Raw genomic sequence first — 53,251 nt, forward strand, 5'->3', positions numbered from 1 at the left:
ACGGACAGGCCGGCCGGCCTGGTCATCGAGTGCCGGGTGGAGGAGGAGCGGGCGCTGCTCGTCCCCCGGGGCGAGCTGGTCCAGGGGTGTACGGAGCTCCTGGCCGTGGCGCTCGCCGGGCTGCCGCCCGGGACCGGCCGGATCGACGTGGACATGCGGCACGTGGTGTTCATGGACACGGCGGGGCTCCAGTTCCTGGACCTCCTCAACGGCCACGGCCACCGGGGGGCGCTGACGGTGACCACGGGGCACTGGCGCGGCCAGCCCCGCCGGACCCTGGAGCTGGCCGGTCTGGACACCGACGACCCCTTGCGCACCTCGGAGCCACGGCCCGCCCCCTCGTCCTCGTCCTCGCCGGTGGCGCTGGAACGCTCGGAGCGGCTGCACGACCTCCAGGAGGAGGTGGAGCAGCTGCGGCAGGCGATCGTCTCCCGTCCGGTGATAGACCAGGCGCGGGGCGTGCTGATGGCCGTCCACTCCTGTACGTCCGAGGCGGCGTGGGACATCCTGCGGGAGGCGTCCCAGCTCTCCAACACCAAGCTCCGCACGGTCGCCGAGGCCGTCACCGCCAGCGCGGGCAACGACGGCCCGCCACCGCCGCCGGAGATCCGCACGGCCCTGCGGACAGCAGTGTCCCGGCACGGACGCTGAGGGAGCACGGGATGCGCACCGCACGGTCACCGGAGCGATGGGCACGTGAGGGCGCGGGCCGCGGCGACGGACGGGTGACGCCGGCGCTGCTCCGCACGGTCGCCGAGGCCGTCACCGCCAGCGCGGGCAACGACGGCCCGCCCCCGCCACCGGAGATCCGCACGGCCCTGCGGACAGCAGTGTCCCGGCACGGACGCTGAGGGAGCACGGGATGCGCACCGCACGGTCACCGGGGCGATGGGCACGTGAGGGCGCGGGCCGCGGCGACGGACGGGTGGTGCCGGCGCCGGGCGGGCACTGAGACAGCGGACGGGCGGCACCACGCCGGACGGGGGAGCGCCCGGACGGGTGGTGCCGGCGCCGGGCGGGGTACTCGGCGACCGGCCCGCCGGACCGACGGCCGGGCCCCGGCAGCAGGAGGCACCATGATCGACCAACCGACACCTTCGCAGGCCGAGGGCGAGCGTGACGACGAGCCGGGCACGCCCGAGCGCCAGTCGCCGCCGCACCCGACCCCGTCCCAGGCGGAGGGCGAACGCGACGACGACCGCGACGACGAGAAGCCCGGCCCCCGCCTCTGACACCCAGAGCCCCGGGAACGACAGCGGGCCGCCACGGCACCCGGCCGTGACGGCCCGTCAGCGCGCCAGGGTACGCCGGTCCGCGCACCGGCGTAGGCCAGGACGGCCCGGCGGACGGCCGTACCCGCACTGGGACCCGCACCCGTGCCCGTACCGCTGCCCCGCCGCTGCCCCCACCCCCGCCCGCACGCTCAGAAAGCGCAGCCGCACGGCCGCACGGGCACCTGCGACAACCCGGCCGGAAGGCCGGACGGAGCGGCGCCGGACACCGCCGGACGGCACCGGGCGCCCCGCGGACAGCACTCGTCCGCGCCCGTCCGGAGGCCGTAGGCTGCCCTGCGGCTCCCGGTCGCCGCCCGGAGCCTCGGTGCGGTGGGGTGGGGAGCGCGCAGGTGAGCAAGGTCGTTCCGTCGGACGGGGCCCGGGACCAGGCACGGGCCCGGTCGTCGGCCCGTCACGCGCTGCTCGCGGCCGCTGCGGCGGTCGTCGTCGTCCTGCTGTCGCTCGGCGACGGCGGTTCCCTGGTCATCCTGGGCGCACTGGCCGGGCTGGCGGTGTGCGCGGTCGGCGCGTGGTGGTTCCTGGCCCACCGGGGGGCGCTGCGGGTGCTCGGCGCGGTGCTGGCCGTGGCGGCCCCGGTGGCCGTGCTCGTCCTGTTCCTGAGCGGCGGCATGTGGTTCACGGCACTGGCCGCCGTCCTGCTGTGGGTCCTGGCCCTGACCCGCGCCCGCGCCGCCCTGCGCGCGGAGCACCGGCCGGATCCGGCCCCGGCGGCGGTCCGGCCGCACCCCCCGCACCGCCGGGCGGTCCTCATCATGAACCCGGCCTCGGGCGGCGGAAAGGTCGAGCGGTTCGGCCTCGTCGAGCGCGCCGAGGCCCTCGGCGCCCGGGTCGTCCTGCTCACCCCGGGCACCCGCACGGACGTCGCGGAGCTCGCCCGGAACGCCGTCGCCGAGGGCGCCGACCTGCTCGGCGTCGCCGGCGGGGACGGCACCCAGGCGCTGGTCGCCGCGGTCGCCGCCGAGCACGACCTGCCGTTCCTGGTGATATCCGCCGGCACCCGCAACCACCTCGCCATGGACCTCGGCCTGGACCGCGACGATCCGTCCCGCTGCCTGGACGCCCTCACCGACGGCGTGGAGTTCCGGGTGGACCTGGGCGACGTGGCGGGCCGGGCGTTCGTCAACACCGTGTCGTTCGGGGTGTACGCGGAGATCGTGCGGCGCCCCGAGTACCGCGACGCCAAGGCCGGTACGGCCCTGGACGCGCTGCCCGACCTGCTGGCGGGCGGCGCCGGTGAACGCCTCGACGCCCGCGCCGACGACCGCCCGGTCGACGGACAGCAGGCCCTGCTGGTCAGCAACAACCCCTACGCCACGGCCGACCCCCTCGACGTGGGGCGCAGGCCCCGGCTGGACCGGGGCGAACTCGGCGTGCTGGGCATCCGTGTGGACGGTCCCGCCCAGGCGGCCGACCTCGCCGTACGCGGCACGCTCTCCCCGGCGCTGACCGTCCTCACCTCCCGCCGGGTCGAGGTCACCGCCGCCGACACCGCCGAGAGCATCCCGGTGGCCGTCGACGGCGAGGCCCTGACCCTGCCCGCCCCCGTGGTGTGCACCGTCCGCCCCCGCGCCCTGCGCGTCCTGGTCCCCCGCGACCGCCCGGGCGCCGAGCCGCCGCCCCCGCCCCTGGACTGGCGCCGCGTCACGGCCCTCGCCCTCGGCCGCCCCTGACCACCGCGGCGCGCGGCCCGACGGACGCCGTGCCCGCCGCTCCGGCCGCGACCGGCTACAGCCGGGCGCCGATTCCGGTCAGCGCCCGGACCTCCATCTCCGCCTGCTTGTCCGGATCGGCGGGGCGCCGGCTGAACACGGTGCCGAGATATCCGCACACGAACGAGAGCGGAATCGACACGATGCCGGGATTGGTGAGCGGGAACCAGTGGAAGTCGACGCTCTCGAAGATCGACGTGGGGGTGCCCGAGACGGCCGGTGAGAAGACGATGAGCACGAGGCAGGAGACGAGACCGCCGTAGATGCTCCACAGCGTCCCCGAGGTGTTGAACCGTTTCCAGTACAGCGTGTACAGCATCGTCGGCAGGTTGGCGGAGGCCGCGAGGGCCAGGGCCAGCGACACGAGGAAGGCGACGTTCTGGCCGTCGGCCACGATGCCGCCGACGATGGCCAGGAAACCGACCACGGCCGCTGTCAGCCGGGCCACCCGGATCTCGGACCGGGGATCGGCCTTGCCGCGCCGGATCACGTTGGCGTAGACGTCATGGGCGAACGAGGCCGAGGCGGCCAGCGTCAGACCGGCCACGACCGCCAGGATCGTCGCGAAGGCCACCGCCGAGACGATTCCCAGGAGCACGACCCCGCCGATGTGGAAGGCGAGCAGCGGCGCCGCGGAGTTCTCCCCGCCCGGGGCGTGGACGATCGCGTCCGTACCGACCAGGGCGGTGGCGCCGTAACCGACGACCAGGATTCCCAGGTAGAACGTGAACATCGACCAGGTGCACCACACCACCGACCTGCGCGCCTCCTTGGCGTTCGGCACGGTGTAGAAGCGCATCAGTACGTGCGGCAGGCTGGAGATTCCGAGGACCAGGGCGAGGGCCAGCGAGACGAACTCTATTCTGCTCGTCGCGTTCTGGCCGTACAGGCTGCCCGGTTCGAGCAGCCGCTCACCCAACGGGCTGTTCTCCGTCGCCTGTTGCAGCAGCGCGGAGAAACTGAATCCGAACTTGCCGATGAGGAACACGGCGATGAAGGTCACGCACACCAGCAGCATGCCGGCTTTGATGATCTGCACCCAGGTCGTGCCCTTCATCCCGCCCACCAGCACATAGAGGAGCATGACGATCCCCGCGCCGCTGATGAGCAGCGCCCGCCCGCCCCTGGTGTGCACGTCCAGCAGCAGGGCGATCAGCCCGCCGGCGCCGGCCATCTGGGCGAGCATGTAGAAGAACGTGATCACCAGGCTGGCGTTGGCCGCCGCGGCCCGCACCGGGCGCTGCCGCATACGGAAGGCCATCACGTCACCCACGGTGAACCGTCCGGTGTTGCGCAGTCCCTCGCCGATGAGCAGGAGGGCGACCAGCCAGGCCACGAGCCATCCCACGGAGTAGAGGAACCCGTCGTAACCATGGACGGCGATCGCCCCGGAGATTCCCAGGAAGGAAGCCGCGGAGAGGAAGTCGCCGGACATCGCGATGCCGTTCTGCGCACCGGTGAAGGCGCTGCCCGCGGCGTAGTAGTCGGACGCCGTCTGGTTTCTGGTGGTGACCTTGTAGACGACGAACAGAGTGATGACGACGAATACCAGGAAGACGCTCAGGTTGAGCATGGGGCTGCCGGTGGCCTCGGCGGCGAGCTGCCGTCTCATTCCTTGTCGACTCCCGCCAGTTCGTGAATCCTGTCCACTTCCGGATCGAGTTTCTTCCGGGCGAAACGCCGGTACGCCAGGACGATCAGGATCGTGGACACGAACTGCATCAGACCGATGACGGTGCCCATGTTGATCTGGCCCGAGACCTTGCGGCTCATGAAATCGTGGGCGTAGGCGGAGAGCAGAGCGAACGTCAAGTACCAGGCGAGGAAAAGAGCGCTCATCGGGAAGACGAACAGCCGAAGCCGTCTGCGCAGCCGGACGAACTCCTCGCTCTGCTGGATCGCGAGGTAGCCGGGCTCGCCGTCATGACGGGAAGCGCTGACATCCCGTCCGGCAGGCCGCTCGGACACGTCGAAGGCGGGCGCCCCTGCCGGTCTGGTCACGTTCCTCTTTCTGTGGATGCGGGCAGGAGGGCGCACGGGCGCCCCTGCGGTGAGCGATGTGGAAGGAGCCGAACCCTAGCCCACGACCATTCAAAGCCCCCAGCGGTTGCGAACTGAAGGCGGCTTGATCTTATTTTTGCCCAGCATTCACCGAACCCGCACGACGCCATCGACCCGCCCCCCGAATGTGGAGAACATGTGCGCGACGGCTCGGCCCGCCGGCACCCGGGGCGGGCATCCGCATTGTTACCGCCCGCCCGACTGCCCTAAACTCGCGCGGGGTTCAGCACTTGACAGGTCGGCACACGGCGTGCGGGGATCGTTTCGCGTCCGAGAACGGGGAGACGGGACAATGGATTTCCTTGGGCGTACCCGGGACATACGCCCGCGCCCGGGTTCGCACACCGTGGGATGACCGCAAGAAGTCGCGCCGTCCCTCCGGCACCACCCCGTGCTGCCGGGCGTCCCCGTCGTGCTCAGGTGAAAAGCCGGGAGAAAACAGCATCGTGACCGATACCTGCGAGCCGGCCGTGCCGAGTACGGAGCCCATATCGTGACCGCGGCCAGGCACGCGGCCACACGTCCGGTACGGCCGTCACGGTGGGCCGCCCTCGTGCAGTGGCGGAACTGGCGGCTGCTGGTGAAGCTGGCGGCGGTGCTGCTCGTCCCCGCCCTGTTCGCCGTCGGCCTGGGCGTCGTCCAGATCCATGACGACGTCACCCGTGCCAACTCCTACGCGGACATGCGACGCCTGGCCACCCTGCGCGGTGAGCTGCGGACCCTGCTGAACACCCTGCAGATGGAACGCACGATGTCCGTCGAACGGCTGAGCACCGGCGACGACGCCGCCGACGGCCACTCCGCCGACGACCACGCCGGTCTGCCGCGGCAGCAGCACAGCGTCGACAGCGCCCGGACCGCCGTCACCGGCACCGGGGAGCGGGGAACCCTCCTCACGGGCGTCGCGGCGCACCGTTACCGGGACGCCGTCGGCCTCCTGGACCGCCTGCCCGCCCTGCGCTCACGGGTGGCGTCCGGCGACATCGGTGCCTGGGCCGCGCTCGACGACTACGGCGCGATCATCACGGGAGTGCTCGACCTGGACCAAGCGCTCGCCGGCAAGTTCGCCACCCCGGAACTCACCAGGTCGGCGACGGCGTTGTACGACCTGGAGGCCGTCGAGGAGCAGATCCACGTGCAGCACGCGATTCTGCTGCAGGCACCCGGCCGCGACCGTCCGATGACCCCGCCACTCGTCGAGGCGCTGCGAGAGGCCGACGTACGCCTGCGGGACAAGCTCGGTGGCTTCCGGGCCCTGGCCACCCCCGCGGAGCTGAACGAATACCGGCGGACGGTCACCGGCGCCGCCGTCAGCCGGCGCGCGCGCGTGGTGAGCGACGTACTGGCCGAGTCCCTCGCGTCAAACGCGACCACGTGGCTGCCCGTGCCGGTCGACCGCTGGAACAGCGACTCGGAGGCCACCGGAGCGCTCGTCGACAAGGTGTCGGACGGCTTCCTCGACACACTGCGCACCTCGTCGGCCGACCTGCACGACCGCACGAGCGACAGCGCGGGCGTCGCGTCCGTCGTCCTCTTCGCCGTACTCCTGCTCGCCCTGGCCGTCGGTCTGGGGATCGGCAGGCATCTGCTGCGGTCGCTGGCCGTCCTGCGCTCGACGGCACTCGACGTGGCGGAACACCGGTTGCCCGCCGCGGTCGAGAGCATGCGCGAGGGCCGGACGGCGGACGCCGTGGTCGACGTCGTGCCGGTCCACACCACGGAGGAGTTCGGTCAGCTCGCCAGGGCCTTCGACACGGTGCACTCCCAGGCCGTACGCCTGGCGGCGGAACAGGCCGCGCTCCGCGGCGACCTCAGGAACTCCCTGGTCAACCTCTCCCGGCGCAGCCAGAGCCTGGTGGACCGGCTGCTGCTGATGATGGAACAGCTGGAGCGGCACGAGGAGGACCCGGAGCAGCTGGCCAGCCTCTTCGCGCTCGATCACCTGGCGACGCGGATGCGGCGCAACAACGAGAACATGATGGTCCTGTGCGGCAGCGCTCTGGTGCGCTCCTCCCAGGGCGCCGCGCTGGACGCCGTGCTGAGGAGTGCCGTCTCCGAGATCGAGCAGTACCAGCGCGTACTCGTTCAGCCCGGACCGTCCGTAGAGGTGGTCGGGTACGCGGCCGGTGACCTGGGGCGGCTCGTCGCCGAACTGCTCGACAACGCCACCGCGTTCTCCCCGCCGCACACCCAGGTGCTCGTCGGCGGCGTCCGGCAGCCCGACGGCTCGCTGCTGATCGAGATCCTGGACGACGGGATCGGGATGAGCGAGAGCGACCTGGCCAGGGCCAACCGGCGCGTGGCGACGGACGCCGCCACGGACGCCCCCGCGTCCCGGCAGCTGGGACTGTCCGTGGTCGGCCGCCTGGCCGGCCGGCACGGCATCGCCGTCAGCCTGAGCCCGCGGCCGGGAGTCAGAGGGCTCCGGGCCCGTGTTCTGGTACCGGCCAGGCTGGTCACGGCACAGGCGCCGGCCCGCACGGACCGGCCCGGCACCGGGGCCGGACGCCCCGCTGCCCCGCGGCCGACGCTGCCGACACGGACGCGCGGCGGCCGGACGGACGGCGCAGCCCCGGCGACGCTCCCGCCGCGGAAACCGTTCGCCACCGCCACGACCACTGCCTTCACACCACGGCCCGTCCCGCCCGACAGGGACGCGCCGCACAAGACCGCCGGCCCGCCGTGGTTCGCCCTCGCCGCATCGGCGACGGCGGCCCGCGGCACCGGCGACAGCACGGACGCACCGGCGCCGCGCGCCGCGACGGAGAAGCCCGCACTCGCTGTCCGGCGCCCGGCCGGGGGCGGTGCGCGGGAACCCGACCGGCCGGCCGACAGCACCCAGGCCGGGTTGCCCAGGCGGGTTCCGCGTACGCCGCCCGCTCCGGCCCGGACCGAGCGGGCGGCCCCCGCGGACGGGACGGCCGCGAGCCGGAACGCCAGCCGCGCCCACAGCTTCCTCAGCAGCTACCAGTCGGGCATCCGTCGGGCGCAGCCCGATCAGACGCACAATCCATCGGCGACGGGCAGGAAGAACCCATGACATCACCCCACTCCTCGGAGGTGAGCCAGTTCGGATGGCTGGTCACCAACTTCACGGAGCGCGTCCCCAATGTGGCGCACGCCGTCGTGATCTCGGCCGACGGCCTGCTGCTCACCGCGTCCGACCAACTGGCGCCCGAGCGTGCCGAGCAGCTGTCCACCATCGCGGCGGGCGCCATCAGCCTGATCCAGGCCGCCGCCCACTGCATGGACACCGGGAACGCGCTGCGCACAGTGATCCAGATGGAGCACGGCAACATGCTGATGATGTCCATCCGGGACGGCTCGTGTCTGGTCGCCCTGGCGGCTCCGGACTGCGAGATCGGCCAGATAGCCTACGAGATGGCCGTGCTCGTCGACCAGGTCGGCGAGCTGCTGACTCCGGAACTCCGCACCGAGCTGCAGCAGTTCCAGCAGACTGCTGCCCGATAGCCGGACGGGGAGAAGATGAGCACCGGTGGAGGCCCGTCCGGCCCTGGAAGAGATCGGGAAGCGGAGGACGAACAGACCTTCGCCGACGTGCTCAACGCGTTCAGTCTCGGCACCGGACGCCGCAGGCGGAAGATCTCCGGCCGGCGTGACACGCCGCCGGACGGGGCGCGCGAGGACAGCGGCGAAGCCCTGCCGTCGCCTGCCCCCGAGCCGTACGGTCCGGCGTCCCGGACGGACTACCAGCCCTGGGACGCCGGGGACACCGGGGACGGGGAGCCCGGAGCCCCGGCCTCGTTCGTCCGCGCCTACGCGTGGACGGGCGGCCGGACCAGGTCGCACCACCACTTCGAGGTCGAGACCCTGGTCACCGCCACCGATCCGACCGGCGCCCCCGTCGCCGCCACGCAGTGGGACCACGCGGTGCTCGACCTGTGCCGGGAACCGCGGTCGGTCGCCGAAGTGGCGGCGCTCGTCGCGGTACCGCTGGGGGTGGCCAAGGTCCTCCTCGGCGACCTGGCGGACCGCGGGCTGATCGTCGTCCACGAGGCGGCGACCGACTTCGGCGACGTCCCGACCCACGCGCTGATGGAACGGGTGCTGATCGGACTGCGCCAGCTCTGACGGCCGTCCCGGCCCGGCGGGGAGTCGGGACGGCCAGCCCCGGAAACACGTCTCCCCAGGTCAGAACGATTCTGCCTGGGGACGCGCGGTGGGGCGGGTGGGACTCGAACCCACGGCCGGCGGATTATGAGTCCTTTTCTGATCTTCCGATCCGTCCCGGCCCTTACCCCATCTTTCCTATAAGCGCAGGTCAGAGGCGCTTTGCCGTTCGGGTTCTGCGCCGGCCTTCCTGATCCTTCCGGGTCCTTCCGTCCCCTGCGTGTCCCCTGGCGGTCCCCGAGAGCCTTCCCAGAGGAGGCGCATGGGGATATCTGCTGGATCGATGCAGGTTGAGCGTGGGGGAAGTCGAGGCCTCGAACTCTCACGCAGCGGAGTGCCATACAGACGGAGAGGACCCCGCCCCCTTCGCCCGGGGGTGGAGCCATACGGCGTTTCTACTGGTCAGCCGTCTGGGGACAAGAGTACCGATGTCGGCCCCGAGCGGGGCGAGCATGTTCGCCCGGCTGCCTGCTGACAACCCTGGTCGAGGGGATCGACGGCCACTTGTGGCCCGCCTTGTTTTCCTTGTGAACTTGTCGCATGTACCGCTGGAAAGCGTTGAACGATCGACAACTCACGCTCCTCAGGAAATTGGCTGCCGGCGAGGATCCCGGCGCCCAGGATCCGGGCATGCGGCGGTCAACCTATGCGCTGCGCGATCGAGGTCTCGTGACGGTGAGCCGCCGGGGTGGAGGCTGGCGGGCGGAGGTTACCGAGGCAGGGCGGTTCTACTTGCAGCACGGTCATCATCCGGAGCATCCGGCACGCGGGCGCACTGCTGCTGGTGAGTCGAAGGCGCCGGTGACCGTGGAGAAGGGCAGGGTCCGCGGCTCCACGACAACGGCGACAGCTCATGGGAGCAAGCCGGCGACCACCCATAAGAAGCAGCCAACGCCGTACAGCGAAAGGCCTATCCCCGTAGCACGCCGCGCAAAAGCGACCAAGCTCGTGGAGCGATTGGTCGCCGAGCGCCATGTGGTCATATCAGAGCCTGACGAGGATGAGATCACCGAGTGGCGACGTGTCATCGACTTCGCCAAGCGGCACAAACTCGCGCCGGCAGGCAAACGCATCGAGAAGCAGCGACTGTGGAACGCGGGCCGTGACCTGCAAATCTCGTTGGTGGACGGCCCACATGCTAACTCTGGGCGGAGGTCCCCAGAGGAGAACCCGCGGGTTTCAGTCCCCGCGCAGTTGCGCTCGCCGCACCGCGTCGTGGCGGCCTTGCGGGACAGCGAGCGCCGGCTTCTTATGCCGCCCTCTCTGCGTCGCCGTGCTTTGCTGCTGCTGCAAGGGCTCGCAGCAGAGGCGGAACGCCGGGGATACAAAGTACGCGAGCAGCGGGTCCCTGAGCGTGACCACCGTTCAGCGCACTATTACAACGGCCGGTACTTCCCCGCGAGTTGCCGGGAAGGAGTGCTGGAGATCGTTATCGACGGCTTCACAAGCTGCGTCACTATCAAGCAGGAGTTTCCCCAGTCTGCCGATCCAGATCGCTCTCAGCAGCTCGCTCTGGACATCGGGTACAGCCGGTCCAAGAGGCAGCACCACTGGGGCGACCGCAAGCGGTCGAAACTCGAGGACGTCCTCGGGATCGTGCTCCGGGAACTGGAGACTCGCGCGGTCGAGGAGCAGCAGAGGAAGCTGGATGAGGAACGTGCGAAGGAAGAGCGCCGCATCCGTTGGGAAGCGGCCATGGCTACCGCCAGAGAGAAGGCTGCTCAGGCTTGCTTCGCAACGATTCTCCGTGAGCAGGCGAGGCAGTGGCAGGATGCGCACGCGCTCCGCCAGTACTGCGACGCTTTGGAGCGCAGGATCAATGTAGCGGCGGACGAGGACGTCGAATCGGCTCGTGCCTGGTTGCGGTGGGCACGCGACTACGCGGAGACCCTCGACCCGCTGACACAACTACCGACCATGCCGTCGGGGCTGGCGTTCGAGCCTGAAGATCTCAAGCCGCACCTCAACGGGTGGAGTCCGTACGGTCCGGAAGCGCACGCATCGGCTTGGAGCACTTTCTGAGGGGAGGCGTGCCTCGCCTGTGTAGTGCGAGCATCGTCAGCCGAACACCTGACCGTGCGACAGGGCCGCGCCGTCTCCACGCGAGAGCGCGGCCCTGCCTGCGGTGAGCAGCCTCGTTGCGAGGTCACTCCGGGATGTTTCCTCCCCCTGGTCTTGCGGAGTCCACGCCTGATGCGTCTTCCGTTTGTTCGAGGTGGTGCACCGCAGCGATCTCTGCAGCGAGCGCCTGCCGAGCCTGCCTAAGACGTTCGCGGTGCTTCCTCAGTGCCTCTCGGGTGCGCGCGAGGGCCTTTGCTTGACGTGCCTCCAGCTCAGTGAGCCTGGTTATCTGCCGTTCGGAGTAAGCAATCTCGTCTGATCTCAGAAGTGTCGTGGGCCGGCGGGCTGCCGGTCTACGGGCTGGCGTGCGTCCCTTGTTCATCTGTGCGTGAGCGAAGGCCAGGAACTCGTCGCGGGGGATGTACTTAACGCGCCTGTCGCCGATACCCGTCAGCAAGACGATCTCCGGGAAGGTTGCGTGGCGCTTGGCCCAGTTGCTGACGGTGGAGCGAGTGACGCCGACGAGGGCTGCTCCGGCGGCGAGGTTTATCAGTTCATCTTCGCGTCCCTTGTACTCGGGGCGGAGCCACGTGACGGACTTGGGGTCGCTCACGCAGCCTCGCTCTCGTTGTACCCCAGGAGCAGCGTTTCGGTGATCGCTGTCCGATGCTCCGTCCTTGGTGGTTGTACGGCGAGGTCGTAGCCGCCTCCAGGCGCTTTGCCGGGCAGGTGCCGTTTCTCGATTCCTGTGCGGATGGTGCGCACGGGCCCGCCTGTGTCGAACCAGCCCTTCGGGTACAGGTGCGTGGCGTGAGTGGTCCAGTGCCGGCCTCGGCGTTCGGGGAGTGCCGGGAGGTCGCGCCATCCCTCGTGGGTGTGATCGTGGGCGTCTTCGACGGCTTGGTCGGTTCGTCGGCGGTCGGGGCCTTCCCAGGTGCAGCCGAGGCACGCGCCTCGGTGGAGGTAGGTCCAGATGTCGCCGGATCCGTCTGGGGCGAGGCGGCCCCAGTTGCGGACGAGGACGGTGGGCTGATGGTCGGTGGTCGGTTCGGGCGGCGTGTGATGGGTGAAGCCGGGGTGTCCCCAGGCGATGCGCCAGCGGTCGCGGCTGTTGCTGTTCTTGTCGCGGTAGTGGGGCAGGTAGTCGGTGTGGCGTGCGATGGCGCCACGGCGTTCGTCAGGTGTGGTCATGGGTGCTCTCCGGAGCGGGGTGGCCCCGGCGGTTGCCGGGGCCACCGTGTCGGTCAGAGGGTGTCGAGGTCCGGTCGGCTGGCGGCGAACTCCGCCGCCGCGTCGCGGTACATCGCAAGGAGCCGGGCTGGATCGCACTCGTTGCGGATGCCGTCGAGCAGCAGCTTGGCCATCGTGTAGCCGGGGTAGATGTCGACGGCTTCGGCAAAGGCGTGGCTGGCGGTGACGGTGTCGCCCTGCCGCCAGGCGACCCAGCCGAGGAGGGTGAGGAGCGGCGGCGCCTTACCGGTGTGCGGCGGGACGCAGCGCCGGGCGAGGTAGCCCCACAGTTGCCGCTCGTAGGGAAGGTCGCTCTCCTCGCCGGTGGACAGGGCGACGTCCCTCGCGTGGAGATCTTGTAGGCCGAGGATGATGCGGGCGGCGATCTCGTCCGAGAGCTCGCGACGGCCGCTGCGGAAGTCGGCCAAGGCTCCGTTGACGATGTCGATGGTGCCGTAGCGGGCGAGGAGTCGTTCGTCTGCGCCGAGGACCTGGTCGTAGTGGTGGCTGGTGGCTGCGTCGAGTGCTTCGCGGAAGCGCACCGCGGTGTTGTCGGTGGTAAGGCGGTACTCGCTGGCGACCTCGACGGCGTGCTGGAGGTGCGTCAGGCGATGGGCGTGGCCCTCGCGGGCGGAGGCGAGCCAGTCTCGGGGGTCTTCGCCGTCGATCGTGCCGAGGTGTATGCCGGTGGCCAGCTCGTACTCGGGGTCGGTGGTGATGGCGTCGCGCAGGGCGAGCCGGGCGGCGATGAGGTCGCCTTGCCGCCAGGCGACGAACGCGAACAGCGTCAGGACGGGCACGGCCTCCTGCCTGAACGGTTCGGCGCAGTGCCGTGCGAGGTAGGCCCACAAGCGTCGGGCGTGGGGAAGGTCGCTGTCCCCAGCGTGCGCCATGCCGGCCTCCAGGGCGGCGGCGTCCTGAAGGCCGACGATGAGCTGCGTGGTCATGGCGCGGGTGAGGGCGGTCGCCCCGTCACGGAACCGGCTCATGGCGGCGTCGATCTGCTCCAGCGTCAACGCGAGCGTGGCGTCGCGTCCGGCGGTGGTCGCGCACCGCGAGTTGAAGTAGTCGGCGGCGGTGTGCAGGTCCATGAGGAACGCAGGGTCCGCCGTGGCCGCCCGGAACTCCTTGATGATGTCGCGGGTGCGAGGGCCGGGAGCGCGGCCGAGGCGGGCCATCTGCACGGCGACGCTGGTGGGGTCGTCGGGCGACGGGAGCGGGTCGCCCTCGCAGCACCCGTCGACGTCGCACTCGTAAGCCCACCACCGGTTCGCGACGAGGCCGATCGTCTGGAGGACGTTGGCGCGGTGCTCCACGAACTCGTTCGTGAGCCAGGTGCCGACGGGGGCAAGGAGCGCGGCGGTCTCCCCGGGGCTCTGGCCGGGGCGCGGTTCGCGGCAGAGGTAGATGATGACGCCCTCAGCGAGGTCATGGCCGCGGTCGTGGGCGTAGGCCACGAACTGGCGGGCAGCGTGCTCGGCGGTGGCCTGCCACTCGGCGCTGTCGTCGGGGAGGGGGCACGTCATGGTCGGCCCGTCGTGGAAGTTCGGGCCGGGGGCGTGGAGGGCGATGCTGTCGTCCGGGTAGTGGCCGAGGAGGTACGGCAGGATCTGGGCGAGGTTGGGCAGGCTGGTGACCTGCACCGTGTTGTCGGGCGTGCTCACTTCTGGGTTCCTTCCTTCTGCGATGCGGTGTCGGGCTGCCCGATACGGGCGGGCTGCGCGGGGGCGGGCATGCCGCGTGGCTTGTTCGTGAGGGCGGGGAGCAGTCGTTCGCGGACGAGCGCGGCGAGGTCGGCGGCCAGGGCTTTGCTGGTGCGGGTGGTCAGGACGGCGTGCCAGGTGCGGCCGGGCTGGAGCCGGGCGTCGTTGGCGGCTTGTGCTTCGGCTTGCTCGATGTCGGTGCCGTCGGGGATCGGCGGCAGTTCGGGGCCTGCGGTGATCCAGGTCTGGATGGCGAGGCCGCGGGATTGGACGCGTAGGCCGATGCGGTGTCCGTCGGGGTGCTGGTAGGCGGCGGTGCGGTCGGGGGTGTCGGTGTCCTCCTTGCTCCACGGCGGGTCGAGGGTGGGGGCGAGCTGGTCGAGAGGCGGCAGGTCGATCTCGTCGCGCGGTCCGGCGAAGGCCGGGCGTCGGCGGCGCGGCGTGGGGGTGGTGCCGGGTCGGTCGAAGGGGTCGGGTTCCGTCACGCGGCGTTCTCTTTGCTGGGCATGAGCTGGTCGACCAGGTCGAAGGCGCGGCGCCAGGCGACGATCGTGCTGGCGGTCTCCATGTACCGGTCGCGCTGCTCGAAGGCTTCTTTGGCTTCGGCGCGGGTCTTGGCGTAGTCGTCGTCCGGTGCGAGGGAGTCGGCGCAGCCGATGAGGCAGCGCGGGCCGAGGTCCCAGATGATCGCGTTGACGGCGGCGCACCCGGCGGACAGCGCGTCGATGTCGTTGCCGTACCAGTGGAAGTCGTGCGGGTTGAGGCCGAGGTCGCGCAGGCGTTGGGCGACGGAGCGGAACATCGTGCCGGAGCCGACGGCGGGTTCGCGGAAGGACATGCCTGGCTTGGCGAAGTCCTTGTCCACGGTCATGTTGGCCATCAGGTCGGTGATGCACGCCGGCGTGTGGTACTCGCCGCGCCACTTCTTGTCGCTCTTGTGGCGGAGGCCGGTGAGCAGGGGGCTGAGGACGTCGGCTTCGGAGCGTTGCCAGGGGTCGTCGTGGCCGGTGAGGTCCATCAGGCCGGTGTTGATGGCGGCGCGGGTGACGGCGTGGACGGCGCGGAGCTGCTGCTTGTCGGGGTTGGGGTTCCAGGCCCAGTCGTGGAGGCGTATGGCGCGGTTGATCAGGTCGGGGCGCTTGATCCAGTGGCCGAGGTAGATCTCCTTGAGGAGCTGCGGGAGTTGTTCGGGCTGGAGGTTGAGCACCCAGTCCGCCAGGCCGGGGACGTTGCGCAGCAGGGAGAGCCCGGCGACGGTGCCGAGGGGGACGTCGATGCTGCTGCCGCCGAAGGACTGGTACCAGGCTTCGAGGACGTTCTCCGCGATCTTGCGGGCGTGCTCGTGCGGGTCGCGCGGGGCGGCGTAGCGCCAGGCGGTGATCTTGCCGGTGGGGCGGGCTTTGGACTGGGGCGGGGGCTTCTTCGCCCACGACGGCGCGGGCCGCGCGGCGGTGGCCGGGGCTGCCGCGCGGGGCAAGAAGTCGTCGGACATGACGGCGGGTTCCTTTCTGCGGGCGCGCATGGGGCCGCCCCGGTGCGCGGTGCGCGGCCGGGGCGGCGGGTGGATGGGGTGGTGAGCGGGGTCAGCTGGTCTGCTGGAGGTCCCGGAGGGTGGCGAAGATGCCGCGGATCTCGACGTCGTAGGCAGCGGCGGGGTACCCGGCCTGCCGCAGGCCGTTGATGAGGAACATCAGGGCCGCCTCGTCGGTGTCCATGTCGCTGATGAGCTGGTCGAAGCTGGTGTCGCGCAGCTCGTCGGGGCGGTGCTCGTAGCCGATGCGCAGGGTCTTCTCGATCTCGGCGAGGGTCGCGGCGGTCTGCTTGTCGGTGAGGCCGAGCAGGGCGGACCAGGCCGCCAGGGTGGCCTTGTCGACGGGGAGCTTCACGGGCTGATGCCTTTCTGGTCGGCCGTGCCCGGCCGCGCGGGGCGGCCGGGCACGGGCGGGTCAGGAGGTGGGGGCGGTGGGGAAGGGGTTGCCCTGGTGGTCGGGGTGGCAGGCGGCGTACAGGCCGCCGGGGAGGCGTTCGGTGATGACGCCCCATCCGGCCCAGCGCATGACGGCGAGGTAGCCGAGGTCTCCGCCGGCGAAGCCGGTGCGGGCCTTGGCGTCGGGGTCGGGCTTGATGAACACCCAGCCGGGCAGGTCTCCGGTGTCGTCGGGCATGACCTGGAAGCCGGGGCGCAGTTCGTGGACGCCGTCGGTGTGGATGGGCGGCATTCCGGCGGCGGTCAGGATGCGTACGGCCTCCTGGATCTGCTTGTGGCCGTGGTACTCGGGCAGGGTGCCGACGCCGGTGTGCAGGGGCCGCTCGTACGGGAGGCGACCGACGGCGGCCTTGTAGATGGTCATGAGGAGTTGGGCGTCGTCGCGGCGGCCGGCGTGGCGCATGGCGATGTTCGCGACGATCACGATGGAGTGCCGGTCCTGGGTGAACAGGCGGCGGAACTGGTCGAGGGTCATGCCGGTGGTCACCTGCACGCGGGCGAAGGTGCGTGAGGCGAAGCGCACGGCGTATGCGACGTGTTCGGGGTCGAGCCCTATCTGGTGGGCGAGTTCGCGGATTCCGGGCGAGTAGTCGGTCATTGGGTCTCCAAGAGGCGCTTGCGCGTATGGGTGCGCCCCCGGCGGTGGGCCGGGGGCGCGGGGTGCTGGTGGGGTTCGGAGATGGTTAGCGGCGTCCGCCGCATCCGGCGTGGCCGCAGCCGCCGCAGAATCCGCCGCTGTTGCACTCGCAGCCGCATCCGTGGTTCTGGGTTTCCATTCCAATCCCCCTTCCCATTCAGGCGTTTCCCGAATTTCTTACTTATATCTTAATGGCAAATACCCCAGAAGCAAGATGTGGCCGAATGAATGCGCATTTAATTTCCGCAATTCAATTCCCTAATTCGCGGCTGCCGGAATGAGATCGGGCCAGCGGACGGCCTCCAGCGCGCGGCGGTGCGAGTCGGGCACGGGCACCGTCGGGTAGCCGAGCCAGTCGAGCCCCATCGCGGCGAGGATCGTGGCGTCCGCCTGGTCGTAGCGGCCCGGCCCTTCGCACGGGACGCCGTACCGCTCGACGGCCACCGAGCGCACCATGCCCTTCGCGATCCGGGCCCGGTCCTTGCGCGGGAAGTCCTGGGCCGGGTTGGCCCGGCCGGTCGCGTAGATCGTGCGCCCGTGCGGGGTCACCACGGCGTAGGGGATGCGGTGGCGCCACAGGTACTGCGTAACCAGCCACCACAGCCCGGCCAGCTCGTGGTGCCCGGCCTGCCCGCCCTGGGCGTAGGCGGCGCCCTCGACGACCACCAGGTCCGCGCCGTCCTTCACGCTCAGCGCAACGGCCGCGAGCAGCCAGTCCAGCCGCTCGTGGCTGCGGCGGCGGCCGGGCCGGTAGGCGCGTGCCCAGTCTGTCCCCGCGATGCCGGTCGAGGTCAGCGACAGGTCGAGACCGAGGACGCACGGCTGCCACTCCCCCTTCTCCTGCACGCTGGGCAGGGTCACCGGGGCGCTCTGGGGCTCGGCGGTCACGCGGCACCTCCCGCTCGCCTGATGACCTCGGCCATCGACAGCTCCCGCCGGAACGGGACGCCCAGCTCCTCTTCCAGGTCGGCGTACTCGCGCGCCAGCTCGGGCCGGAGCCCGGCCGCGCACGTCAGGTCCGGGGCGGAGGCCAGGACGCACAGGCTGCACGAGAGCCGGGACATGCCGGCGTCGTACGCCCAGTGGTAGGGCAGACCGCGGTCCCGGATGCGCTGCCACACCTCGGCGGTGCTCCAGCGCAGCACCGGGTACCACTGGGTCACGGTGCGGCGCCCGCTGCTGGCCCGGTGGTCGATCTCGACGGCGGGCCGCCGGGCGCGGGCACGGGACTCCTCCGCCCGGAATCCCATGACGTGCACGATCCGCGCCGGGCGGCCGAAGATGCCGAGGGCGTTGACCTGCTCGGTCATGAACCGGTGCGCCACGCCCCTCTTCTCCGAGGTGCAGAACCGGGTCATGAGGTGCGGAAACTGGCCGCGCGCCCGGATGCGGTGGAACAGGGACGGCCACTTCGTCATGCGCCGGACCTCGAAGGGAAGTCCGTAGTGGGCGGCCTGGCGGCGCGCCAGGTCCACGGTGCCGGGCCACTCCACGCTGTGGCCGCGCGGAGTGGTTCCGAGATCGATGTGCAGGACCACCATGCGGTCGCGGACTCCGGCCTCGTCGCCCAGGCGTACGGCCTCATCCATGGCCACGATGCTGTCCTTGCCGCCGCTGTTGCTGATGACGATGCGGTCGGCGGCGGACAGGTCGGGCACCGGCTCGGGGCCGTGCACGGCGCGGGCGCTGACCAGTTCTATCTGGCCGCTCACCGCTGGCCTTCCCCGGTCGCGGAAAGGTGCTTGCTGATCAGGCGCTCTGCCTCGGCCATGGCCGGTCCCTTGTGGCGGTCGACCCACTCGCCGTCGTAGCTGCCGACCGGCCCCCACAGGTACCAGCCGGTGTCGTGGTAGCCGTCCTTCGGGTTCCTGCGGCGGTGGCCCAGCTCCCACCAGCCGTCGCGCCAGCGCAACAGGCGCTTCGCGGCCGGGTCTGGTACCCAGCCGGCCCGCTCGGCCAGGGTCTGGAGACGTGCCACGTCGGTGCGCAGCATCGCCGCTTCGGCGGCGGCGTCCAGGTCACGCGGGGCGGGGCGCTCGCCGCCCGTCTGGTGCGCGGGCGAGGCGGGGTAAAGGCCGAGCCTTCGTACGGCGTCGTCCCTCTGGCGCGCGACGCGCCGCAGCAGACCGGCCGCGCCGACTATGCCCCGCTCCTCCAGCCACTTCGCGGTGGCGTCGATCTCGACGCCCACGGAACGGTCGTTCATCTCGAACTCCTTCGGCGGGGCCGTCCCGGCGCGTGCCGGGACGGCCCCTGGTGTGCAGCGGGTTACGGGCGGGCGACCTTGTGGGTCTTGGGGCGGTCCTTCTGGATGCAGTTGCCGGACTCGGGCATGGCCCGGCGGCCCGCGACGAGGTCCTGGAACCGGACGCCGGGGCGGAACTTCACGACCCGGCGCTCGGCGACCTCCACCGGCTCACCGGTCTACGGGTTGCGGGCGGTGCGGGCAGGGCGCACCCGGGGGGTGAGGCTGCCGAATCCGGTGACGGAGACGACTTCACCGGCGGCGACGGCGCGGACGATCGCATCGAGCGCGGCCTCCACGGCGTCGGCCGCCTGCGCGCGGTTGCCGGTCGTCTTCGCCACGGCCTGGATGAGCTGGGCCTTGTTCACAGAGGGATTCCATTCAATTCGGCTGGGCCGCAGGAGTCGAGGGCGGGCGCGCCACGCGGCGGGCCACGGGTTCAGTCCGTAGCCGGGGTCCGAGAGCTGTCCGCACACCGGAGCGCGGGAGCGCACAACATGGTTCATGAATGTCACCTATCTCGGCTCAGTCGGGCAGACGAACGAGGAACTTGCCGACCGCGAGCACGTGGGAGATGGGCAGGGCGACGGCCGCGTAGTCGGCCGAGATCAACCACGGCTCCTCGCCGGAGCGGGGCCGGGCGGGCACGACCCATGCCGTACCCGTCCAGTCCGCGTAGCGCGCCCCGACCTCGAGGAGCTGCCCGGCGAAGAGGAACAGGCGGGTGCGCAGCGACGAGGACCATCCCCGACCGGGCTCCGGGCCGTCCCAGCCGTGCGGGGTCTGGAGGCCGAGGAAGTCGGGTCCGGCGGTCACCAAGGTGCCCACCGGTCCCAGGGAGCGGAACTCGATCGCCTCGCCATTGCCGCCGGCGTTCAGCCACCGGGACAGGTCGTCGGCGCTGAGCTGCACGGGGCGCCCCTGCGCCAGCGGGTGTTCACGGGCGTCGAGCACCAGGCGCAGCAGGGACCGCCACGGCAGGCGGCCGACGTGGGGTGCGGCGGGGACGGTGAGCTGGGCGACGCCCTCGGTGAAGCGGAGCAGCTGATGGCCGCCGCTGGTGACGTGCTCGACGGTGACGGTGTCGGACGACTCCAGCCAGCCGCGCAGCGCGGTGGCGTCGTCGTAGCCGACGGGGGCCGTCCACACGTCGCCCGCGACGGGGGTGCGGGCGACGGCGAGCGTGCGGTCGCTGCACGCGACGACGTGGAGGTGGCCGGGGGTGCAGTCGAGGATCAGGGCGTCGAGGTCGCATGCGTCCTCGCCCGCCTGGAAGCGGTGCGGGGCGGCCTGGTCGAGGATGGCCGCCAGGTCGCGGGCCTTGACGGTGAACATGGTGGGTCTCCGCAGGAGTTGTAGGGGTGATGATCAGGAGCCGTAGGCGCGTTTGCGGGCCCGGCGGGCCTGCTGGGCGAGCCGTCCGGCCTCCAGGCACAGGGAGCACGCGCGCTCCCCGCGCCGGTTGTGGGCACGGGCACCGGCTTCGGTGCCGTGGGTGATCGGGCGTCGGCCGCGCTCGCGTAGTTCGGCGGGCTGAGCGCCCTCGCAGGTCGCGAGGACCTGCCCGTTGTGCCAGAGCCGTCCGCCGCACACGCCGTCGAACAGGCTCGTGCTCGGCATGACCAGGTCGATGCACTGCGACCGGAACGGGCAGCCCTGGCAGGCCGCGAGGAGGGAGAGGACCAGCGGCTCCGTCGGGGCTTCGGCCGCCGTCTCCTCGGACGTGAAGCGGGTGTCCCCGGCGCAGGGGGCCTCACCGACCCACCCGTTGCCGCTCATCTGCTCCTCCTCCCGTGCGCTAGGCGGTTGGCGGCAGCGGCATCAGGCGGACCTGATCGCTGACGCTGGAGCCGTACGGGTGGGCGAAGCCGCGCGTGAGCGGCATCAGGTGACGGTCGGCCAGCGGGGGGAGGAGAACGACCTGTGCCACGAGGCGAGTGACAGCGTCGTCGCACGGGGCGCTGAGCCGAGGCCGGGCAACGGGGGCGGGGGCGCCACCGTCCGCCTGCTCCTCGATGACCCCGATGACGCGGCCCCCGCCTGCGCGGCTGTCCACGATGACCGCCGTTGCCGCGGGGTGGTGCCCGCGTATCAGATCCGCCACGCGGGCTGCGCGGTCGGCCGGGGGCAGCTCCAGGAGCCAGTTGCTGTCGCTGGCGCTGTTGCGTACGACGGTGGCCCAGGCCGGGGAGTCGTACGGCGCCAGCGCGCTCTGCACGTCCAGTTCGATGTCGACGGCGATCTCTTCGAGAGGGTGCTCGTCGTCGCCGTTCTCCCACAGCCAGGGGCAGGTCCCAAGGGGGCTGGGCTGCGCGCCGAGCACGCCCGCCAGCTCCAGCGACCGCGTCTTGCCGTTGTAGTCGAAGGTGACATAGACGGCCTCGGGGCACAGCGCGCGGATCCTCGCGCTGATGTGGTCCAGGACAGCCAGGCAGTACGCCTTCTCGAAACGGCGCCGCTCGGCGTCCAACTCCTCGCGCTGCTGGGCGAGGACGGCTAGCTGATCGCATACGGCAGGGGTCATGACGGTGCTCTCCTTCTTCTACAGGGGGTCAGGCGAGGACGGGCTTGAGGCGTTCACCGATCCAGCGGGCGACGTTGACCGACACGGCGTTGCCGGCCTGCTGGGTCTGGGCGGCCTTGGTGCCGACGACCTCGTACGTCTCGGGGAACCGCTGGGCCGATAGCTGCTCGCGGGGCTGCAACATGCGGAAGTAGCAGTCCTCGATGGCGGGCGCGGTCCGCACGATGGCCGCCGAGTCGCGGGTCGACAGGGTGTGCAGCGGCTCGCCCGCGGTCTTCGGCGCGGCTTTGCGGTACGGGATCACCAACGTGTTGCGGACGCGGGTGCGAACGTTGCCGTCGGGGACGACCAGGCCGTGGTGGCGGGCCGTGGCGATGGTGCTCAGCGGGGCGTCGATCGGCGCGGCGTCGCAGTTGTTGCGGAACTCGACGATGAACGGGTCCACCGTGACGAGGGCTTCGCTCTCGCGGGTGGTGCGGGTGCGCATGGGCTCCTCGATGGGCGAGGCCGTGTCGTTCCACGAGCCGCCCACGGGCACCAGCAGGGCCTCACCGAGCTTGGCCGTGCGGGTGGGCAGCGGCCGGGTGCGCGGGGCGAACGCGCGGTCGGTGCCGTCCTTGCCGTGCGTGAGGGTGACGACGGACGGCTCGTAGGGGAACTTCGCCAGTCCGGCCGCGATGCGGCGCATGGTGTTCGGCACCAGCGGGCGGGCGCGGTCCCCGATGCGCTGGCCGATGTCGTCCCACATGATCACGTCGGAGGCGGGCCGGACGTACGGCTCCACCAGCGCGTGGCCACAGCGGCTGTTCGGGCAGCGGTAGTCGTACTGCTGCTGGTACTTGCCGACCTTCACCCGCGGGTCGCGCCAGCTCTGGCGCGCCTTGACGTCCCGCCCGCACTCGAAGCAGTACGCCAGTGGACGGGGGGCGAGGTCGGGTCGGCGGATCCCGGTGAGGGTGAAGACCAGGTACACGCGGTCGCGCCACTGCGGGGCGTTCGGATTGGTCTCCGACCCGATGTGCGCGGAGGACACGGAGACGATCTGGACGCGGTAGCCGAGCTTCTTCATGGCGCGGATCCACTCGGGGAACAGCAGCCAGTCGGTGATGAACTCGACGACGTTCTCCACGACGACGCACGAGAACCGCTTCGCCTCGGCAGCGCGCAGCACGCACCAGGCGGTTACCCGGGTCATCTCGAAGGCTTCCGGGGGCAGTTCGCGCCACTGCTCCTCTTCCTCGAACAGTGCGTCCTGCGCCGGGTCGGGCCGCTTCTTCCCGCCGGCGGGGCTGACCTCGGTGCAGATGACGCTGGCCCACAGCACGAGGGCCTTCGGGAGCCAGCGCATGGGGTAGTTCTGGATGTCGGCGCAGCGCGCCGCCGCATTCGGGTGGTTGAGCCCGAACGTGTCGACGGCGGTCTGCCAGTGGTTGATGCCGAGGATGGGGTCGTAACCGGCTTTCAACAGGCCGGTGGCATCTCCGCCCGCTCCGCAGAGCAGGTGGATGGATCGGGGCACGGTCTTAGGTCTCCAAGAGGCGGGGCCGCCCGGCCCGGCTGGGCCGGGCGACCGTGGTCAGGACTCGTCGGAGGCGCGTAACGCGCGGTGGTGGCGGCTGTCCTCGATGCCGAGGGCGGTGAACCCCAGCAAGCCGAGGGCGCACACGATCAGCAGCCAGATCACCGGTCCGCGCCCCCGGAGGGGCGCGGTGCGCGGCGCGGCCGGTCAGTCATCGCTGCGGGTGACGCGGACGGTCGTGATGTGTCCGGCGGACTCGAACAGCGCCAGCGGGTAGCCGTCCGCCTGGGCCCGCTGCCAGACGCGGCGGTAGCCCTCGTGGTCGGTGAGCCGCTGGGACCACTCCGAGAAGCGGGCGATGGCGGTGGCCGCACCCTCGATCCCGGCGGTCTGGTTGTGGCTCGCGCCGTACGGCGCGGTGTGCGTGGCCGAGACGATCAGCCGGGGTGCGCGGCGGGGAACGTCGAGGCCGTCGATGCGGGCCAGCAGCGGGATCAGGCTGTTGCGGTGGTGGCGCTGGGGGCCGTTGGGGGTGGAGTCGTACAGGACGGTGTGCTTGCTCGGGTCCTGCACATCCCGACGGACGGCCGTCCAGCCGTTCACCTCAGCGGCGTCGGCGGGCAGGCTGTGCTCGGAGGCGATGATCAGCTCCGTGCCGTCCCGCAGGTCGGCACGGACGAAGAACTCGCCTCCTCCGGCGGTCTCGATGTCGGTGACCCAACCCGCGTAGCGCAGCGGGGTGATGACGTGGCTGTAGCGGTGGAAGAGCCGCTGCCACAGCGGGTCGGTGGTGCGGTTGTGGTCGGGCAGAGCCGCGATGGTGGTGGTCATGTGCTGGTCTCCAAGAGGGTGTGCACGGCGGGCGCACAGAAAGCACGCCCGCCGCTGAAAAATGTCACCTATCTCAGGTGAAGCGGATGTCAGATGGTGGGCAGTTCACTGCGGGCGAGGATCTGCACCGACCACATCCGGCCGCCGCGGGTGACGACGCAGCCGATCGCGCGCCCCTCGTGGGGCAGGACGAAGCCGCTGCCGCCTTCCTCGTTGCTCAGGTCGCTGACGAGCTCGCGGACGCCGTGTTCGGCGCACTCGGCCGAGCAGTAGAGGTGGTCGCCGAGGCGCGGTGCGACCGGTGAGCCGTGGATCACTTCGGCGACCACGACGTAGACGTCGGGGGTCGGGGTGAGCGTGTCGGTCAAGGTGGTCTCCAAGAGGTCGGTGAGTTCGGTGGGTTCCGAACTCATGCTTATATCTTAATGGCGTACACCGAGGCGTCAATGTTGCCGATCTCGTGAATGCCCCTGTCTCTGCCGGGAGTTGGCGCCCTTCTCGCGGCCCATTCGTGCCAGCTCTCGCACCCGTTGGCGGGCCATCTCCAGAGCTTGCGGGTCCGTTGCCGCAACGCGCCGCTCCTGCTCGGCGAAGAACTGCCGTAGCCAGTCCTGCTGCTGGCGGTGCTCGCGGTCGGCCGCTTCGCGCCGCGCCTGCTCCCTCCCGGCACGTGGGTTCGTTCCGCACCCGCGACAGTTCGACACCGGCTCGGCGTGCTTCGGGCAACCCGCCCGCTGCGGCTCTCCGCGCTCCGCCTCCGGCTCCCCTGCAGCGTCAGCCGTGGGGGTAGGGGGGTGAGGAAGAGAAGAGGAAGAAGAAGGAAGAGAAGGGGTTTCCCCAGGGGAACCCGCCCGGTTTCCCGAGGGCAACCCACTGGGTTCCCCCAGGGCAACCCTGCCCGGAGCGTCATCAGGGTTCCCCTGGGGCAACCCTGGCTCCGAAGCGGCCTCGGCGGCGGCCCGTGCCTCTTCCCGTGCGGCGACATCCTGTTGTGTCCGGGCCGCCGACGACGGCTTGCGGCGCGCGGTCTTGCGGGCCAGCCGGGGGTTGGTCGGGGCACGCTGCGCCGTCCGGCGCCGCTCGATCAACTCCTCCGTCGACGGGATGGGAGGCACGCCGTGCGGGAACACCCGGTACTCGGCGCGGCGGCCGACACGTCCGATCGTGACCCGCTCGACCAGGCCGAGGCCGACGAGCTGGGTCACCACCGTGATGACCTGCTTCTCCCCTACGCCGGCCCAGGCCATCATCCGCTCCAGGCCCGGCCGGGCCAGCCGGGTCTGGTCGTCGGCCGAGTCCGCGATCTTCATGAGGACGAGCTTCTGCGTGGTGTTGATCACTTCCTTCGGCAGGTAGGCGGCCACCACCATCAATTGGATGCTCACCGGCACCTCTCCGTGTTCCGTCTGGCCCCGCCCCGCGGGGGCGAGGACGGAGCACGCCGGCTCCGCCCCCGCCGTGTGGCGCGATCAGGGCTTCTTGCGCGCGGTGACGTTGATGCTCACCGCGGTCCGCCGGTCGTGGTCGAGGCGCGTAGGCACGGGGATGCCCACCTCCTTCAACATCGCCTTCATCGACGCCGCGTCGGGCACCATCGGCACCTCCAGCCCCGCACGGCAGTACAGCGCGACCATCGCCTCGACGTCATCGACCTTGGTCGGGTTGCCGCCGCTCCACTTCAGGACGTTGTCGCCGTAGACACCGGGTTCGGAGCCTTCGAGCTGGGCGCGCAGGAACTTCTGCCTGTCCTTGAGCGGCTTGATCTGCTCGGAGACCTCGGCGTACTCGGCCAGCGCCTTCGCGCGTTCCTCGTCGTCGTGGATGAGCTGGCTCTGCGGGGAGCGCCCGGCGACCAGAGGCCCCCAGCACGCGGTGCGGAAGGGGCAGTGGTCGCAGATCGCGGAGATGCCCGGCCCCTGGAAGGTGCGCGGCAGCTCCTCTGGGGAAGCGGCGGCCCGCACCTGCTGAACCCACCAGCGGGCACGGCGGGCGCGGTCGGCCTCGTAGGCGATCTCCTGAACGTGGTCGTCACCCGAGTCGCGGTTGATGAACCGGAAGCGGATGCGGGCGACCGGCACCGGCCCGAGGTGGGCAAGCTGCCGCTGGCCCCGGACGCTGGCGAAGCCCTCCGTGCCGAGCAGATCGGCGTACAGGTACACCTGCCTCAGCTCGGCCTCGCTCGCGCCGTACCGCAGGACGCTGTCCCACTGGTACGTGCTCTTCGTCTTCACGTCCTCGACGGTCGTTTCCTCGGCCGGGAGCGTGGGGCGCAGCCGCTTCGGGAGCCGGGCGGCGGTGGCGCTGTCGAGCTGGACGGCGTCGATGTGGCCCCGGACGGTCTCGTCCTCGACGCGGCGCTCGACGAGCCAGCCGTACTCCTCGCGGGCGGCCTCAAGTATCCCGGCGTGTAGCCAGGTTCCGAGAATCGCCTTCCGCTTCTCGCCGACGTCGGTCGGGGTGCGGCCGTGCAGGAGGTACCCGGCCCGGCGTGCGCACACGGTGTCGCTGGCGCCGAGCTTGGTCTGTTGGGAGCGGGGGCGGCGTGCGTCCGCCGCGTGAGCGGCGGGCCACAGGCTGACGGGCCGCTCCGGCGCGATGGCCATGGTGGTCACGGTGTTCTCCAAGAGGATGGGGTGCCGCCCGCCCGACAGCGGGCGGCACCCGGTGTCGACAGGGTCAGGAGGCGCGGCGGGGAGCGGAGGGCCGCTTACGCTGGGTGCGCTTCGCCGGAGCCGGGGCCTCGTCGGACTCCGCGGCGGTGTCCGGCTTGGCCTCCGGGGGAGCCTTCTTCGCGGCACGCGCCCGCTTCCTCGGCGCGGGCTGCTCCGTGCTCTCGTCCCGGTCCCCAGCCTGGGAGTCCTCGGCGGACTCCTCCTTCGCGTCGCCCTTGTCGTTGCCGCCCTTGTCGTCGCCCGCTTCGAGCCCGGCGGCCTCGCGCAGGCGTCGGGTCGCCTCTTCCGCCTCGCGGACGACGGCTTCAGCGTCGGCCCGCGCCATCTCCTCATCCACGTACACGCCGGACAGGTCCTGCGGTGCGGCCATGCGCAGCGCGCCGGCCTCGGCGCACTTGCGGAGCATGTGGGCGGGCATCTGCTGCCACATCTTCGCCACGACGTACGCGCCCTGCTTGCGGTCGTAGTACGTCGGGGCGAACTCGTCCCAGCGGGCGATCATGGGGAACCGGCTGGTGCCGCGCAGGACGGTGACCTTGACCGCGGCCGGGTACGCCTTCGACAGCCAGACCTCGTGGGCGTTGCCCTCGGAGTCGTAATAGACGGTGTCCTCGTACGAGATGGACTCCCCGGCCTTGCTGGCCGCGCGGTGGGCGACCGTGCGGAAGCCGTCGATGCCGGTCTGGATGGTCCAGGTCTTCTCCGGCTCGTCGGGGTTGTCGGCGGCCTTCCAGTTGGTGCGGCCGATCATGTAGATCTGCCGCGCGAACGGGTCGAGGCCGGACCGCACGCAGAAGTGGAAGAACAAGGCCAGTTGGGCACGCGGTGCCTGGGCGAGTCCGGGGCTGATCAGCGACAGGGCGGCCACCTGACGTGCGTCGAACTCGACTTGGTCGGCGCGCAGAACGACGGCGCTCTGGGAGACGCTGCGTTCGGGCAACTTCTCGGGGGCGGTCGGCGCCGGTGCGGCCGACGCCGTGTCGCCGTCCTGCTGTTCGGTGGGTTGGTTCATGGGTCGTGTCTCTCCAAGAGGGTTGCTTCACTCGGTCCGCAGGCTGCGGACCTCGAAGGCGCCCGCCCATTCGGGGTGGCGCTCGATCAGGAGCCGGACGTACCGGCTGCGGAAGTTGTTGTTGAGGCGGAACTCGTCGCCTTCGGTCGCCGTGACGTAGCGCCAGCGCAGGACCTCGAAGAGCATCCCGATGCCGACACGGCTCGCGCCGCGCTTCAGGTAATCGGCAGTCAGGGCCTCCAGCGCGCGCAGCACCCAGGGGTTGAGCTGGTGGAACGTCTCGAACTGGGCCTGGATGGACGCCGGCTGGCCGTCCGGCTGCTTCACGGTGTGGATGACCAGGCCCGGTATCTCGTCCTGGACGGCTGCCATACCCATCCCCTGATGATGACTTCTTTCAAGAATGTCACCTATCTTGCGGATCGGCGGACAGATGATCAACCCCACCGATTACAGGCGCGACTTCACACGCTCGGCCCGACGTCAGAAAGAGGCCCGATCGGCCGCTTCCTCCATGCGCGCCTCACGGGCCTCGTTGGCCGCCGTTGCGGCTCGTAGGGCATCGACGGCGACGTTGGAGTCGGGGTGCTTGAGGACGTAGAGCGAGAGGGCCCCTTCGAGGACCAGGGCCTCTCAGGCATCCATGGCCACAATCTCGCCGCCGTCCGGTGTGGCGGTGAACTGCACTGCTGCCTCCTTGGTGAACTGCGGACCCCCGTAACGGAGATCGCTTATATCTTATTCGCAATTCGGGGCCAAGTACACTGTTTACGCAGCTCAGAGGGCCTTTCGGGCGTGGCGACCTCGGGTCAGCACGCGACTGCCGGGCCCGTCGTACGTGCCGTCGCGCAGGGCGGCGACGACCTGTTCGTCCACATCCCAGGGCAAGCTGCGCGCGCTCTCGCGGAGCTTGGGGACGGCGTCGAGGACGGTGTCCAGCATCCAGAGCATCGACCCGGACAGCAGCCAGTCGTGCTCCGGGAACCGCCCTGTCGCGATGGTCGTCGCCAAGTTGCCCTGCGCGGGCAGGTGGAATAGCTCGATGATCTCCTGCTGGCCGACGATCGGCGGCAGCTCATCCCCCAGGCCCGGCTCCCAGCCCTCGCCCTGCTCCGCGATGATCCGCGCCTTCACACCCAGGTCGACCTGGCGAAACCGCGCCGTGGTCGCTCCCCACCCGGCCGCGAAGCCGAGCGGCCAGTACCGCACCCCGCTGACGACGATGGCGGTCTCCGGATCCAGCACGCTGCCGCGGCTCGGGGACAGCCACTGCGCAACCTGCTTCGGATCGACGCGGTACAGCGCGGCGAACTCCTGGTGCCCGACCAGATACGGCTTGCCCCGACTCATCCCCGTCCTCCGGTGTCTGCCCTGGATGCAGAGGGCAGCGTAGCCGTACGCGTACGCCGGCGGGCGCGGCGGTCGCTGCTATGGTGGCGGCGGTCTTTCTCCAAGAGGCCAAACGGCCCCCGCTTCGGCGGGGGCCGTGTGCGTTGCCGCGCGCTCTACGTGGTCTTGCCCTCGGCCTGGTCGGCGGTGGAACCGAGCAGGGCCGAGCCCTGCTCCTTCCTCTGTCGCGTGAACTGCAGGGCGTGGATCGTGCGCCCGCCGGTCACCTCCCGGAAGGCGGTCGCCACCTCGCCCTTGGTCAGCCGCCGCCCTCCCAGCGTGAACAGCGGTCCGTCCGTGCGGGACCCGATCAGCTCGCGCAGCGCGTTGGCCGCCGACGCGGTGATCCCGGCCTCGTAGACGTCGCCTTCCTTCGCGTGCCGGATGACGACCAGGCGGTCATCCAGCTCCGCGTCCGGCACGTCGAACGCCAGAACCTCATCCAGCCGGACCTCCGACTCCCAGAGCAGTTGCCACACCGCGCGAACGGCGGCCGGGACCGCCGGGTTCGCGAGAGCGGAGTCCACCTCCAGGTCGGTGACGAGCAGGTGTGTCGTATCCATCATGACCCCCAGGCCGCAGGAACGGCACCACCGCGGTGATGCTGGCCAGTACGGCGAGGGTCGGCAGCGGCCATCTGGTCTTCTCCAGCGCGCTCACCCTTTCCTCCAGATCTTCCAGGGCCTTGTCCGTTTGGTCGCTGCGCTGGACGAGTAGCGCCAACTGTCCGTCGATGCGGGCGAATCCGACCTCCAGCGCCTGGCGCAGCTCCGCCAGGGCGAGCGCGACCTGTCCTTCGGGCACAGTCCTTCCTCCTGTTCTCTCGCTGCCCGGTGATCAGTGCTGGGGCGTGGCCGGGTCGCGCTTCATCGGCAGCCACGAGGCCGTTCCGGGCCTGCCCAGGACGGTGCCGAGGGTGGACTTCAGCGCGCTGAGCGCAGCCGGTATGGCGGAGACCGCGGCGGCCTGCCACGCCGAAAGGGACACCATGTCCGTCGTGCTGGAGGCTGCCATCAGGCCCAGCAGCGCCTGGAGGTAGGTGGCAACGGTGCGCTCGGCGACATCGGCAAGGGCCTGCGGCATCGGGTCGTGCTCCTGGTTCGGGGTGGTGGGGGTGGGGGTGAGGTCGGCGGCACCGGCCTGGTGCGGGACGCGCAGGTCCGCCCAGGTCTGCGGGCCGGGAATGCCGTCGGCGTCGGCGCCGTGGTGGCCGCGTTTGATCTGGTAGGCCGCATACGAGCGGCGGTGCGCGTCGTTCCACACCGGGCCGGGCGGCGTGTCGTAGGAGTCGCAGCCCTCGGCGATCAGCCGCTTCGCCATCGCGGCGATCACCGGGGAGGAACGCCCTTCGCGGAAGAACTGCTTGCCCGGGTACGCCGCATACTTCGGTGTCGGCTTCGGCTTGGGCTTCGGGTCCGGCTTCGGCTTGGGCTTCGGGCCGGGCTTCGGCTTGGGCTTCGGGCCGGGCTTCGGCTTACCGGCGTCCTTGAGGTGCCGGGCGACCCGGGCGCGGAAGTCGTCCATGTTGATGCCGCCCGGATCCGGCTTCCCCGGCTGCCACTCCTTGTGGCCGATGACGGAGTGCTCGTTCCAGCCGTGCGCACGGCAGATGGCCGCCGCCGCCCGCGCCATCGCGTCGAGCTGGGCCGCCGGCCACGGCTGACTCCCGGTGTTGATGCACTCGAAGCCGTAGAAATGCCGGTTGCCGTCGGTATCCGCTTCGTTGTCGCGCGGGAGGTCCGTCTTCTCCGCGATGACCGCGAGCAGGACGTCCGTGTCTCCCATGCCGGCGTGATTGGTCCGGCCGTAGCCGACCAGGTGGATCGTCCCGGACCGGTCGATGACGCCATGGCACAGGGGACCTGGGAGATCCTGGTAGCCGACGCGGCACAGCTCCACCATGTCCTTCTCGGAGCTGTACGGCCCGGTGTGGTGGATCATGACCCCGTTCGCGGGGCCCCAGTTGCCGTGGGTATTCCGGTTGTGGGTGCGCCATTTGCCGTGCTCGACCACGCCGAGCCCGGCGCCCTTCAGCACGGACAGGAACCTGTCCGCGCTCAGCGGTGTAGCCACGCGCTTCATCCTTCTCCCCTGCGCCGGATGGCAGTCGGCCGTGGCCGCCGCGGCGGTCCGGTCCCTCGGGAGTGCGAAGCAGGTGGAGGGTCACCCAGGCGTCATGCTACCGGCGGCGCACCGGCCGGTGGCCGGGGTGCGCAGCCGGTCAGGTGTCGGCGCGGTCGGTCCGGAACGATGTGCTGTCGAGGCTGATCCAGGACGCGCGGACGCTGCCGCCGCCCTGGACGCGCAGCCGCACCAGGCCCTTGGGGTCGATGTCGAACTGGAGGCTGCGGCGTGCCGCGTCGGAGGCGACGTCGACCGTGCGCGGGGCTTGCGGCCAGTACCCCTCGGGCAGCAGCGCAACCAGTTGCTCGTCGGAGGCCCGGCCGCTCGCCAGTCCGATACGGCCGCAGAATTCGCTCGTGTCCCAGGGGTTGGCGCGGAACTGCGGCGGCTGCTCCTCGTCGGGGACGGTGGTGTCGCCGGTCAGCGGAAGGTCGCGCCACTCCGGGTACGGCGCGCGGTGGGCGCGCTCCAGGGTGACGACCCGCTTCTCCAGCTTGGCCAGTCGGCGGCCGAGGTCGGCGATCGTGTCCGGCACCTACTGCTCCTCTTCCTCGCCCGTCTCGTCCTCGGGCTTGTTCGTGCGCTCCAGCTTCAACGTCACGCGCTCGGCCGTCTCGCCCTCGCCGGGCCGCACCGTCCAGCCGACGATCCGGCACCAGCCGTCGTACTCGGTGTGCGGCTCGAACAGACGGATCCGTACGTCGTCCCCGATGCGCAGGGCCTCGATCGGAGCCGCCGGGTGGTCGATGATCTCCAGCTCGGTCAGGGAGGGCAGGACCTGGCGGGCCAGCCGCTCGCGGCGGGCCCGCTGCTTCAGCTTCGCCTCGTCCTTCTCGCTCGTCTCCAGCCGGTGTTCCAGGCGCAGGCGGCCGTTGCGCACGCCGTCCACGACGACCTTGCGCTTCTTGCCCTCGCCCGCGCCCAGGCCGATGACCCACTGGGCGTAAGAGTCGGCGTCCTTGATGACGTGCGGGGTGCCGACCACGTTGGCGCCGGTGGTGAACGTCAGGTCCTCGCGGCGCCGGCCAAGGCGCGGCGCACCGAGGATGATGCGGCGCTCGGCACGGCGCCCGCGCCATGCCACGGTCTCCGACCACTCCAGGCCGTCATCGATCTCGGCCATCTCATCCACGATCTCGCCGAGATTGCGCGGGTCGGTCTTGGAGGTGGTGAAGGGGTCCTTCGCGGTGCCGGTCTTCGCCTTGGACTTCGTGTCGTCCACGACCACGCCGAGGTCGCCGTCCGGCTGCGCCTGGGCGTAGGCCCACACATCGCGGATCACGTCGCACGGGTCCGCTTCGATGTACGGGCCGCGGCCGTCGAGGTTGCCGTGCAGGTCGAAGCGGCGGTGGAGGTAGCTCGTGAACCCGGAGGCTTCAACGGGCAGGGTGTTGCCCTCCGGTTCGGCGCGCCACAGCAGCCCGCCCCAGTCGAGGCGGGCGTTGCGCTCGACGAGGAGCACCGTGTCGCCGGCGTCGAGCGCGTCCGACAGCGAGCGGCGGAACGCGGTCGGCAGGGTCGCCTTCAACGAGCCAGGCCCGGATATCTCCGGGCCGTACTCGACCTCGCTCAGCGGCAGATTCCAGTGCAGAACATCGCCGGTCGCGGCGCGCGCAACGATGTAGCGGTAGTCGGCCATCGTCACGCAGGCCCTTCCGTGAACGCGACGTCGAGCGTGACGGTCGTGCCCTTGGCCACGGTCAGGTCGCCGTCGCCGTACTTGTCGTTCTGGTTGATCTCGACGGCCAGGTGCTGGCGGGTGCCCCGGTAGGCGGGCGGCACGGCGAGCGTGTCGGCCAGGGTCACGGAGGAGCGGCGGGTGGTAGTGCCGTCGTCGTCCACGACGGTCGGCTTCGCGGCGCGCTCCCCCAGCCGCGTGCGCAGCTCGGCGTACACGGAGCCCGCCTCGGCGCGCAGGCCGGACAGGGTGACGACGATGGCGGCCTCCGTCGCCCAGGCCGGGACGTCGAGTTCCCAGGCGGCCTCCTTGGGCCAGGCCGCCCACTGGCCGTGCTTGCCGGGCACCTTCTCCGTCGTGGTCGGGTGCACGGTGCGCAGCGTGCGCTCGGTGCGCGGGTTGGCCAGCCGCCGCAGATCCGTGATCATCTCGGTGGTGATCGCCGCGGTGTTCCGGGGGATGGTGAGGCGGGCCAGCGGGATCGCGGTCATCTCCCGCAGCGCGGTGGTGTCCTGCGCGCCGATGTTCTGGATGAGGTGGAAGTAGCCGATCTCCTGGCGGCGCGGGTCGCGGTCGCCTTCGAACTCCGGGTCCTCGATGCGCAGCACCAGCAGGTCGGTGCGGGCAACCGGCCCGGTCGGCGGCACGTCGACCACGGCGTCGCCGATGTTGGACTGGGTGTAGGCCCCTTGCCACGGCCGGGCACCGTGGATCAGAGCAGAGCCATCGCCGACCCGCACACCGGGGCCTGGAGTCTCCAGCGGGCGGACCTTCAGGTCCTCACCGCCAGCGACACCCTGCCGGCCTCGGGCCAGGTCGCGGATCATCAGGCGCATCGCGCGGGCGGAGTGGTCGGCCCCGCGCACCATCATCGGGGGTTGCAGCGTCACGAGTGCTCTCCGTTCACAGGGTGGTGTACGCCGACCGCCACGCCACCTCGAGGCGCGCGGTGCCGGACGGGTCGTTCGCGCTCCACGCGATCTCGGACCGTCCGGGCGGCAGGGTGAACAGGTCGAGACGGGATGCGGGGCTGAGGTCGTTGGCCACGTTGACGGTGCCGTTGCGCAGTGCCCAGCAGGTGCCGGGCCGGGTCTCCATCTCCACCCACTCGCCGTCGCGCAGCGACAGGTCGAGTTCGAGGACACGGCGGGTGACGGTGTTCCAGATGCGTGGGCCGGTGACCGGGCCGTGCACGCGCAGGCTCGGGTAGGTCGGCACGTCGCCGTGGTTGGTGACCCAGCCGGGGCGGTCGTCGGCCGGGTGGCGCTCCGGGTCGGCCGGGCGGCGGCAGGCGGCGGGTCGGCCCATTGCCTCATCGACGGTGCGATCCCGCTGCGGGGGCGGGCGGCCTGGTCCAGGCCAAGCGTCAACTTCGACAGCTCGTCGTCGTACCAGCGAGGGTTGTCCAGGCCGACGAATTCGATGTCGAGGGGTATCCACCCATGCACCGCGTTGGCCGTACTGGTCGCCTCCATACGCCGAAGTCGGCCGTACATGCGGCGCGTTGCATGCCCGGGCCACCTGCCTCGCAGGACGTGACGGCCGCCGGGATTGGTACGGGCGTCGGGGTTATCCAGGGCGCGCTCCAGCCGGGCGAGGATCTCGGCGGCCTTCACCGGGTCTCCGGGCGTCTTGATGCCCGCCTCGAAGCGCAGGGGGCGCGGGCCGTAGAAGTCCCGGCCCGGTGAGGTGCCCTCGCTGTTGGAGTTGTCGGCGTCCTGCGGGCGGGTGCCGGGTGATCCGAGCCCTTCGATGTCCCCTATCGGGACGTAGCTGCCGGTGCCGAGGACGACACCGCCGATCTCGTACTGCCACGGGGCCAGTTCAGGGCGGCTGTGCTTGTTCGGTGCTGTGGTCATCACACTCTCCCGCCCCGCTGCGCGTTGCGCAGGGTGCGCATCATCTCGTTGCCGATCTGCTCGGGGGTGGCGGAGCTGTCGGTGACGGTGACCGGCATCGAGCCGATCAGCGGCTGCTGCTCGCGCACGACGACGACCTGGACCCGCCCGCCGGCGCGGGCGTCCACCACACGGGTGCGGGCGCGGTCGCTGCCGGTGCGGATGTCGAAGGAGCGCACGACGCCCGCCATGGCCGCGACACTGCGGGCCTGCTTGAAGCTGCTGGCGAGCATCGGGTTGTAGTCGCGGCTGCTCCGGCCTCGTACGCCGCCGTTGGCGTACCACTCGACCTGGCCACCGAACCGGTCGACCACGGTCTCCACGATCGCCTTGCTGCGGTCGCGCTTCGAGGCGGCCAGGGGCACGTACGCCTCCCCGCCGGTCTCGGGCTCACCCCAGATGCGCCAGCTCCCGGCCGGGGCGATCTGCGCGACGTGCCGCTCGCGGCGTCGAGGGCCGGTGATCCCGCCGTCGGCGAAGTAGTCGACGACACCGCCGTCGGCCTGCTTCGTGGCAGCGCGGGCCTGGGCGTCGGCCTGCTTCTCGATGGCGTCAGCGATAGAGGCGTTGGACTCCTGAAGCTGGTCGAAGATCGTCACGTGGCGCGTGGTGACGGTCACCTCTTTGCCCCGCAGCGCGTCGATACGGCCCTGGATTGTGTCGGCCGCTTTCTTCGGGCCCCCGGTGGGGACCGTGACCTTCACGTCCTTGGAGCCGGGGATCTTCTCGATGCGGAAGCCGAGCGACTCCAGATCCTTGCGGGCGCCCGCGGTCGGCGCGCTGACCCGGACGCTCTTCGCGCCGGGCGTCGCCCGGATCTTCGCCTGCACGGCCTCCAGGCTCTTGATCGCCGCGGCGGTCGGCGCCGACACCTTCACGTTCTTCGCGTTCGGCGTCTGCCCGAGCTTGTCGATCAGCACGTCCAGGTTCTTGCGGGCGCCCGCAGTCGGCGCCGTGATCTTGATCTGCCGCGTGCCCGGCACCGTCTTGACCGTGAAGCCGAGGCTGCGCAGCTTCTTCTGCGCGCCGTCGCTCAGCGAGTCGACCTTGATCGTCTTCTGCTTGGGCAGCCTGTGGAACTCGGCCTGCACCGCAATCAGGTTCGCCAGCGTGCTGTCCATGCCCTTGGTCTGGAGCAGCAACGACACCTTGGACGGCAGCAGGCCGAGGCTGTCGGCGACGCCCTCGGCCTGGGCTTTGGTCAGCCCGTAGCCGCGGGCGGCTCGGATCGCCTCCGCGCGGGCGCGGCTCATCTCCCCGCGGGCCTTCGCAAGCGCCGCGGGCAGCGACTCGCCGTTGCGGATGGCCAGGTCGTAGGTGGCCACCGAGGCGTCGGCCGCCGCGTCGGACAGGGCGGTGAGCTGGGTATAGAGCTGCTGCCCGTTCCTTGTCGTGGTGTTGAGGGTCTTGTCCTCGTTGACGAGCTGCTTGCCGCCGTAGCCCTGGCCGCGGTTGACGCTCTTGCTCCCCTCCTGCAAGTCGAGGACGGCGGAGTTCACCTTGGCCTTGGCTGCCTGAAGAGAGATCTGGCCGCCCGACAGCAGGTCGAGCGCCGACTTCAGCGAGCGCGTGCGCGTGTCGGCGTCGGCGGTCTCGTCTGCCAGACCGCCGACGGCCGCCTTCAACCGGTCGTATGCGGAAGTGCCGTCCCCGGCCCCCTTGGTGGCCCTGGCGAGTTCCTTCGCGTTCTTCACCGACTCGGCCATCTCACCCTTGACGCTGCCGAGCGCGTCGGCGGCGTCCTTGTACTGCTGGCCGACCTCGGAGTAGTCCTGGACGGTCGCCTTGCCTCCGGCGACGTCCTTCCACACCTTGTGCTTGTCGGCGGTGGCCTGGAGATGCTGCTGCAGCGCGTCCAGCGAGGTGCCCTGACCCAGGTACGCGTCCGTGAGCGACGCGAGCGGCACGCCGGCCTGCTCCATGACCTTGGTGAGCTGGCCCTGTTCGGTCTTCGTGTCCAACAGGGCCTGGGCGGCCTGCTGGCGGACGTTGCTGTCGATCTGTCCCCCGGACTCACGCAGCGCGGACGTCAGGGTGGAGACGCGCTGCTGGTGTTCGGCAGCGGCCTGCGCGGCCTTCTGCTGACGCGCCGCGAGCAACCCCAGCCCCACCGAGACGCCCGCCATGACGACACCGAACGGCCCGCCGAGCGCGTTGGTCACGCCGCCGAGCGCCGAGCGCAGTCCCGATCCAGCCGCCCGGCCAACCCCGTTGAGCGTGCCGACGAACGTCTGCCCGGCGCCGTTCGCGCTGCGGAACGCAGCAGTCATGTTCCCGAGGAATCCGACACGAGCCTGCACCGCTGCCCACGCCGCTCCGTACCGGGACAGCGCGACGCCGGACGCGGCGGCCAAGGACTGCTGCACTCGCATCTGCTGGTTGAAGGACTGCACCCCTGACCGGACGGGGCCGGTCAGGGTGTTCGCCATGTTCGTCAGGGCGGGCTGCGCGCGGCGGAACAGCAGCATCGCCAGCGCGGCCGACTGGATCGGCGCGGGTAGCGCGCCGAACGCGCTCACCAGACCGCCGACGAGATGGCCGACGGGAACGAGGACCAGGGACAGCCCGGAGACCGCGTCCATGGCCACGTTGCCGACGGTGGCGATGATGTCGAGCGTGCCGGCCGCCGCGCCGCCCTCCTCACCGAGCCCGGCGACGGCCTTGAGGAGCGGTTCCGCGCCGTCGGCGGCGTTGTCCAGGACGTCGCCCAGGGTGCTTGCGGCATTGATCAGCAGGTTCAGGCCAGTGGCCAGCGAGTGCTCACCGATCTCCGTGAGCGGCCCGATCAGCGCCTTGGCCTCATCGACGAGCCCGCTGAGCCCGTTCTTCGTCGCCTCCTTCAGGTCGGGGCCGTACAGGGTGGCGATGTCGCGGCCGTAGTCGAGGGCCGTGGTCAGGTACGGGGTGGCCCCGGCCATCCCGCGGGTGAGCAGACGGGTCACCCACTCCAGGCCGGGCGCCATCCCCTCGTACAGGGCGATCCCAGTCTGTTTGGCCTGGGTGCGCAGCTGCGTCATCGCACCGGCGAGACCCTCGCCGCGCGAGGCGGTGATGGACGCTGCTGCACCGGTCTGCCGTACCGCCATCGACAGGGCGTCGAAGGACTCGGTGCCCTGATGGGCGAGCGCCACCGCGCCGGACAGGGCGGGCTTGCCGAAGGCGCGGGTCACTCCCGCCGCGAAGTCCTTCTGGCTCATGGAGTGTTCGGCCTTCGACAGACCGTCGATCACCGTGCGCAGGCCCTTGAAGCGCCCCTGCGCGTCCCAGGCTTCGATGCCGAGGTCCCGCAGCGCGTTCTTCATGATCGGCGTCGGCGCCGCCAGGTTGGCGAAGATCCCGCGCAGGCTCGTGCCCGCCGTCTGGCCGAGGATTCCGCTCTTGCCGAGCATGCCGACCGCGGCGGCGGTGTCCTGGAGGCTTACGCCGAGCGCGTTCGCGACCGGGCCCGCGTACCGCATCGAGTAGTAGATGTCGGTGCTGGAGCCGGAGGCGTTGTTCGCCGTGGCCGCGAGGGTGTCCGACGCCCGGGACGCCTGATCAGCACCGAGTCCGAACTGATCCATGATGTCGCCCAAGTACTTGGCCGACGTGGCGGCGTTGACGTCGGCCGCCGCCGCGAGCTGGAGCGAGGCGCGTACGGCGTCGATCGACTGATCCGCACGGAAACCGGCCTTGCTCAGCTCGACCATGCCCTCGGCGGCATCCGCCGACGTAGAGGTGGGCAGCGTCAGGTCGTTGCCGAGTTCCTGAGCGACGACGGCGGCGCGCTTCATCTGCGCCGCCGTCGCGCCGGTCACCGCCCGGAACAGGTTCATCTGCCCCTGGTAGCGGTTGCCCTCCTCGATCATCTCGCCGGTGCCGAGGACGAGGGCGCCGCCGGCGAGCATGTTCGTGGCGGACAGGCCCCGGCGACCGGCCCCGGCGGTCGCCCGCTGGAGCCGGGACATCGACCGGGCTCCGTCGTCCCCGGCCGCGCGCAGCGCCGCGCGGGCCGCCCCGGCGCGGGCGGTGATCCGGCTCAGCTCTCCGACGGCCGCGCGAGAGGAACGATTCAGCGCGGTGAACTGCGCAGCGAGCCGCGCCCCGTTGGCGTCCAGTCGGGCCAGGGACCGGTTCGCGGCGTCGGTACGCTCCCCCAGGGTCCGCATCTGCGCGGAGGCAGCACGGGTTCCCGCGATCAGGTCGCGGACCTCGGCGCGCATCGCGACCGTGAGGGTGAACCCGGCCACCGCGGCGGCCTCCTTACTTACGTGGTGCGGGGGTGGATCAGGGGCGCGGCTCGTACTGCTCGCGCGGCAGGAGCTGGATCTTCACGCCGTAGCCGGACCGGTCCTGGGGGACGTGATCGCGTTCCTGCTCGATCAGCTCGCAGCCGGGGCAGCGCAGGGTGTCGGTGACGTAGGCGTGGGGGTCGCCGCCGCGTTCGCGGTCCCACTCCTCCAGCCGGGTGTGGCACTCCGGGCACACCGACCGCTGCCACTGCGCCCAGGCCAACGCCTTGGCCCGGTCGAGGTCGGACCAGCGGCCGTCGCCGCCGAGGAACTGCGAGTGCGGGATGCCGTACCGCTCGCACAGCTCCAGTTCGGCGCGCAGGCCGGCGTCACGGCTCAGCCTTTTCCCAGCTCGACCCGGCTCTCCTGCTGGATCTGCCAGGCGGCGTCCCACAGCGCGTTGGCGTCCGGCGCCGACCAGCCGTTCAGCAGCTCCTCGGCCTCCTCGCGGCTCATGCCGTCCACGGAGGCCGCCGCCACCAGCGCGGCGGGGAAGGTGTCGGCGTTGAAGATCGCCCCCTCCTCGGCCTGCTGCTCGGTGGGCGGGTGCTCGCTGATCAGCTCCTCCAGCACCGGGCGCGGCAGCGCGCGGAAGGTCAGGAACTCCGAGGCGGCGTCGAGCGCCGCCAGGGCCTGGTCCCGCGCCGCATCAGCATCGGCGGCCTGGCGCGCGGCCAGCTCGTCACCGGGGTTGGCCTCGGCGACGAACCGGGCACGACGGGCGGCCTGCTCAGCCTCGTCGTACCGCTGGCGCAGCTCGGCGTCATCGCAGATGCGCAGCCGGTTCTGCGGGCGGGCCCGGCGGCGGAGCCGTTCCATCTTGGCCGACCACGCCCCCTCCGCCGCCGTGGCGGAGGGGGACGGGCGCTTGGCCTGTGCGGGGCGCGACACGATCAGCCCTCATCGGCGTCGTGCTCGCGGACCGTCGCCTCAGTCTTGGTCTTCGTGGTGCTGACCACGGTCACGTCGACGTGGTCACCGTCGGGGTGGCCGTGCCCGTGGTCGTCGTCGCAGTCCTCGTCCGGCAGCGGGCGGGGATGGGCCTGCGGCACCGGGCGGTCGAGCGACGGCTCGTCAGTGATCGTGAAGTCGACCTTGAACTTCGCGGCCTCGTTGCCGGTGCTGTACGTCGCGGCGCGGGTGGCGACCTGCACGGGGAACACGTCCACCGAGCGGGAGCCGGGCAGGTCTCCCTTGCGGAGCAGGATGACGTAGCCCTTCGCGCCCTTGGGGAGCTGCTGCTCGATCGCGTCGGAGAAGCGGTCCTCGTAGAAGGTCAGGCTGGAGTTCTCGGCCTTGTCGTTGCCCGGGATCGAGGAGTTGAAGGTCGAGCCCATGTCGGGGGTCTCGATAGGGTCGTTCTCCAGTGCCCAGCCCTCGATGTCCGAGACGGCGTCGGTCAGGGCGAAGGCGTTGGTGATCTCTCGGCGGCTGGGGTACTTCGGGTCGTTGAGGTCCTTGGACCACAGGATCTTGGAGATGCCGCGCCGCAGAAATCGGGTCTGGGTCTTCTTCGTGCTCGTGGACACCGGTCCGCTCCCACTTCTGGGGCAGCGTCCCGTGCCGAGGCCCTGCCCCTTGAGGTTCAAAGGGGGTTCGCCTGGCCTGGGGCCTAGCGTCCGCGCGGGCCTCCGCGGTGAGGATCAGAAGAATCGATTCTTCATGCTGGGGTCACGGTGATCGCGACCCGCTGCACGTAGGACACGATAGCGCCTGCCGCCGACACCGAGGGCTCTCCTCCGGCGTCGTAGGTCAACTCCCGGTCGATGACGCGCGCTTCGGGAACGTGCAGGTCGTGGGTCCAGCTTCCGTCGGTACGACCGACGACGCCGGCGCGTACCCGATCGGCCAGCCACTCGACCTGATCGGCCCGTTCCCCGACCGAGGTGACCTGGTAGGACCAGGCGGCATCGGCGTGCCAGTCCCACAGCGGCGGGCCCGCGAACTCGGCGGGCAGCGAGTCGAGGATCGTGTACGGCACGGGCGCGGGCTCCCAGCCGAACTTCCCCTGAACACGCGGGAGTTCGCCGACGCCACACGGGCGGCCCGTGACGTGCTCCAGGAGGGCGGCGAGCGCGCGGGTCACCGGAAGACGAGCGGTCACGGCAGCACCCCGTCCGCCAGGGCCTGGATGAACGCCGGTTCGGTCTGCCGGAACGCGGGCTCGACGTGCGGGAACGGCGGCTGCCGGTAGTGCCGCCCGAGGCTGTCCACGCCGACGAAGCCGTATTCCAGGCGTCGCGCCTGCGGGGCGTCGGAGAACACCTCGGCGGTGACCTCGCCGCCGCCGCTGCGCATCCGGACGTCCCAGGAGGCGCGGTACTGCCCGGTGATCACGTTCGGGCCGGGCATGCCGCTCGCGTTCCGCTGGATGCGGACCCGCAGCAGCATGGCGTGGTGCCGTGTGATCGTCCGCGTACGGGCACGGGTCGCCGGACCCATCCGGGCCAGCGCGGCGGCCAGCGCGATCGGATCACGGAACGCGGTCGCGTCCGGGTGAGCGTTGGGGTGCGGGTTGGCCGGGTCCATCAGTCGATCACCTGCACCCTGACGATGCGCACCACGCTGTAGGTGCCCACCGCTTCGTCGGAGACGCGGAACCGACGGCCCACCAACTGCGGGTCACGGGGACCACCGGGGCGCACGGAACCGGCCACGCGGATCACGTCGTCGCGCCGCAGCACCGGGGCATCGACCGGCAGCACGGCCTGGTAGTCGGTGGTCGGCGGCTCGACGGCGACCGACCCTCCGACGGGCTGGGTGATGGCCGGGCGGCTGATCGGCATCACCGCGCCGAGCCCGTCCCAGACCAGCTCCTCGTCCGGCGCGGGCGGCACGAGCCGACCCGTGGTCTCGTCCAGCACGTCATCCGTATGGCCTGCGCTGTCCCGCCACGCTTCCAGTTTGTCGTCCAGGATGCGGTCGAGGACCCGGCGCGCACCCTCCACGTCAAAGGCCACGGGCCCACTCCCCGAGCTGGGTGAGCATCGCCTTGGTCAGCGAGTACGGCTCGGTGCCGAGGTCCGGCCGTGCCAGCGCGGCGTGTTCCAGGGCCTCTGGGTCGATCGCGTCCAGGAAGACGGCTGCCACTGGGCCCGGGTCGGGCGGGTCGGCAATCGCGACGCGGGCCATCCCCGACCACTGGCTGTCGCCGCGGTCGGCAACGTGCAGCAGAATCTCCGGCCGCTCCCCGGCGAAATGGGTGACGGTGTACGCCTTGACGGCCCTCGGGTCTATCCGTGTGCCGTCGATCTCGATGTCGGCCTTACCGCCCCGCGCGCTGATCTCAACGCGCCGGGCGGTGGCCGTGTCGTTCGCCTGATCCATTCAGCCGACGCTAGGAGCAGTGTCGGACACCTCGAGGCGGCAGGGACGGAGCCCCGTGTGCGCCGTCCCGTGCCTGGCCAGCCGTACGGGCGTCCTGGCGTGGATCTACGGGTTTGCTCCGTCGGTCCGTTAACACTTGGCGACGGGCCTTCTGGGCACCATTCGCAATACGTACTCTGGCCACAATGCTCCGATCAGCGAGGGGAAGCCGACGTGAATGAGAGCGTTATGCTGGGGGACCGGCTCCGGGTGGCACGCAAGACGCGGGGACTGTCCGCCGCGCAACTTGCCCAGCGGGTCGCGGTCTCCCCCAGCCTGGTGCAGAAGCTGGAGTCCGGCGCGCGGAAGGCGACGCCGAGCCTGATTCTCGCGCTGTCGAGGGCCCTGCACTTCGGCCCCGAGGTGCTGACCGGTCAGCCGTACTACGGGGACCCCGAGGCGGAGGACGGCGTGCACGCCGTCATTCCGGAGCTGAGGCGCATCCTGCTGTGCTTCGACACCCCAGATGAGTTGGAGTCGCGCCCACGCGCTCTGCCGGTCCTGGCCTCCGAGGTGGACCAGATCGCAGCTCTCCGGCGTGATGCCCGGTACGTGCCGATGGGGCCGCTGCTCCCTCCGGTGATCACAGAACTGACCCACGTTGCTCTCAGCGCGCGTGGCGATGAACAGCAGAAGGCGTTCTGGCATCTTGCCCGCGCGTACCGTGCGGTCAACAGCCTGGCCCACAAGATGGGGCACCACGACCTCGGCAATACGGCCTTGGAGAGGGTGCGGTGGGCAGCCGACCGCAGTGGCGATCCGCTCATGCAATTCACGGCCGGGTTCCTGGTCGCGGGGTCGATGCTGCGGCAGGGAGCTACCGAGTCGGCTCGTCGCAAGCTCAAGGGTCTGCGGCACGAGTTGGAGCGGGCCCAGCCGGAGCACTCATACACCGACGACGCGCTCGCGGTCGACGGGGCACTGCTGCTGAAGCTGGCGGTCGTGGAATCGCGGGACAACAACCCCGATGCAGCGGAAGAGTTCCTACGCGAAGCAGAGCAGGTCGCGCTGATGGCCGGCAACCGGGACAGCCTGGCCTACGAGATGAGCTTCGGCCCCACAAACATCAAGATCCACTCGGTGCATACGTTGATCGACACCGGCGACAGCGAGCAGGCCCTTGCCCGGCTCGCTGAATGGGGACAGGGCGGAGCGGCATGGGCGCCGCCTGCCTCCACGGTGGGTGAGCGATCCAGTCACCATCACATCGACGTCGCCTCCGCACGCCTGGCGGAAGGTGACCGCTGCGGAGCGTTCGCAGAGCTGAAGCGAGCCCGGAAGATCGCGCCGAATCACACGCGATTCCACCCATCCGTGCGCGAAACGCTCGGCTCGCTGCTACGCATGGACACGCACCCGTCAGCCGAGTTGTCCGCGTTCGGCACCTGGGCCGGAGTCGCATAGCACAACTCCCTTTACTCTCACGGGACTTGGCCTGAATTGGGTGCGGACAGTTTGTCCGCGCACACCCGCCTCCAGAGTGGAATGGTCCTCTCACACTCAGTTGTGAGGGGGCCTTTCCTATGTCGGACGCGATCCCGACCACTCGACTGCCAAGGTGGATGCCTCTCGGCAGCGAGCCGGAGTTGTGTCCCGCCGGCACGTGGTGGGACGCCATCCGTGCGCCCGAGCACGTGGGCCGCAGGGCCGTAGAGCTCATCGAGGAGCAGGGGCTGCCTGTCGGGTCCGTCGTCCTCGACGACGGCGGCCGTGAGCCGCGCATGTACTTCCTGACGCCGGTCGGCACCGCTGAACGGTGGGAGGAACAGGGCACTGTCGCGTTGGGACCGTCCTGCCACGTTCTCCTCCCCTCGGCGAAGCGGACGTCCGGCCCCGGACTCCACTGGCACCGGCTGCCCACCGGCCCCCGTGCCGTGATCTCACCTGACGGGCTTCACCGCGCCCTGATCAAGGCGCGCCGGGAACGCGAAGGCCCCCATTAGGACTCGCTCTGCGGCCTGAACTCCTCCCCCGTGGGAGCTGCCGCAGAGCGGCTAGACGCCGCCCCACCCACTCCCCGTGGGGCGGCCCCCGCCGGACCCCGGCGGATGCAAGTGATTGTTCCAGCACGTCCGACACACAGAGAGGATCAACTGTGCCTCAGCCCAGGCGAGAGAAGAAGGACCACCTGATCTACGCGGACGTCGTGGACTCCAAGTCCAAGGCGGGCGTCTGGATGGGTGAGCGGGCCTCCTTCCAGGAGAAGCAGGGCCGCATCATCGACGCGCTCAAGGAGCAGACCGACTGGGTCGAGCTGAAGGACGCGATCATGGTCATCGGCACCGACCCGGCCGGCATCACGGTCATCGCCCCCAACCCGACCCTGCCCGGCGTGATCGTCCTCGCCGACGGTGGCTCGCCGGCCACCTCCGCGAAGCTCCAGGCCACCGCCGAGGAAAAGGTCCGCGAGGTCATGGCCGAGCTCGGCATCGCCGAAGAGGAAACGGCGGCCTGACCAACATGGCCGTCCCCCGGATGCTGTGGGGGAAGTACTTCCAGTACGAGCGGGACGGGGAAGCAGTTCTCCTCGACCCGGTCGGGCTGGACAGTGTGTTCATCGACTCCGGCGAGGTCCACGACCTCGCCGGGGTCCCCCCGACCGCGACTCATGAAGCCCTCGCAGGGCTCGGCTTCACCTCCGACGGCCCCCTGGCCGACCGGCGAGAAGCACTCCGTAACCGTCTTCGACTCCTTGGGCTCGACGCCACACCTGACCGCATCAGTGGTCTGCGCGTAGTGCTCACCGACCGCTGCAACATGACCTGCACTTACTGCTTCGTCGATACGAACACCGGCAAGCCGGACATGACGAAGGAGGAGCTGTCGGAGGGCCTGGAGTTCCTGTTCGAGCAGAACGCCGGCCAGGAAGAGGTGTCCATCCAGTGGTTCGGCGGCGAGCCGACGATCCGCTTCGACCTCATGCAGTACGGCGACCGGCTCGCAGATACCCTCGCCGACCGATACGACGTTGCAAGGGTCCGGCGCACGGTCGTCACCAACGGGGCCCGTCTGACCGACGAAGCCCTCGCCCACTTCGTCGCGTACGAGTACGGGGTCGGCATCTCCATCGACGGCCCCCCGGGCATCAATTCCGCCCACCGCCTTCTGCTCGGCGGACAGCCCGCAGACGACCGCATTCGCCGCAACGTCGCCCGATTCATCGAGGCGGAGGGGCTGCACGTGGGCTGCAACCTCACCCCGACGGCCGCGAACATCGGGCGCTTGGCCGAGACTGTCCGGTGGATCATCGATGACCTCGGGCTGAAGTTCATCTACGTCAACACTCCCATCCCGACTGCTGGCCGCTGGCAGGTAAAGGGCGCCGACCTGGCTCAGGAGCTGTACGAGGCGCGCCTGGCCGCCCTGGGTCGCGGCGGAATGCTGTTCTCTGTCCTCGACCGCGCCTTCCAGGCCCTCGACACCCGTCGGCCGATGCTGTTCGACCACATGCAGGGGGACCGCAGTCTGAACGCCGCCCTGCTGCCCGGCAACCGGGTCAGCCTGTGCGACATCAACTTCACCGAGCCGTCATTCCTGCACACCCTAGACGAGTTGCGTGCCGATCCAGGACGACTGGCTGGTGTGGCGAAGAACGTCGCGCCCATCCCCGAGTGCGGGAACTGCCCGGCGCTCGCCATCTGCGGCGGCCCCTCCCGCAACGAGCAGGCCCTCGTCGGAGGCAGCAGCCCTGATCCCGAGATGTGCGCGTTCTACACGAGCACCGTGGAGATCGCCGTGTGGGACAACACGGGGGTGCAATGAGCGTCCAAGTCCGTACGGCGCTGGTCTCCACGGCCGGGCACTGCAAGGTGGCCTGCGGCTTCTGCTTCCGCGCTGACCGTGCTCACGGCTTCCTCGACACCGCGACGTACACACGCACGCTGTCGCGGCTGCGGGAAGCCGGCGTGGAGGGCGTATGTCTGACGGGTGGCGAGCCCACCCATCATCCGCAGCTCAGGCAACTTGTACGGCTGGCGCACCAGTTCGGCATGTCGGTGTCGATGGTGACCTCGGCTCGCTCCGTGGCCGAGGTCATCGCCCTCTCCCACGTGACCCACCTACTGAGCAACGTGACCGTGTCCGCCGACTCACAAGGCGCGATGCTGCTGGGACGCACCACCCGCACAGCGGCCTCGGGCATCGCCACGCTACGCGCCATCAGCACCGAGACGAAGATCCTCCACGTCACCTGCTGGGGCCTGAGCGACGATGAGGGCCAGGAGCTGGCCGACCTCGTGTCCGAGGCAGGCGTGGAGGTCCAGTTCAGCCCCGTCGTCCTCGACGAACGCGCCTTGCGCCGGGACGGCAAGTCGGTCCAGGACTATCTGGTGCAGCAGCATTTGGACGCCGACGTGCTGAGCCGTTACTTCAACCTGTCCGATCGGTACCGGGCCTACCTCGGCGAACTTCGGGACCTGCAACTGCCGCCGACGGGGGGCGAGCGGTGGTCGTGCCGCTCGGCGACCGCGTACGTGTCAGCGGACGGTCACATACGGCGCTGTCCCTACGGCCAGGCATCAGTCAGCGTCCATGCGCCTCGGGCCAGCATCAGACAGTTCCTGGCCGATCCGGCGCAGGACCGCGTGACCCCGGACTGCGCTGCCATCTGCCGATCCTCCGCCGCATCCGACGATCGCGCGGCGTCGTGCGCCGCGCCGGCGTGAGCGGCGCTACGTACACGACTCCATGGACCGCCCTATGACGATCACGACACCGGACGACTTCGCACATCGGTGGCGGCAGCCACCGAACTTCTCTCTGGAGGTCGCCTTCGACTACACGTTTCTGCCCGCCATCGACGTCCTCGACCACATCCGCCAGGACGCGGAAGTGCGCTTCACGATCCTCGGGGACGACGATTGGCAGGTGCGCATGGACCGCACCGCCGCCTTCCGCACTGCCCCGCTCGAAGAGATCGTCACGTGGCCGTTCCGGCTGGTGCACTTCAACCTCAGCCGCTTCTACAACGACCTTCTGCACGGCTTCCAGGACGAGGTGATGATCCCCTGGCGCACCCATTTGTCCGCCCGGGGTTTTACCTGGCAGCGCCTGGCTCCGATCCTCTTCCTGTCCACCGAAGGGGCGTCCTCGACGTACCACAACGACAACTCCCACGGCCTGGTCTGGCAGGTGCATGGCGGCAAGACGTTCCACAGCTACCTCGCCCCCGACAAGCACCTCTCGGCCGATGCCGCGGTGATCGGCGAGACGACGGGTGAAGAGCCGCCCGAGCATGACGCGGCCGACCGCCAGTCGGTCGTCATGCAGCCCGGCGACCAGTTGTGGAGCCATGCCCTGACCCCCCACTGGGTCACCACCGAGTCGTCGCTCGCCATGAGCGTCACCCTCTCCCACGGCGGCCTGTGCCACCAGGGCCGCTTCTCCGAGCGGGAGTTGGCACTGCGGGCCTACTGGGACAAGAACCCTGCCGAGGCGTGGACGCATGACCTGCGCAGCGTCCGCTACTGAGACCGCGTCCCACGACACGAGGCATCGGCCCGTGTCGTGGGACGCGCCCATCAGCCGGTTACGGCGTGAGACGGTTCGGTCCGCGGAAGAGGAAGGTGGCCTCGCGGATCGACTCCAGACCGAGGAGCACCATCAGCACCCGACCGAGGCCCATGCCCAGGCCACCGTGCGGCGGGCAGCCGTACCGGAACGCGTTCAGGTAGTCCTGCAACGGCTCTGGGCTCATACCCTTCTCGGCGGCCTGCTTCAGCAGCACGTCATACCGGTGCTCGCGCTGCGCGCCCGTGGTGACCTCCAGCCCCTTCCACAGCAGGTCGAAGCTCAGAGTCACGCTCGGGTCGTCGGCCGGCCGCATGTGGTAGAAGGGCCGGATGCTCACCGGGTAGTGCGTGATGAACACGAACTCGTGCCCGGTGGCCTCCTGGATGTGGGCGCTGATGCTTCGCTCACCCTCCGGGTCCAGGTCCTCCTTGATCCCTTCCGGGTCCCAGCCTCCCTTGCGCAAAATTTCGTGCGCCTCGGCCATGGTGATGCGAGGGAAGGGCGTCGTCGGGACGGTGATCTCCACACCGAAGTGCTCTCGGATGGCCTCACCGTGGGAGTCGGCGACCTTCGCGATCGCGTGGGCGAGCATCTGCTCCTCGAACGCCATGACGTCCTCGACGCCGTCGATCCAGGCGAGCTCGACGTCGACGCCGGTGAACTCGGTGGCGTGCCTGGAGGTGAACGACGGCTCGGCACGGAAGACGGGGCCGATCTCGAAGACCTTCTCGATGCCGGCCGAGATCGCCATCTGCTTGTAGAACTGCGGCGACTGCGCCAGGAAGGCGCTGCGGCCGAAGTAGCCGAGCTTGAAGACCTCCGCTCCGGATTCCGAGGCCGTTCCCATGAGCTTGGGGGTGTGCATCTCCGTGGCGCCCTGCGCGTAGGCGTACTCGCGCATCCCCTGTTCCAGGGTGGTCTGCACGGCGAACATCAGATGTGTGGCGGTCCGACGGCGCACGTCCAGGAAGCGCCAGTCCAACCGATGCTCAATGCCGGTGTGCTCGTCGATCGGCAGCGGCGTGGCGGCCAGGTTCAGGACCTCGACCGACTCAGGGACGAGCTCCAGGCCGCCGAGCTTGACCTGCTCGGCGTCGACCACACGTCCGGTGATCTTGACTGCGGACTCAGGGGTGAGTGCTTCGAGCTGGGCCTCAAGCGGCCCGTCGTCACGCTTGTGGGTCACCTGCACCATGCCGGTGCTGTCCCGAACGATGACGAACTGCATCTTGCGCTGCAGGCGCAGGGTGTTTACCCACCCGCAGACGGTGACGGTACGGCCGACGTGTTCTCGCAGGTCAGAGACGTGTACGCGGCTGTGGATCATTTCGGTCCTCCGAAGGACGTCGTCATGATCCCTTGGGAGTGCGGGCGAGAAGGGCAACTCGCGGTGCCACCGCACTTTCGCCGCCACATGGTGGCGGCCTCATTCGGGCCCGATGACGGGGGCCAACCGGCGGGGCATTGGACCACCAAAAGGGGTCGTTCCTCCCCGCGCTCAGGAGGGTCTTCGCCTCGGGGCGCGAGGCCGCCTTTCCAGCTTCCGGCGGCTCTCTCGGCTCGCGTGATCCCGGGCTACTCGTCTCCATCAACGCGTTGCCCAGCAGGATACGGATCTCACGGGCACCGCCGCAATCAAGAACACACTTTTGGACGGGAGGGACGGCTGTGAGCGTGCCCGTGCGACGGGCGGTGGCCGCCGACGCCGGGGAGCTGGCCCGCCTGCGCCAGCTATCGCTGACTTGCCCGGCGGTGCCTTGGACCAGGCCCCGGGATGTACCGGACGGACCGTGGGTCCAGGAGTGCCAGCAGGTGTTCGCTGCCTTGCTCCATGGCCCGGACACGGTCGCCGCGTTCGTGGTGGATGCGACCCCGGGCCGCGTGGCGTCCTGTGCGGTGGGGTTTCTTCTACCCCGGCTTCCTGGGCCAGGGAGCAGCAAGCCGTTCAACGGTGACATCAGCACCGTCGCCACCGATCCAGAGTTCCGCAGGCGGGGCTACGCCCGGGCAGTGGTGACGGCCCTCATGGACTGGATGGCCGTGCGCGGCTGCAAGCGCATCAGCCTCTCGGCCAGCCCAGAGGGAGAGCCGCTGTATACGTCGCTCGGGTTCGTGTATGACGAACCTCGGATGACCTGGCGGGTCCAGTGATTGCCCGGCAGCGGAGCGACCAGAGCGTCCCGCTCGACCAGCACCCGGCGCGCGACGACGTCGCGCTGCGGCCGACGGTGGAGGACGCCGCGATGGGCCGTTGGGAGGGGGCACGGGACCTGCTGGCCGCGACCGGCCCGGATTGGGATCGCCGGATCTTCCGCCTTCAGGTACTGGCCGAGGCCGGAGCCCGCCTACGGTTCGCTGACACCTGGGCAAGGGCCGAACCGCGCTCACCGCACGCGCTCGCCCTCCTAGCCAACGTTCAGGCCCTCCGGGCCATGATCGCCGGCCCAGGCAGCAGCGGCCGGGGCCTGATGGAGGAAGCATGGGCCACCTGCCGTACGGCCCTGGAAACGTGGCCCGAGGACGTGGCGCCGCTGGTGGTGATGCTCGCGCTGCTACGCACCCACGCCCCAAACCGTAAGACCTTGAACGCGGTATGGGACGAGATCATCAAGCGCGACCGATGGAATCGCGAGGCGCACCACGAGGTCGTGACCTTCATGCTCCCCCGCCACCACGGCGAGCAGGGCGAGGCGATGTGGTGGGCCGAGGAGCAGGCAGCCATCGCCCCTCAAGGCCTGCCGATCGCGGTTCTGCCGCTCGTGGTGATCGCGGAGGCCCACCGGACCCGCCAGGAGCAGGACCGCGACGCTTACGGGCTCACCATCCATCCCTGGGTCGACTGCCCGCAGATCGACCACGTGCTGGAGGGCTGGTGGCGCTACCGCGCCCCGCGACCGCACGCCTGCTTCGCGGATGACGCCAACTACCTGGCTCACGCCCTGTCGTTCGCGAACCGTCACAGCGAGGCCCTGGAGGTCTTCGACGCGATCGGCCCGTACGCCACGCAGGTCCCCTGGTCGTACTGCGGACAGGCCCGCGACCTATTTCTGCGACACCGCGCCTGGGCCTACAGCCCACCTCGGCGCCGACGCCGCTGAACCCTCGAACTACCCCTTAAACAAACGAAGGACGGAAATCCTGTGCCCCTCGATGTCTCTCGCGTCTCTGACGAGGAACGCCTGAAGCAACTCGGCTACCAGCAGACGCTCTCCCGCTCCATGTCGGGCCGCGCCAACTTCGGCGTCAGCTTCACGATCATCTCCATCCTGTCCGGCTGCATGACGCTCTACGGCTACGGGATGAACACCGGCGGGCCAGCGGTGATCATGTGGGGCTGGCTGTTCGTCGGCTTCATGACGCTCTTCGTCGGGCTGTCCATGGCGGAGGTCTGCTCCTCCTACCCCACCAGCGCGGGCTTGTACTTCTGGGCGCACCGCATGGCGCCCGCGAGAACGGCCGCGGCGTGGGCGTGGTTCACTGGCTGGTTCAACACCCTGGGCCAGATAGCTGTCACCGCGGGCATCGACTTCGGCGCCGCCACCTTCCTCAACGCCCTACTGGACCTGCAGTTCGGTTACGCCGCCACGCCCGTCCACACCATCACGCTCTTCGGGATCATCCTCTTCCTGCACGGCGTACTGAACACCTTCGGCGTGCGCATCGTCGCCTTCCTCAACGAGGTGTCCATCTGGTGGCACATCCTCGGCGTCGTCGTCATCTGCGGCGCCCTGGTGCTCATCCCTGACCACCATCAGTCGACCAGCTTCGTCTTCGGCGAGTTCGTCAATAACACCGGTTTCTCGTCCCTCTCTGCCAAAGTAGTGCGAGTCAGGCATACTGGATGATTCATTGAGTCGAGGGTGGAGAAGGAGTAGTGCCCAGGTGGCCAGCGCCAACGACCACGGGACCCCTGATCCGCAGGTAGAAGCCCGCTCCACCGGTCCGCGCCGGTACAGCGCGGAGTACAAGGCGAGGGTCCTCGCGGAGTACGAGAAGCTCGACAAGAAGGGCAAGGGTGCCCTTCTGCGGCGGGAGGGCCTGTACTCGTCGTTGATCACGACGTGGCGGCAGCAGCGTGACAAGGGGGCAGAAGCCGCGCTGGCGGCGCCCTCGGGGCGGCCGAAGGCCGACCCGAGGGACAAGGAGATCACTCGACTGGAGGCGAAGGTCGCCCGTCTGGAGAAGGACCTGGGCAAGGCCCAGACGGTGATCGAGGTCCAGGGAAAACTCTCAGCGCTGCTCGACCAGTTCGCCACGGACAGCGCCTCGGACCGCAGGGGCGAGAAGAGCCAGTGACCGGGAACGGCCCCGGCCAGGAGATCTGGGACGCGTTCGAGACGGCCCGCGAGGAGGCTCTCGCGAAGCTGGAGAAGCTGGTCGGCATGGTGCAGGCGTGTGCTGCGCTCGGCGTGAGCCGGGCCACCTACTACCGCCGCCACCGCAAGAGCCCTGCCCCGGACAGGCCGCGGCGGGAGCGGGGCCGGCATCACCGGGCCCTCGCCCCCGAGGAGGAGGCGCACGTCCTGGACGTGCTCCGCTCGCCGGAGTTCGCCGACATGGCGCCGGCCGAGATCTACGCGGTCCTCCTCGACCGGGGCGTCTACCTGTGCTCGGAGTCGACGATGTACCGGCTCCTGCACCGCCACGACGAGGTCCGGGAACGACGCCGCCAGGCCGTCCACCCGTCCCGCAAGATCCCCGAGCTCGTCGCCGAGGGCCCGGGCCGGGTCTGGTCCTGGGACATAACCAAGCTGAAGGGGCCGGTGAAGGGCGTCTACTACTGCCTCTACACGATCATCGACATCTTCAGCCGCTACACCGTCGGCTGGATGATCGCCAGCCGTGAGAACAAGGACCTCGCCGAACGCTTCCTGTCCGAAACCATCGCCAAGTACCCCGTCGGTCACGGCCAGTTGACGATTCACTCCGACCGGGGATCCCCCATGGTCGCGCAGAACGTCGCCCAGATGATGGCCGGCCTCGGCGTCACCAAGTCCCACTCCCGCCCGAAGACCTCCAACGACAACCCGTACAGCGAGAGCCAGTACAAGACGCTGAAATACAGGCACGACTACCCCGAGCGCTTCGGATCCATCGAGGACGCCAAGGCGTGGTGCACCCGGTTCTTCCACTGGTACAACGAGGAGCACCGCCACTCCGGGATCGGCCTCCACACTCCCTACGACGTGCACTTCGGTCTCGCCGAACAGCTCCGCGAGATGCGCGCCGACGTCCTGCGGGCCGTCTACGAACGCCACCCCGAACGCTTCGTCCGCAAGCCACCCGAACCGCCGAAGCTGCCCGAAACCGTCTGGATCAACAAACCGAAGGACGACCCACTGATCCCGGCACAGGGTTAGAACGAACTACCTGCCTCGATCGCTTTGACAGGTTCCG

55 protein-coding genes and 3 pseudogenes are annotated in these 53,251 nt (G+C 70.3%); 18 read left to right on the top strand and 40 right to left on the bottom strand.

All coding sequences use genetic code 11. The features are described from left to right. From J7I94_RS26030 to J7I94_RS26045, 4 genes are all read left to right on the top strand, one after another. The coding region (locus J7I94_RS26030) for an ANTAR domain-containing protein (protein WP_306522441.1) at positions 1-651 on the top strand (651 nt) is incomplete at its 5' end. Between the two features lie 11 nt (positions 652-662). Then, positions 663-851, top strand: a complete 189-nt coding sequence (locus J7I94_RS26035) for a hypothetical protein (RefSeq protein ID WP_215170614.1) — start codon at positions 663-665, stop codon at positions 849-851. Between the two features lie 225 nt (positions 852-1,076). Then, on the top strand, positions 1,077-1,232 hold the full coding sequence (locus J7I94_RS26040) for a hypothetical protein (RefSeq protein ID WP_215170616.1): 156 nt from the start codon (positions 1,077-1,079) through the stop codon (positions 1,230-1,232). Between the two features lie 392 nt (positions 1,233-1,624). Beyond that, entirely contained in the window at positions 1,625-2,965 is a 1,341-nt protein-coding gene (locus J7I94_RS26045; protein WP_215170618.1) for a diacylglycerol kinase family protein, read from the top strand. Between the two features lie 55 nt (positions 2,966-3,020). Here J7I94_RS26045 and J7I94_RS26050 read toward each other — a convergent pair whose 3' ends face one another. Further along, positions 3,021-4,616 carry a cation acetate symporter gene (locus J7I94_RS26050; RefSeq protein ID WP_215170620.1) on the bottom strand — a complete coding sequence of 532 codons (1,596 nt, stop codon included), beginning with the start codon at positions 4,614-4,616 and terminating at the stop codon, positions 3,021-3,023. Further along, positions 4,613-5,005: a DUF485 domain-containing protein gene (locus J7I94_RS38600; protein ID WP_215170622.1), complete on the bottom strand. Its 393-nt coding sequence runs from the start codon at positions 5,003-5,005 to the stop codon at positions 4,613-4,615. Before J7I94_RS38600 ends, J7I94_RS26050 begins: the two co-directional genes overlap by 4 nt. Positions 5,006-5,558: 553 nt before the next feature. Between J7I94_RS38600 and J7I94_RS26060 the strand changes: the two genes are divergently transcribed. From J7I94_RS26060 to J7I94_RS26075, 4 genes are all read left to right on the top strand, one after another. Next, a complete protein-coding gene (locus J7I94_RS26060) occupies positions 5,559-8,105 on the top strand; it encodes a nitrate- and nitrite sensing domain-containing protein (protein WP_215170624.1) in 2,547 nt (848 codons plus the stop codon). After that, a complete protein-coding gene (locus J7I94_RS26065; protein ID WP_215170626.1) occupies positions 8,102-8,536 on the top strand; it encodes a roadblock/LC7 domain-containing protein in 435 nt (144 codons plus the stop codon). Before J7I94_RS26060 ends, J7I94_RS26065 begins: the two co-directional genes overlap by 4 nt. Before the next feature lie 15 nt (positions 8,537-8,551). After that, positions 8,552-9,157: a DUF742 domain-containing protein gene (locus tag J7I94_RS26070; protein ID WP_215170629.1), complete on the top strand. Its 606-nt coding sequence runs from the start codon at positions 8,552-8,554 to the stop codon at positions 9,155-9,157. A 579-nt stretch (positions 9,158-9,736) separates the two neighbouring features. Then, the gene (locus tag J7I94_RS26075; protein WP_215170631.1) at positions 9,737-11,218 is read left to right on the top strand and encodes a hypothetical protein; all 1,482 of its coding nucleotides are present in this window, start codon (positions 9,737-9,739) and stop codon (positions 11,216-11,218) included. 124 nt (positions 11,219-11,342) lie between these two features. On the opposite strand, the gene J7I94_RS26080 is transcribed toward J7I94_RS26075, so the two are convergent. The 37 genes and pseudogenes from J7I94_RS26080 to J7I94_RS26255 form a co-directional block, all read right to left on the bottom strand. Beyond that, positions 11,343-11,870, bottom strand: coding sequence for a hypothetical protein (locus J7I94_RS26080; RefSeq protein WP_215170632.1), 528 nt, complete (start codon positions 11,868-11,870; stop codon positions 11,343-11,345). Continuing rightward, positions 11,867-12,448, bottom strand: a complete 582-nt coding sequence (locus tag J7I94_RS26085) for a DUF6349 family protein (RefSeq protein ID WP_215170634.1) — start codon at positions 12,446-12,448, stop codon at positions 11,867-11,869. Before J7I94_RS26085 ends, J7I94_RS26080 begins: the two co-directional genes overlap by 4 nt. Positions 12,449-12,501: 53 nt before the next feature. Then, the gene (locus tag J7I94_RS26090) at positions 12,502-14,151 is read right to left on the bottom strand and encodes a DUF4192 family protein (RefSeq protein ID WP_215170636.1); all 1,650 of its coding nucleotides are present in this window, start codon (positions 14,149-14,151) and stop codon (positions 12,502-12,504) included. Further along, positions 14,148-14,675, bottom strand: coding sequence for a hypothetical protein (locus tag J7I94_RS39375; protein ID WP_215170638.1), 528 nt, complete (start codon positions 14,673-14,675; stop codon positions 14,148-14,150). Before J7I94_RS39375 ends, J7I94_RS26090 begins: the two co-directional genes overlap by 4 nt. Then, positions 14,672-15,682 carry an N-6 DNA methylase gene (locus J7I94_RS26100; protein WP_215170640.1) on the bottom strand — a complete coding sequence of 337 codons (1,011 nt, stop codon included), beginning with the start codon at positions 15,680-15,682 and terminating at the stop codon, positions 14,672-14,674. Before J7I94_RS26100 ends, J7I94_RS39375 begins: the two co-directional genes overlap by 4 nt. 91 nt (positions 15,683-15,773) lie before the next feature. Continuing rightward, positions 15,774-16,076, bottom strand: coding sequence for a hypothetical protein (locus J7I94_RS26105; protein WP_215170641.1), 303 nt, complete (start codon positions 16,074-16,076; stop codon positions 15,774-15,776). 60 nt (positions 16,077-16,136) lie between these two features. Next, a complete protein-coding gene (locus J7I94_RS26110) occupies positions 16,137-16,775 on the bottom strand; it encodes a hypothetical protein (RefSeq protein WP_215170644.1) in 639 nt (212 codons plus the stop codon). Positions 16,776-17,072: 297 nt separating this feature from the next. After that, entirely contained in the window at positions 17,073-17,702 is a 630-nt protein-coding gene (locus tag J7I94_RS26115; protein WP_308114697.1) for a hypothetical protein, read from the bottom strand. Beyond that, positions 17,699-18,526 (bottom strand): phosphoadenosine phosphosulfate reductase family protein, encoded by an 828-nt coding sequence (locus tag J7I94_RS26120; protein ID WP_308114698.1) that lies wholly within the window; start codon positions 18,524-18,526, stop codon positions 17,699-17,701. The genes J7I94_RS26115 and J7I94_RS26120 overlap by 4 nt, the downstream gene beginning before the upstream one ends. Then, positions 18,523-19,020: a hypothetical protein gene (locus tag J7I94_RS26125; protein ID WP_215170646.1), complete on the bottom strand. Its 498-nt coding sequence runs from the start codon at positions 19,018-19,020 to the stop codon at positions 18,523-18,525. The genes J7I94_RS26120 and J7I94_RS26125 overlap by 4 nt, the downstream gene beginning before the upstream one ends. 62 nt (positions 19,021-19,082) lie before the next feature. Beyond that, a complete protein-coding gene (locus J7I94_RS38605; RefSeq protein WP_251075756.1) occupies positions 19,083-19,226 on the bottom strand; it encodes a hypothetical protein in 144 nt (47 codons plus the stop codon). Positions 19,227-19,238: 12 nt separating this feature from the next. Then, on the bottom strand, positions 19,239-19,427 hold the full coding sequence (locus J7I94_RS39380; protein WP_308114699.1) for an HU family DNA-binding protein: 189 nt from the start codon (positions 19,425-19,427) through the stop codon (positions 19,239-19,241). A gap of 157 nt (positions 19,428-19,584) precedes the next feature. After that, positions 19,585-20,394, bottom strand: a complete 810-nt coding sequence (locus tag J7I94_RS26135) for a hypothetical protein (RefSeq protein ID WP_215170648.1) — start codon at positions 20,392-20,394, stop codon at positions 19,585-19,587. 33 nt (positions 20,395-20,427) lie between these two features. Then, on the bottom strand, positions 20,428-20,838 hold the full coding sequence (locus J7I94_RS26140) for a hypothetical protein (protein WP_215170650.1): 411 nt from the start codon (positions 20,836-20,838) through the stop codon (positions 20,428-20,430). A 19-nt stretch (positions 20,839-20,857) separates the two neighbouring features. Beyond that, positions 20,858-21,583, bottom strand: a complete 726-nt coding sequence (locus J7I94_RS26145) for a hypothetical protein (RefSeq protein WP_215170652.1) — start codon at positions 21,581-21,583, stop codon at positions 20,858-20,860. Between the two features lie 28 nt (positions 21,584-21,611). Beyond that, the gene (locus tag J7I94_RS26150) at positions 21,612-23,102 is read right to left on the bottom strand and encodes a DNA cytosine methyltransferase (protein WP_215170654.1); all 1,491 of its coding nucleotides are present in this window, start codon (positions 23,100-23,102) and stop codon (positions 21,612-21,614) included. Positions 23,103-23,309: 207 nt separating this feature from the next. After that, positions 23,310-23,933 carry a hypothetical protein gene (locus J7I94_RS26155; RefSeq protein ID WP_215170655.1) on the bottom strand — a complete coding sequence of 208 codons (624 nt, stop codon included), beginning with the start codon at positions 23,931-23,933 and terminating at the stop codon, positions 23,310-23,312. Positions 23,934-24,022: 89 nt separating this feature from the next. After that, complete coding sequence (locus J7I94_RS26160; protein WP_215170657.1) at positions 24,023-24,346, bottom strand: hypothetical protein; 324 nt, start codon at positions 24,344-24,346, stop codon at positions 24,023-24,025. A gap of 30 nt (positions 24,347-24,376) precedes the next feature. Continuing rightward, entirely contained in the window at positions 24,377-25,318 is a 942-nt protein-coding gene (locus J7I94_RS26165; RefSeq protein ID WP_215170659.1) for a helix-turn-helix domain-containing protein, read from the bottom strand. 84 nt (positions 25,319-25,402) lie between these two features. Further along, the gene (locus J7I94_RS26170; protein WP_215170714.1) at positions 25,403-26,536 is read right to left on the bottom strand and encodes a PD-(D/E)XK nuclease family protein; all 1,134 of its coding nucleotides are present in this window, start codon (positions 26,534-26,536) and stop codon (positions 25,403-25,405) included. Positions 26,537-26,609: 73 nt separating this feature from the next. Then, entirely contained in the window at positions 26,610-27,617 is a 1,008-nt protein-coding gene (bet, locus tag J7I94_RS26175; RefSeq protein WP_215170661.1) for a phage recombination protein Bet, read from the bottom strand. A gap of 27 nt (positions 27,618-27,644) precedes the next feature. Beyond that, a complete protein-coding gene (locus J7I94_RS26180; RefSeq protein ID WP_215170663.1) occupies positions 27,645-27,989 on the bottom strand; it encodes a hypothetical protein in 345 nt (114 codons plus the stop codon). 405 nt (positions 27,990-28,394) lie between these two features. After that, positions 28,395-28,967, bottom strand: a complete 573-nt coding sequence (locus J7I94_RS26185) for a hypothetical protein (RefSeq protein ID WP_215170665.1) — start codon at positions 28,965-28,967, stop codon at positions 28,395-28,397. A gap of 155 nt (positions 28,968-29,122) precedes the next feature. Next, positions 29,123-29,572: a tyrosine-type recombinase/integrase gene (locus J7I94_RS26190; protein ID WP_215170667.1), complete on the bottom strand. Its 450-nt coding sequence runs from the start codon at positions 29,570-29,572 to the stop codon at positions 29,123-29,125. A gap of 574 nt (positions 29,573-30,146) precedes the next feature. Next, a pseudogene (locus tag J7I94_RS26195) lies at positions 30,147-31,079 on the bottom strand (peptidoglycan-binding protein); the annotation flags it as partial. Between the two features lie 148 nt (positions 31,080-31,227). Then, a complete protein-coding gene (locus J7I94_RS26200) occupies positions 31,228-31,665 on the bottom strand; it encodes a hypothetical protein (protein WP_215170671.1) in 438 nt (145 codons plus the stop codon). Continuing rightward, positions 31,666-32,775: a hypothetical protein gene (locus J7I94_RS26205; RefSeq protein WP_215170673.1), complete on the bottom strand. Its 1,110-nt coding sequence runs from the start codon at positions 32,773-32,775 to the stop codon at positions 31,666-31,668. Continuing rightward, positions 32,772-33,698 (bottom strand): hypothetical protein, encoded by a 927-nt coding sequence (locus J7I94_RS26210; RefSeq protein ID WP_215170675.1) that lies wholly within the window; start codon positions 33,696-33,698, stop codon positions 32,772-32,774. Before J7I94_RS26210 ends, J7I94_RS26205 begins: the two co-directional genes overlap by 4 nt. Before the next feature lie 13 nt (positions 33,699-33,711). After that, positions 33,712-34,116, bottom strand: a complete 405-nt coding sequence (locus J7I94_RS26215; RefSeq protein WP_215170677.1) for a phage tail domain-containing protein — start codon at positions 34,114-34,116, stop codon at positions 33,712-33,714. 550 nt (positions 34,117-34,666) lie between these two features. Next, positions 34,667-38,935: a phage tail tape measure protein gene (locus J7I94_RS26220; RefSeq protein ID WP_215170679.1), complete on the bottom strand. Its 4,269-nt coding sequence runs from the start codon at positions 38,933-38,935 to the stop codon at positions 34,667-34,669. A 37-nt stretch (positions 38,936-38,972) separates the two neighbouring features. After that, entirely contained in the window at positions 38,973-39,371 is a 399-nt protein-coding gene (locus tag J7I94_RS26225) for a TFIIB-type zinc ribbon-containing protein (RefSeq protein ID WP_215170681.1), read from the bottom strand. Further along, positions 39,314-39,868 carry a hypothetical protein gene (locus tag J7I94_RS26230; protein ID WP_215170683.1) on the bottom strand — a complete coding sequence of 185 codons (555 nt, stop codon included), beginning with the start codon at positions 39,866-39,868 and terminating at the stop codon, positions 39,314-39,316. Before J7I94_RS26230 ends, J7I94_RS26225 begins: the two co-directional genes overlap by 58 nt. Before the next feature lie 2 nt (positions 39,869-39,870). Next, positions 39,871-40,506, bottom strand: a complete 636-nt coding sequence (locus tag J7I94_RS26235) for a hypothetical protein (protein WP_055550365.1) — start codon at positions 40,504-40,506, stop codon at positions 39,871-39,873. 131 nt (positions 40,507-40,637) lie between these two features. Beyond that, positions 40,638-41,081 (bottom strand): hypothetical protein, encoded by a 444-nt coding sequence (locus tag J7I94_RS26240; protein WP_215170685.1) that lies wholly within the window; start codon positions 41,079-41,081, stop codon positions 40,638-40,640. Then, a complete protein-coding gene (locus J7I94_RS26245) occupies positions 41,078-41,506 on the bottom strand; it encodes an HK97 gp10 family phage protein (protein ID WP_215170687.1) in 429 nt (142 codons plus the stop codon). The genes J7I94_RS26240 and J7I94_RS26245 overlap by 4 nt, the downstream gene beginning before the upstream one ends. Beyond that, complete coding sequence (locus J7I94_RS26250) at positions 41,506-41,937, bottom strand: DUF6093 family protein (protein WP_215170689.1); 432 nt, start codon at positions 41,935-41,937, stop codon at positions 41,506-41,508. Before J7I94_RS26250 ends, J7I94_RS26245 begins: the two co-directional genes overlap by 1 nt. After that, positions 41,927-42,304: a hypothetical protein gene (locus J7I94_RS26255; protein WP_215170691.1), complete on the bottom strand. Its 378-nt coding sequence runs from the start codon at positions 42,302-42,304 to the stop codon at positions 41,927-41,929. The genes J7I94_RS26250 and J7I94_RS26255 overlap by 11 nt, the downstream gene beginning before the upstream one ends. Before the next feature lie 228 nt (positions 42,305-42,532). Here J7I94_RS26255 and J7I94_RS26260 point away from each other — a divergent pair, with 228 nt between their 5' ends. The 6 genes from J7I94_RS26260 to J7I94_RS26285 all read left to right on the top strand — a co-directional run bounded on the left by J7I94_RS26260 (position 42,533) and on the right by J7I94_RS26285 (position 47,812). Beyond that, a complete protein-coding gene (locus J7I94_RS26260) occupies positions 42,533-43,747 on the top strand; it encodes a helix-turn-helix domain-containing protein (protein WP_251075772.1) in 1,215 nt (404 codons plus the stop codon). Positions 43,748-43,905: 158 nt separating this feature from the next. Further along, positions 43,906-44,286 carry a hypothetical protein gene (locus tag J7I94_RS26265; protein WP_251075758.1) on the top strand — a complete coding sequence of 127 codons (381 nt, stop codon included), beginning with the start codon at positions 43,906-43,908 and terminating at the stop codon, positions 44,284-44,286. A 152-nt stretch (positions 44,287-44,438) separates the two neighbouring features. Beyond that, complete coding sequence (locus J7I94_RS26270; protein WP_215170696.1) at positions 44,439-44,798, top strand: hypothetical protein; 360 nt, start codon at positions 44,439-44,441, stop codon at positions 44,796-44,798. Between the two features lie 5 nt (positions 44,799-44,803). Then, a complete protein-coding gene (locus J7I94_RS26275) occupies positions 44,804-46,105 on the top strand; it encodes a radical SAM protein (protein ID WP_215170699.1) in 1,302 nt (433 codons plus the stop codon). Next, on the top strand, positions 46,102-47,007 hold the full coding sequence (locus J7I94_RS26280; protein WP_215170701.1) for a radical SAM protein: 906 nt from the start codon (positions 46,102-46,104) through the stop codon (positions 47,005-47,007). The genes J7I94_RS26275 and J7I94_RS26280 overlap by 4 nt, the downstream gene beginning before the upstream one ends. 34 nt (positions 47,008-47,041) lie before the next feature. Next, positions 47,042-47,812 carry a hypothetical protein gene (locus J7I94_RS26285; RefSeq protein ID WP_251075759.1) on the top strand — a complete coding sequence of 257 codons (771 nt, stop codon included), beginning with the start codon at positions 47,042-47,044 and terminating at the stop codon, positions 47,810-47,812. A 58-nt stretch (positions 47,813-47,870) separates the two neighbouring features. Here J7I94_RS26285 and aspS read toward each other — a convergent pair whose 3' ends face one another. Next, positions 47,871-49,181 carry an aspartate--tRNA(Asn) ligase gene (aspS, locus tag J7I94_RS26290; RefSeq protein ID WP_215170716.1) on the bottom strand — a complete coding sequence of 437 codons (1,311 nt, stop codon included), beginning with the start codon at positions 49,179-49,181 and terminating at the stop codon, positions 47,871-47,873. Positions 49,182-49,606: 425 nt separating this feature from the next. Between aspS and J7I94_RS39040 the strand changes: the two genes are divergently transcribed. From J7I94_RS39040 to J7I94_RS26315, 4 genes and pseudogenes are all read left to right on the top strand, one after another. Further along, positions 49,607-50,005 (top strand): GNAT family N-acetyltransferase, encoded by a 399-nt coding sequence (locus tag J7I94_RS39040; RefSeq protein WP_308114702.1) that lies wholly within the window; start codon positions 49,607-49,609, stop codon positions 50,003-50,005. Next, positions 50,002-50,952, top strand: a complete 951-nt coding sequence (locus J7I94_RS26300) for a hypothetical protein (protein WP_308114700.1) — start codon at positions 50,002-50,004, stop codon at positions 50,950-50,952. Before J7I94_RS39040 ends, J7I94_RS26300 begins: the two co-directional genes overlap by 4 nt. A 42-nt stretch (positions 50,953-50,994) precedes the next feature. Next, positions 50,995-51,660, top strand: a pseudogene (locus J7I94_RS26305) (amino acid permease); the annotation flags it as partial. A gap of 76 nt (positions 51,661-51,736) precedes the next feature. Beyond that, positions 51,737-53,214 (top strand): annotated as a pseudogene (locus tag J7I94_RS26315) (IS3 family transposase). Positions 53,215-53,251: the final 37 nt, after the last annotated feature.

This window comes from Streptomyces sp. ISL-12 (assembly GCF_018614415.1).
Lineage (GTDB): Bacteria > Actinomycetota > Actinomycetes > Streptomycetales > Streptomycetaceae > Streptomyces.

What these genes read in the sequence shown, in the direction of transcription:
- J7I94_RS26110 (WP_215170644.1), bottom strand. Translation starts at nt 16,775, where the DNA reads ATGACCGACTACTCGCCCGGAATCCGCGAACTCGCCCACCAGATAGGG.
- bet (WP_215170661.1), bottom strand. Translation starts at nt 27,617, where the DNA reads ATGAACCAACCCACCGAACAGCAGGACGGCGACACGGCGTCGGCCGCA.
- J7I94_RS26280 (WP_215170701.1), top strand. Translation starts at nt 46,102, where the DNA reads ATGAGCGTCCAAGTCCGTACGGCGCTGGTCTCCACGGCCGGGCACTGC.
- J7I94_RS26155 (WP_215170655.1), bottom strand. Translation starts at nt 23,933, where the DNA reads ATGACCACCACCATCGCGGCTCTGCCCGACCACAACCGCACCACCGAC.
- J7I94_RS26040 (WP_215170616.1), top strand. Translation starts at nt 1,077, where the DNA reads ATGATCGACCAACCGACACCTTCGCAGGCCGAGGGCGAGCGTGACGAC.
- J7I94_RS26180 (WP_215170663.1), bottom strand. Translation starts at nt 27,989, where the DNA reads ATGGCAGCCGTCCAGGACGAGATACCGGGCCTGGTCATCCACACCGTG.
- J7I94_RS26160 (WP_215170657.1), bottom strand. Translation starts at nt 24,346, where the DNA reads ATGAGTTCGGAACCCACCGAACTCACCGACCTCTTGGAGACCACCTTG.
- J7I94_RS26245 (WP_215170687.1), bottom strand. Translation starts at nt 41,506, where the DNA reads ATGGACCCGGCCAACCCGCACCCCAACGCTCACCCGGACGCGACCGCG.
- J7I94_RS26265 (WP_251075758.1), top strand. Translation starts at nt 43,906, where the DNA reads ATGCCTCTCGGCAGCGAGCCGGAGTTGTGTCCCGCCGGCACGTGGTGG.
- J7I94_RS26185 (WP_215170665.1), bottom strand. Translation starts at nt 28,967, where the DNA reads ATGAGTCGGGGCAAGCCGTATCTGGTCGGGCACCAGGAGTTCGCCGCG.
- J7I94_RS26255 (WP_215170691.1), bottom strand. Translation starts at nt 42,304, where the DNA reads ATGGATCAGGCGAACGACACGGCCACCGCCCGGCGCGTTGAGATCAGC.
- J7I94_RS26145 (WP_215170652.1), bottom strand. Translation starts at nt 21,583, where the DNA reads ATGACCCCTGCCGTATGCGATCAGCTAGCCGTCCTCGCCCAGCAGCGC.
- J7I94_RS26050 (WP_215170620.1), bottom strand. Translation starts at nt 4,616, where the DNA reads ATGAGACGGCAGCTCGCCGCCGAGGCCACCGGCAGCCCCATGCTCAAC.
- aspS (WP_215170716.1), bottom strand. Translation starts at nt 49,181, where the DNA reads ATGATCCACAGCCGCGTACACGTCTCTGACCTGCGAGAACACGTCGGC.
- J7I94_RS26125 (WP_215170646.1), bottom strand. Translation starts at nt 19,020, where the DNA reads ATGAACGACCGTTCCGTGGGCGTCGAGATCGACGCCACCGCGAAGTGG.
- J7I94_RS26070 (WP_215170629.1), top strand. Translation starts at nt 8,552, where the DNA reads ATGAGCACCGGTGGAGGCCCGTCCGGCCCTGGAAGAGATCGGGAAGCG.
- J7I94_RS26065 (WP_215170626.1), top strand. Translation starts at nt 8,102, where the DNA reads ATGACATCACCCCACTCCTCGGAGGTGAGCCAGTTCGGATGGCTGGTC.
- J7I94_RS26140 (WP_215170650.1), bottom strand. Translation starts at nt 20,838, where the DNA reads ATGAGCGGCAACGGGTGGGTCGGTGAGGCCCCCTGCGCCGGGGACACC.
- J7I94_RS26215 (WP_215170677.1), bottom strand. Translation starts at nt 34,116, where the DNA reads ATGGGCCGACCCGCCGCCTGCCGCCGCCCGGCCGACCCGGAGCGCCAC.
- J7I94_RS26035 (WP_215170614.1), top strand. Translation starts at nt 663, where the DNA reads ATGCGCACCGCACGGTCACCGGAGCGATGGGCACGTGAGGGCGCGGGC.
- J7I94_RS26085 (WP_215170634.1), bottom strand. Translation starts at nt 12,448, where the DNA reads ATGACCACACCTGACGAACGCCGTGGCGCCATCGCACGCCACACCGAC.
- J7I94_RS26075 (WP_215170631.1), top strand. Translation starts at nt 9,737, where the DNA reads ATGTACCGCTGGAAAGCGTTGAACGATCGACAACTCACGCTCCTCAGG.
- J7I94_RS26190 (WP_215170667.1), bottom strand. Translation starts at nt 29,572, where the DNA reads ATGATGGATACGACACACCTGCTCGTCACCGACCTGGAGGTGGACTCC.
- J7I94_RS26135 (WP_215170648.1), bottom strand. Translation starts at nt 20,394, where the DNA reads ATGTTCACCGTCAAGGCCCGCGACCTGGCGGCCATCCTCGACCAGGCC.
- J7I94_RS26260 (WP_251075772.1), top strand. Translation starts at nt 42,533, where the DNA reads ATGCTGGGGGACCGGCTCCGGGTGGCACGCAAGACGCGGGGACTGTCC.
- J7I94_RS26275 (WP_215170699.1), top strand. Translation starts at nt 44,804, where the DNA reads ATGGCCGTCCCCCGGATGCTGTGGGGGAAGTACTTCCAGTACGAGCGG.
- J7I94_RS26170 (WP_215170714.1), bottom strand. Translation starts at nt 26,536, where the DNA reads ATGGCCATCGCGCCGGAGCGGCCCGTCAGCCTGTGGCCCGCCGCTCAC.
- J7I94_RS26285 (WP_251075759.1), top strand. Translation starts at nt 47,042, where the DNA reads ATGACGATCACGACACCGGACGACTTCGCACATCGGTGGCGGCAGCCA.
- J7I94_RS26100 (WP_215170640.1), bottom strand. Translation starts at nt 15,682, where the DNA reads ATGTCCGACGACTTCTTGCCCCGCGCGGCAGCCCCGGCCACCGCCGCG.